The 51,138-nt window shown below is 66.1% G+C and carries 41 protein-coding genes and 2 pseudogenes; 28 read left to right on the forward strand and 15 right to left on the reverse strand.

Going from position 1 to position 51,138, the window contains the following annotated elements:
• Positions 1 to 294: pseudogene (locus BRX37_RS21950) on the reverse strand ((2,3-dihydroxybenzoyl)adenylate synthase); the annotation flags it as partial.
• Positions 295 to 448: 154 nt separating this feature from the next.
• Here BRX37_RS21950 and BRX37_RS21955 point away from each other — a divergent pair.
• The gene (locus BRX37_RS21955) at positions 449 to 1,948 is read left to right on the forward strand and encodes a CoA-acylating methylmalonate-semialdehyde dehydrogenase (RefSeq protein ID WP_125989431.1); all 1,500 of its coding nucleotides are present in this window, start codon (positions 449 to 451) and stop codon (positions 1,946 to 1,948) included.
• A gap of 129 nt (positions 1,949 to 2,077) precedes the next feature.
• Positions 2,078 to 3,412 carry an acetyl-CoA hydrolase/transferase family protein gene (locus BRX37_RS21960; protein WP_125989433.1) on the forward strand — a complete coding sequence of 445 codons (1,335 nt, stop codon included), beginning with the start codon at positions 2,078 to 2,080 and terminating at the stop codon, positions 3,410 to 3,412.
• On the opposite strand, the gene BRX37_RS21965 is transcribed toward BRX37_RS21960, so the two are convergent.
• Entirely contained in the window at positions 3,413 to 4,183 is a 771-nt protein-coding gene (locus BRX37_RS21965; protein ID WP_125989435.1) for a thioesterase family protein, read from the reverse strand.
• Between the two features lie 198 nt (positions 4,184 to 4,381).
• Between BRX37_RS21965 and BRX37_RS21970 the strand changes: the two genes are divergently transcribed.
• Positions 4,382 to 5,467, forward strand: a complete 1,086-nt coding sequence (locus BRX37_RS21970) for an endonuclease/exonuclease/phosphatase family protein (RefSeq protein WP_125989437.1) — start codon at positions 4,382 to 4,384, stop codon at positions 5,465 to 5,467.
• Positions 5,464 to 6,633 carry a TonB-dependent receptor domain-containing protein gene (locus BRX37_RS21975; protein ID WP_125989439.1) on the forward strand — a complete coding sequence of 390 codons (1,170 nt, stop codon included), beginning with the start codon at positions 5,464 to 5,466 and terminating at the stop codon, positions 6,631 to 6,633. Before BRX37_RS21970 ends, BRX37_RS21975 begins: the two co-directional genes overlap by 4 nt.
• 36 nt (positions 6,634 to 6,669) lie before the next feature.
• On the opposite strand, the gene BRX37_RS21980 is transcribed toward BRX37_RS21975, so the two are convergent.
• Entirely contained in the window at positions 6,670 to 9,063 is a 2,394-nt protein-coding gene (locus tag BRX37_RS21980) for a membrane-bound PQQ-dependent dehydrogenase, glucose/quinate/shikimate family (RefSeq protein ID WP_125989441.1), read from the reverse strand.
• Positions 9,064 to 9,260: 197 nt separating this feature from the next.
• Between BRX37_RS21980 and BRX37_RS21985 the strand changes: the two genes are divergently transcribed.
• Genes BRX37_RS21985 through BRX37_RS22000 form a run of 4 tightly spaced genes read left to right on the forward strand, consistent with a single transcriptional unit; the run spans position 9,261 to position 13,511 of the window.
• Complete coding sequence (locus BRX37_RS21985) at positions 9,261 to 11,384, forward strand: TonB-dependent siderophore receptor (protein ID WP_125989443.1); 2,124 nt, start codon at positions 9,261 to 9,263, stop codon at positions 11,382 to 11,384.
• Entirely contained in the window at positions 11,381 to 11,689 is a 309-nt protein-coding gene (locus tag BRX37_RS21990) for a ketohydroxyglutarate aldolase (RefSeq protein ID WP_125989445.1), read from the forward strand. Before BRX37_RS21985 ends, BRX37_RS21990 begins: the two co-directional genes overlap by 4 nt.
• Positions 11,686 to 13,200, forward strand: coding sequence for a PepSY-associated TM helix domain-containing protein (locus tag BRX37_RS21995; protein ID WP_125989447.1), 1,515 nt, complete (start codon positions 11,686 to 11,688; stop codon positions 13,198 to 13,200). Before BRX37_RS21990 ends, BRX37_RS21995 begins: the two co-directional genes overlap by 4 nt.
• The gene (locus BRX37_RS22000) at positions 13,197 to 13,511 is read left to right on the forward strand and encodes a DUF3325 domain-containing protein (protein WP_125989449.1); all 315 of its coding nucleotides are present in this window, start codon (positions 13,197 to 13,199) and stop codon (positions 13,509 to 13,511) included. Before BRX37_RS21995 ends, BRX37_RS22000 begins: the two co-directional genes overlap by 4 nt.
• Here BRX37_RS22000 and BRX37_RS22005 read toward each other — a convergent pair.
• Complete coding sequence (locus BRX37_RS22005) at positions 13,508 to 14,878, reverse strand: ATP-binding protein (RefSeq protein ID WP_017500811.1); 1,371 nt, start codon at positions 14,876 to 14,878, stop codon at positions 13,508 to 13,510. The two genes, BRX37_RS22000 and BRX37_RS22005, sit on opposite strands and share 4 nt — an antisense overlap.
• Positions 14,875 to 15,603: a response regulator gene (locus tag BRX37_RS22010; RefSeq protein ID WP_004209098.1), complete on the reverse strand. Its 729-nt coding sequence runs from the start codon at positions 15,601 to 15,603 to the stop codon at positions 14,875 to 14,877. Before BRX37_RS22010 ends, BRX37_RS22005 begins: the two co-directional genes overlap by 4 nt.
• Before the next feature lie 197 nt (positions 15,604 to 15,800).
• Here BRX37_RS22010 and BRX37_RS22015 point away from each other — a divergent pair, with 197 nt between their 5' ends.
• The 4 genes from BRX37_RS22015 (at position 15,801) to BRX37_RS22030 (ending at position 23,392) form a co-directional block, all read left to right on the forward strand.
• Positions 15,801 to 16,934 (forward strand): efflux RND transporter periplasmic adaptor subunit, encoded by a 1,134-nt coding sequence (locus tag BRX37_RS22015; RefSeq protein ID WP_026109107.1) that lies wholly within the window; start codon positions 15,801 to 15,803, stop codon positions 16,932 to 16,934.
• A gap of 10 nt (positions 16,935 to 16,944) precedes the next feature.
• Positions 16,945 to 20,106 carry an efflux RND transporter permease subunit gene (locus BRX37_RS22020; protein ID WP_010336212.1) on the forward strand — a complete coding sequence of 1,054 codons (3,162 nt, stop codon included), beginning with the start codon at positions 16,945 to 16,947 and terminating at the stop codon, positions 20,104 to 20,106.
• A complete protein-coding gene (locus BRX37_RS22025; RefSeq protein WP_125989451.1) occupies positions 20,103 to 21,473 on the forward strand; it encodes an efflux transporter outer membrane subunit in 1,371 nt (456 codons plus the stop codon). The genes BRX37_RS22020 and BRX37_RS22025 overlap by 4 nt, the downstream gene beginning before the upstream one ends.
• Before the next feature lie 302 nt (positions 21,474 to 21,775).
• Positions 21,776 to 23,392, forward strand: a complete 1,617-nt coding sequence (locus tag BRX37_RS22030) for an alpha-amylase family glycosyl hydrolase (RefSeq protein WP_125989453.1) — start codon at positions 21,776 to 21,778, stop codon at positions 23,390 to 23,392.
• Between the two features lies 1 nt (position 23,393).
• On the opposite strand, the gene BRX37_RS22035 is transcribed toward BRX37_RS22030, so the two are convergent.
• The 6 genes from BRX37_RS22035 to BRX37_RS22060 are packed head-to-tail and all read right to left on the reverse strand — an operon-like array spanning position 23,394 to position 29,455.
• Positions 23,394 to 24,392 (reverse strand): NAD(P)H-dependent flavin oxidoreductase, encoded by a 999-nt coding sequence (locus tag BRX37_RS22035; RefSeq protein ID WP_125989455.1) that lies wholly within the window; start codon positions 24,390 to 24,392, stop codon positions 23,394 to 23,396.
• Positions 24,392 to 25,555: an acetyl-CoA C-acetyltransferase gene (locus tag BRX37_RS22040; protein ID WP_125989457.1), complete on the reverse strand. Its 1,164-nt coding sequence runs from the start codon at positions 25,553 to 25,555 to the stop codon at positions 24,392 to 24,394. Before BRX37_RS22040 ends, BRX37_RS22035 begins: the two co-directional genes overlap by 1 nt.
• Positions 25,556 to 25,558: 3 nt before the next feature.
• A complete protein-coding gene (locus BRX37_RS22045; RefSeq protein WP_125989459.1) occupies positions 25,559 to 26,350 on the reverse strand; it encodes an enoyl-CoA hydratase/isomerase family protein in 792 nt (263 codons plus the stop codon).
• Positions 26,350 to 27,111 carry a 3-hydroxyacyl-CoA dehydrogenase gene (locus BRX37_RS22050; RefSeq protein WP_125989461.1) on the reverse strand — a complete coding sequence of 254 codons (762 nt, stop codon included), beginning with the start codon at positions 27,109 to 27,111 and terminating at the stop codon, positions 26,350 to 26,352. The genes BRX37_RS22045 and BRX37_RS22050 overlap by 1 nt, the downstream gene beginning before the upstream one ends.
• A gap of 22 nt (positions 27,112 to 27,133) precedes the next feature.
• On the reverse strand, positions 27,134 to 28,318 hold the full coding sequence (locus BRX37_RS22055) for an acetyl-CoA C-acyltransferase (RefSeq protein ID WP_010336219.1): 1,185 nt from the start codon (positions 28,316 to 28,318) through the stop codon (positions 27,134 to 27,136).
• 12 nt (positions 28,319 to 28,330) lie between these two features.
• Entirely contained in the window at positions 28,331 to 29,455 is a 1,125-nt protein-coding gene (locus BRX37_RS22060) for an acyl-CoA dehydrogenase family protein (protein ID WP_125989464.1), read from the reverse strand.
• A gap of 83 nt (positions 29,456 to 29,538) precedes the next feature.
• Here BRX37_RS22060 and BRX37_RS22065 point away from each other — a divergent pair, with 83 nt between their 5' ends.
• The 12 genes from BRX37_RS22065 (at position 29,539) to BRX37_RS22115 (ending at position 43,384) form a co-directional block, all read left to right on the forward strand.
• Positions 29,539 to 30,174, forward strand: coding sequence for a TetR/AcrR family transcriptional regulator (locus BRX37_RS22065; RefSeq protein WP_037508717.1), 636 nt, complete (start codon positions 29,539 to 29,541; stop codon positions 30,172 to 30,174).
• A gap of 112 nt (positions 30,175 to 30,286) precedes the next feature.
• On the forward strand, positions 30,287 to 30,826 hold the full coding sequence (locus BRX37_RS22070; protein ID WP_125989466.1) for a nuclear transport factor 2 family protein: 540 nt from the start codon (positions 30,287 to 30,289) through the stop codon (positions 30,824 to 30,826).
• Positions 30,827 to 30,837: 11 nt separating this feature from the next.
• A complete protein-coding gene (locus BRX37_RS22075) occupies positions 30,838 to 31,716 on the forward strand; it encodes an SDR family NAD(P)-dependent oxidoreductase (RefSeq protein ID WP_125989468.1) in 879 nt (292 codons plus the stop codon).
• Position 31,717: 1 nt separating this feature from the next.
• Entirely contained in the window at positions 31,718 to 32,266 is a 549-nt protein-coding gene (locus tag BRX37_RS22080; protein WP_125989470.1) for a nuclear transport factor 2 family protein, read from the forward strand.
• Between the two features lie 163 nt (positions 32,267 to 32,429).
• Entirely contained in the window at positions 32,430 to 33,878 is a 1,449-nt protein-coding gene (locus BRX37_RS22085) for an NAD-dependent succinate-semialdehyde dehydrogenase (RefSeq protein ID WP_125989472.1), read from the forward strand.
• A gap of 19 nt (positions 33,879 to 33,897) precedes the next feature.
• Positions 33,898 to 34,575 (forward strand): SDR family oxidoreductase, encoded by a 678-nt coding sequence (locus tag BRX37_RS22090; RefSeq protein WP_125989474.1) that lies wholly within the window; start codon positions 33,898 to 33,900, stop codon positions 34,573 to 34,575.
• A 137-nt stretch (positions 34,576 to 34,712) separates the two neighbouring features.
• A complete protein-coding gene (locus BRX37_RS26885; RefSeq protein WP_155276487.1) occupies positions 34,713 to 34,883 on the forward strand; it encodes a hypothetical protein in 171 nt (56 codons plus the stop codon).
• Positions 34,884 to 35,069: 186 nt separating this feature from the next.
• On the forward strand, positions 35,070 to 36,899 hold the full coding sequence (locus BRX37_RS22095) for a flavin-containing monooxygenase (RefSeq protein WP_125989476.1): 1,830 nt from the start codon (positions 35,070 to 35,072) through the stop codon (positions 36,897 to 36,899).
• Positions 36,900 to 37,066: 167 nt separating this feature from the next.
• Positions 37,067 to 38,443: an aromatic ring-hydroxylating oxygenase subunit alpha gene (locus tag BRX37_RS22100; protein ID WP_125989478.1), complete on the forward strand. Its 1,377-nt coding sequence runs from the start codon at positions 37,067 to 37,069 to the stop codon at positions 38,441 to 38,443.
• Positions 38,440 to 40,224 (forward strand): thiamine pyrophosphate-binding protein, encoded by a 1,785-nt coding sequence (locus BRX37_RS22105; RefSeq protein ID WP_125989480.1) that lies wholly within the window; start codon positions 38,440 to 38,442, stop codon positions 40,222 to 40,224. The genes BRX37_RS22100 and BRX37_RS22105 overlap by 4 nt, the downstream gene beginning before the upstream one ends.
• Positions 40,225 to 40,368: 144 nt before the next feature.
• Positions 40,369 to 41,784: an aldehyde dehydrogenase family protein gene (locus BRX37_RS22110; protein ID WP_125989482.1), complete on the forward strand. Its 1,416-nt coding sequence runs from the start codon at positions 40,369 to 40,371 to the stop codon at positions 41,782 to 41,784.
• A 1-nt stretch (position 41,785) separates the two neighbouring features.
• The gene (locus BRX37_RS22115; RefSeq protein ID WP_125989484.1) at positions 41,786 to 43,384 is read left to right on the forward strand and encodes an SMP-30/gluconolactonase/LRE family protein; all 1,599 of its coding nucleotides are present in this window, start codon (positions 41,786 to 41,788) and stop codon (positions 43,382 to 43,384) included.
• Here the strand turns inward: BRX37_RS22115 and BRX37_RS22120 are convergent.
• The gene (locus BRX37_RS22120) at positions 43,370 to 44,203 is read right to left on the reverse strand and encodes an IclR family transcriptional regulator (RefSeq protein WP_037521968.1); all 834 of its coding nucleotides are present in this window, start codon (positions 44,201 to 44,203) and stop codon (positions 43,370 to 43,372) included. The two genes, BRX37_RS22115 and BRX37_RS22120, sit on opposite strands and share 15 nt — an antisense overlap.
• Before the next feature lie 155 nt (positions 44,204 to 44,358).
• Here BRX37_RS22120 and BRX37_RS22125 point away from each other — a divergent pair, with 155 nt between their 5' ends.
• From BRX37_RS22125 to BRX37_RS22140, 4 genes are all read left to right on the forward strand, one after another.
• On the forward strand, positions 44,359 to 45,927 hold the full coding sequence (locus BRX37_RS22125; protein WP_486056940.1) for an acetate--CoA ligase: 1,569 nt from the start codon (positions 44,359 to 44,361) through the stop codon (positions 45,925 to 45,927).
• A gap of 16 nt (positions 45,928 to 45,943) precedes the next feature.
• Positions 45,944 to 47,092 carry an FAS1-like dehydratase domain-containing protein gene (locus BRX37_RS22130; RefSeq protein WP_125989486.1) on the forward strand — a complete coding sequence of 383 codons (1,149 nt, stop codon included), beginning with the start codon at positions 45,944 to 45,946 and terminating at the stop codon, positions 47,090 to 47,092.
• Between the two features lie 68 nt (positions 47,093 to 47,160).
• Positions 47,161 to 48,378, forward strand: coding sequence for a CoA transferase (locus tag BRX37_RS22135; protein ID WP_318276862.1), 1,218 nt, complete (start codon positions 47,161 to 47,163; stop codon positions 48,376 to 48,378).
• Positions 48,379 to 48,461: 83 nt separating this feature from the next.
• Positions 48,462 to 49,379, forward strand: coding sequence for an SDR family NAD(P)-dependent oxidoreductase (locus BRX37_RS22140; protein WP_125989490.1), 918 nt, complete (start codon positions 48,462 to 48,464; stop codon positions 49,377 to 49,379).
• 4 nt (positions 49,380 to 49,383) lie between these two features.
• Here BRX37_RS22140 and BRX37_RS22145 read toward each other — a convergent pair whose 3' ends face one another.
• The 3 genes and pseudogenes from BRX37_RS22145 to BRX37_RS27450 all read right to left on the reverse strand — a co-directional run.
• Positions 49,384 to 49,791: a nuclear transport factor 2 family protein gene (locus BRX37_RS22145; RefSeq protein ID WP_125989492.1), complete on the reverse strand. Its 408-nt coding sequence runs from the start codon at positions 49,789 to 49,791 to the stop codon at positions 49,384 to 49,386.
• A gap of 4 nt (positions 49,792 to 49,795) precedes the next feature.
• On the reverse strand, positions 49,796 to 50,959 hold the full coding sequence (locus tag BRX37_RS22150; RefSeq protein ID WP_125989494.1) for a sulfotransferase family protein: 1,164 nt from the start codon (positions 50,957 to 50,959) through the stop codon (positions 49,796 to 49,798).
• 21 nt (positions 50,960 to 50,980) lie between these two features.
• A pseudogene (locus BRX37_RS27450) lies at positions 50,981 to 51,138 on the reverse strand (3'(2'),5'-bisphosphate nucleotidase CysQ); the annotation flags it as partial.

A 51,138-nucleotide genomic window follows, 5' to 3' on the forward strand; every position in this document is an offset into this window, starting at 1 on the left:
GGCCTCCTGCCATTTGTGCAGCGTGAGTGATTGTAGGCTGCCGACCGGGAAGCGCACCAGCAACGCCTGCGCCAGACGCTGCGCCTGATCGTGCAGGCCGGCGGCGGTCAGGCAATGATCGCCGTCGATCAGCAGGATGCGGTCGGGCGTATCGCGCGCTGCATGCGCCAGCGCATCGGCAGCGGTGTCCGATCGCCACCAGCCATCGGCATAGGCCTGCGCCGCCTGATCGGCGTCCCAGCGTATGTCCCACCCTGCGGCGGTGATCCGCCGTCCTGCTCCTGTCCCGGCCATGCTCGCTCCGCTGTCGATGGATGAGCCATGCGAAAGAAGCGCCGACCGGGCAAGCGTAGCGCCGATCCAACGTCCCCGCGATCAAATCGGCGAGCCGGTTCCGACCCTTCCGATCCTCCTTTATGGCCGACCCGATCCGTTTCGAGAGGGCAGCATGCGCATAGTCGACAATTTCATCGGGGGGCAGCATCGCGCATCGGCGTCGACGCGCCTGGGCGACATCTTCAACCCCGCCACCGGCCAGGTGCAGGCGCAAGTCCGCCTGTCGGCGCCCAGCGAACTGGATGAAGCGGTCGCCAATGCGCAGGCCGCGCAGCCCGCCTGGGCGGCGATGAACCCGCAGCGCCGCGCCCGCGTGATGTTCAACCTCAAGGCGCTGATCGAACAGCATATGGACGAGCTGGCCGAATTGCTGTCGGTCGAGCATGGCAAGGTCCATTCCGATGCCAAGGGCGATATCCAGCGCGGCCTCGACGTGGTCGAATTTGCCTGTGGCATCCCGCATCTGCTGAAGGGCGAATATACTGAGGGGGCGGGTCCGGGCATCGACGTCTATTCGCTGCGTCAGCCGATCGGCATCGCGGCGGGCATCACCCCGTTCAACTTCCCGGCGATGATCCCGATGTGGATGTTCGCCCCGGCGATCGCCTGCGGCAATGCCTTCATTCTGAAGCCCAGCGAGCGCAATCCTTCTGTGCCGGTGCGCCTTGCCGAACTGGCGATGGAGGCGGGCCTGCCGGCCGGTATCCTGAACGTCGTCCATGGCGACAAGCAGGTGGTGGACGCGATCCTCGATCATCCTGCGATCAAGGCGGTCAGCTTCGTCGGCTCGTCCGACATCGCCCAATATGTCTATGGCCGGGGCGCTTCGAACGGCAAGCGCATGCAGTGCATGGGCGGCGCCAAGAATCACGGCATCGTCATGCCCGACGCCGATCTGGATCAGGCGGTCGCCGACATTCTCGGCGCGGCCTATGGTTCGGCGGGCGAACGCTGCATGGCGCTGCCGGTGGTGGTGCCGGTGGGCGAGCAGACGGCGGTGGCGCTGCGCGCCAAGCTGGAAGCAGGTATCGCCGGGCTGCGCGTCGGCGTGCCGAGCGATCCCGATGCCCATTATGGCCCGGTGGTGAGCGCCGCGCACAAGGCGCGGATCGAAAATTACATCCAGATGGCGGTCGACGAAGGCTCCGAGCTGGTGATCGACGGCCGTGGCTTCGCCCTTCAGGGCTATGAGGATGGCTTCTTCCTCGCCCCGACCCTGCTCGACCGCGTGACGCCGCAGATGAAGAGCTATCAGGAGGAGATTTTCGGTCCCGTCCTGCAGATGGTCCGCGCCGAAACGTTCGAGGAAGCGATCAGCTATCCGACCAAGCATCAATATGGCAACGGCGTCGCGCTCTTCACCCGCAATGGCGATTTCGCGCGCCGCTTCTGCGCCAATGTCGAGGTCGGCATGGTCGGGATCAACGTGCCGATCCCGGTGCCGGTCAGCTATCACAGCTTCGGCGGCTGGAAGCGCTCGGGCTTCGGCGACATGAACCAATATGGCATGGACGGCGTGCGTTTCTACACGCGGGTCAAGACCGTGACCCAGCGCTGGCCGAGCGGCGGCGCGGTGCTGGATCAGAGCTTCGTCATCCCGACTATGGGCTGACGCGTCTCCTGGGAAGGAGAAGACGAGGGCGGGCCGGGCAACCGGACCCGCCCTTGGTCCTTTTGCCGCGTGGTGAAACGCGCGCCGGCCGCTATAGGTTAGGGATCGACCACAGGAGAGAGGCGATCCATGACCCCAAAGGGCGACCAGGCATTATATCAGCAGACACGGCGTTCGGCGCAGGAGGCGGCGGCGCTGATCCCGTCGGGCGCCAAGATCTGCATGGCATTGGGGACGGGCCAGCCGCCCGCCTTGCTCGCCGCCCTTGCCGAACGCGCCCGGTCCGCTTCTGTCGCCGATCTGCGCATCTATTACATGCTCTGCACCGGGATCGCCGGGGCCAGTGTGTTCGACTTCGCGCTGCGCGACCGGATCACGCCGATGAGCCTGTTCCATGGCGGCGTCGAACGGACGCTGGATCGCCAGCATGGCGACGCGCATCTGCCGATGGTGGATTTCCTGCCCTGCCATTTCAGCCAGGTGCCGCGCGCCATGGTCGAGCATGTCGGCGTCGACACGCTGATCGCGACGGTCGCGCCGATGGATGCGGACGGCAATTTCAGCCTGGGAACCGATGTCGACTATGCGCTGGCGGTGGCGCGCAAGCCGGGCACCCGGATCATCCTGGAGGTCAATGCGCATATGCCCTATGTCCAAGGCGACTGCATGATCCCCTTGTCGGCCGTGACCGCGCTGGTCGAGCATGATGTCGCGCTGCCGACGCTGCCGGCCATCACCCGCACGGCGGTCGACGACGCGATCGGCGCCACCGTCGCCGGGCTGATCCGCGATGGCGACTGCCTGCAGATGGGGATTGGCGCGCTGCCGGAGGCGGTGTGCGCGGGTCTCGCCAACCATCGGCATCTGGGCATCCATACCGAGATGATGACCACGGGCCTTGCCGGGCTGATGCAGTCGGGCGTGGTCGACAATAGCCGCAAGCAGATCCATGCCGGCAAGGCGATCTATACCTTCGCGCTCGGCGACCAGGCGCTTTATGATTTCCTGCACGACAATCCGGCGGTCGAGGCGCATCCGGTCGATTATGTGAACAACCCGTTCCTGATCGCGCGCAATGACAATATGGTGTCGGTGAACGCGACGTTGCAGGTCGATTTCCACGGCGCCTGCAATTCCGAATTCGTCAACGGGCGACAGTTTAGCGGCACCGGCGGACAGGTGGATTTCGTGCGCGGCGCCTATGCTTCGCGTGGTGGACGATCGATCATCGCCTGCCACTCGACCGCGGCGAAGGGCACGATTTCCCGCATCACCCCGCGTCTGGACGGGCCGGTGACGACGCCGCGCATGGACACGCATCTGATCGTCACCGAATATGGCCTGGCCGACCTCAAGGGCAAGTCGGTGGGCGAGCGGGCCAAGGCCCTGATCGCCATCGCCCATCCCGATTTTCGCGAACAGCTGGACCGCGCCGCGTTCGACGCCGGGCTGTTTGCCGGCTGATCAGCGCGGGCGGATCGTCAGCCATTGCGAGACGGTGCCGATCGCGCCGTCCCGGTCATGCAGGATGCTGTGGGTAAGGCCGATGCCGTCGGCGCCGAAGGAAACGGTGACATCGCAACCCAGCCATTCGCCGACCGGCGCGCGGAAGATATGGGCGGTGAGGTCCAGATTGGGGAAGGCGGCGTCGGCGGTCGATACCAGGGGTGCCAGGCCATTGGCGGTATCGACCAGCCCCATGGCGCGGGCGAGCGGTGATACTGCCTCATCCGCGATCAGCGCATGGGGTGTGCGGATCCAGCCAATGGCGCGGCCCGGCGCGACATATTGGCGGCGGGCATCGATGCTGGCGATGAAGCCGCCGGGCCATTCGCCGGTGCCGTCCCAGGGTGCCATGGTTTCCGGGCCGGGAATGGGATCGAAGCCGCCGCCGGCGATCGCGCTTGTGTCATAAGCCTGGGCCAGCCAGGCGCGCAGCAGGATTGCCGGCCGGCCGCCATGGCTGAGCCGCGCTTCGACCAGTTCGATGGTGCGGCCGGGTCGGATGACGCTGACGTCGATTTCGACCGTATCGAGCGGGATGGTGCCCAGGATATCATAGGACAGGCGCCCCAGTTGCAGCGGATCGGGCCGGCGGGATTTGGCGTCCACCTCGATCGCATGGGCCAGCAGGCCGATCGCGGGGGCAACATGCTGCTCCGTCACGTTCCAGGCGCCGCCGACCAGTTCCGTCGGGGTGAAATGGCGGGCATCAAGCCGCCGGAAATAGGCCATGGGATCCTCTTCATTGCCGTCTGGGCGGGTCGGAGTTCCCCTATCAGCTGGAACCGTCCGCCCGCAAGCTGACGGCGATGATGACAGTCCGGCGTCGGTCGGATGACGATTGCCGCCTTCAAAATTTAACCCCACTGCCGCGCGAACGACACGAGCGTGACTCATGCGCCTGCTAGGGAGGAGGCAGGGGAATGAGGGATGGCGAAGCCTTTGCGTGCCATATTGGTCGCGAGCCTGGCGGTGTTGGCCGCTACGGGATCGCAGGGCGAAAGCCGGCGGAGCGATACTGCCGGGCTGGCGGTGACCGCGCCACAGCCGGATAGGCCGCTGTCGGTGATGACCTATAATGTGATGGGCCTGCCCTGGCCGATCGCCCTTGGCCGGGACGAGGCACTGGGCCGCATCGCCGATCGGCTGGCGGCGCTGCGCCGGGCCGGGCGCCAGCCGCATATCGTCCTGCTGCAGGAAGCCTTTTCGCCGCAGGCCGCGCAACTGGCGCGCCGTGCGGGCTATGCCCATGTCGCGATCGGGCCGGACAGCGGGTTGCGCACGGCGATTGCGGCGGGATCGGATGACCGCAACTTTCTGCAGGCGGCGCGCTGGGACCGGGGCGAGACGGTGCCCAAGCAGTTGAACAGCGGTCTGCTAATCCTGTCCGATTATCCGATCACCGGCATCGATCGCATGGCCTTTCCCGATTTCGCCTGCGCCGGCTTCGATTGCCTGGCGAACAAGGGCGTGCTGATCGCTCATCTGGCGGTGCCGGGCTTCGACCGGCCAGTCAGCATCGTTAACACCCATCTCAACGCGCGCAAGGCGGCAGGCGTGGCGATCGCCCGGTCGCAGCGGGCGTTTGATCGGCAGGCCGGGCTGCTGGCCGACTTCGTGCGCGCCCATGTTCCCGCCGGACAGCCGATGATCCTGGGCGGCGACCTTAATATCGGCGGCGATCGCAACCGCATCCATGCCTTCTTCACCCGCTGGGCGCGGGCGGGCATGGGCTTTGTCGCGGCGCATCTGGGCGGCGCACGTCGGGCTCTGGCGGACAGCCTGCCATCCGATGCCGGCACGCACCGGGATCTCGAACAGGCGAGCGCGCGCGGCAAGGACTGGCTGTTCGCGCGCGACGATCGTGGTCGGCCGATGCGGGCCATCCACGCGGCCGTGCCCTTTGGTACGGAAGTGGAGGGCGCGCCACTGTCCGACCATTTCGGTTACATGATCGCCTATGAACCCGAACGTCGCGCCGGGGCCGCTATCCAATTGGCGCAGGTGGCGTCATGACGATGATCCGCTGGATGTTGGTGCCGCTGGCAGCCCTGGCGTTCGCGGTCCCCGCATCGGCGCAGACGATTACCCCCGATCATGGCGGCTTTGTGCTGAAACGGCCCTTGCGTTTTTCCCTGCTGCCCGCACCGCTGGACGGTGCAGCGAAGCCAGCGCGCATCTATGCGGTCGAGCTGGCGCCATCGCCGGCCGAGCCGGCGGCGATCGGCATCGCCGTCCAGCGCAAGCGCAACCGGATGGTGGCGCTGCCGGCTCGTCGGATCGGTACGGTCCCCCTGCCTACCGACCTGTCTGGCGATGCCCAGCCGCGCAGCAGTCTGATGCTGGTCGACGCCCATGGCAGCCTGCCACTGGCGGATGGCTTGCAGGCTGAGCTGGGCTGGCAGGGGGCCAAGCTCAACAATCGCGGGGCCAATGTGACCGCGCTCTATGGCAGCGACGCAATCAAGAGCCGCGACCTGTTCTTGCCGACGGGGCGGCTGGCCTATGACGCCGCGCCCGGCGTCACCCTGCGCGCGGATTATCGCGAGACGATAGAGGCCTATGCCGGGGTCGGCCTGTCGGGTGCGCTGGGGCTGACGCGGGAGGCGTTCCGCACATTTCAGGCCGGTTTGCGGCCGGAACGCGACAGCCGCATGCGGCTGGGCAGCGACTGGATGGTGGCGCCGGACCTGACGTTGGCGGTCGATGCCTTTGACGGCGAGATCGAGGACCGGCTGGCCTTTGTCGAGGACGGCTATCTGCCGGTCAATCGCGGGTCGGCGCATGTGCGGGGGCTGGCGATGCGGGCGGAGCATCGGCTGACGCCCGCGCTCAGCCTGTCGGTGCACTACCATGTGGCGCGACTGCGCCAGGAACAGGGCGGCCGCGTGCAGGAGCAGCAGCTGATGCTGGAAGGACTGTGGGCGCAGGGGCCATGGCGATGCCGGGTTGCTGCGGCGCAGAGCAGCGCGCCGGCGCTGATGCAGGATGATGCTGGCCTGCGGCTGGAGGCCGGAGTCGATTATGCGTTGACCGGGCGTCGACCGATGCGGGTCGGCCTGCACCTCACCGACCCCGGCCAACTGGCGAGCAGCAGGCTGATGCGCGTTGATGCCTCCGGCGCGGCGCGGCCGGAGGATCAGGCACAGGCGCTGATGCTGACCGCCGCCCTCGCCTGGTAAGGCAAAGGGCGGCGGAAAGCACCTCAGTAAAGCGTCTCAGTTCAGGGCATAGGCGATCAGTTCATCACCCACTGGCGTCTGCATGAAATGATGACCACCGGCCATGATGACCAGATATTGCTTGCCATTCTGGCTGTAGGTCATCGGCGTCGCCTGACCACCGGCGGGCAGCACATCCTGCCACAGCGTCTTGCCGGTCTTGAGGTCGATCGCGCGGATCAGATTGTCGGTCGCGGCGGCGACGAAGATCAGCCCGCCGGCCGTTACCACCGATCCGCCATTATTGGGCGTGCCGATCGTCAGCGGCAGCATCGAGGGGATGCCGAACGGCCCGTTGGTGCGCGCGGTGCCGAAGGGACGATCCCAGATGGTCTTGCCGGTGGCGATGTCGATCGCGCGGATGCCGCCATAGGGGGGCTGCTTGCAGAGCAGGCCGGTGAAGGGCAGGCGCCAGCCGGCATTGACGTCGATCGCATAGGGGGTGTGCGCCTGCGGATCGCCCGCGCCTTCCGCCCCGCCAATTTCGCCGCGTGCCTGGTCGCGCGGTGCCCAGCCCTTCTTGTTGGCTTCCTTGCGAGGCACCAGCCGGACATAGTTGGGCATGTCGTTATAATTGGCGACGATCACCCCGCGCGCCGGATCGACGGCGATGCCACCCCAGTCGGTGCCGCCATTATAGCCGGGATATTCGATCGAGCGCTTGTCGGCTTCGGGCGGAGTGAAGAAGCCCTTGTAGCTCGCCCGGCGGAACTGGATGCGGCAGATCATCTGGTCGATCGGCGACATGCCCCACATGTCCTTTTCGGTAAGGTCGGGTTTGCGCAGCGTGTGGTAGAGCGAGATGCGCTGGGTGGCGGCGCGCTGCTCCGGCTCGACACCGATCTGCGGTGCCTTGATATCACCGATCGGGGTCAGCGGCCGGCCGGTGCGGCGGTCGAGGACATAGATGTCGCCCTGCTTGCTGGGCAGCAGCATCGCCGGCACCGGACCCCGCGCCGTCGGGAAATCGATCAGGGTCGCCTGGGCGCCGAAATCATAGTCCCACACATCCTTGCGCACTGCCTGGAAATTCCAGCGCGGCTTGCCGGTCATCACGTCGATCGCGACCAGCGAGGTGGCGTAGCGATTTTCCTCCGGCCGGCGCAGGCTGCTGTAATAATCGGCGGCGCTGTTGCCCATCGGCAGATAGACGAGGCCAAGCTGCTCGTCGCCCGAGGCGATCGTCCACATGTTCGGGGTGCCGCGGGTGTAGGTCTGGCCGGCCGGCGGCGGACCGCTGCGTTCCGGGTGCATCATGTCCCAGGCCCAGCGCATCTTGCCCGTGACCGCGTCATAGGCCTGGATCACGCCGGACGGCGCCCAGCGATCCTGCCCGTCCAGCACCTGATGGCCGGTGACGATGACGCCGCGCACGATGGTCGGCGGCGAGGTGATGGAGACATAGCCCGGAGGGACGCGGCCCATGCCGTCGGTGATGCGGACCTGGCCATTGCTGCCAAAGTCGCGGCACTGCTGGCCGGTGCGGGCGTCAAGCGCCATGATCCGTGCGTCGAGCGTGCCGAGGATGATGCGCTGGGCGCAGGGCGCGTCGTCCGCGGCGCCGGGCACGGCATAATAGCTGACGCCGCGACAGGCGGCGGTGTATGGAATGGCCTCGTCCGACACCTTGGGATCGAAGCGCCATTTCTGCTTGCCGGTGGCGGGATCGAGCGCGATCACCATGCTCTTGGGCGTGCAGACATAGAGGGTGTCGCCGATCTTGAGCGGCGTGTTTTCCGCGCCATAGGTGTTGCGGATCTGGGCCGAGGCCGGCAGGTCCCCGGTGTGGATCAGCCAGGCGCGCTTGAGGTTTCCGACATTGGCCGGCGTGATCTGGGCGAGCGGCGAGTAGCGCCGGGCGCTGTTGGTGCCGCCATAGGCCGGCCAGTCGGCGCCGGTAGTGCCGATCGAGGGATCGGCCATGGCGTAGCGGGCGTCGGGCAGACCCTGCAGCATCGGCGGGATGAAGTTGCCGGCGATGCTCCAGAAAAAGCCGATGGCGACAGCGAAAGTGACAGCCACACCGACCCATGCACGGCGCCAGCGACCGGCGCTGCGGTCGAGCGTCGGCCAGACCAGTTGCAGCGCGATCAGGAGGACCAGCGGGGCGACGACGCGCGGCACCAGTGCCCAGGGATTGAGGCCCACTTCCCAATAGGCCCAGAGCAAAGTGACAGCGAAGATGACAATGTAGAGCCAGCCGCCCACCTTGCGCCCGCGCGCCAGCAGCACGCCCGCGACGATCAGGGCGATGCCGGTGACCAGATAATAAGGCGAGCCGCCCGAGATCAGCAGCCAGGCGCCGCCGCCGGTCAGCACCAGCCCGATAAGGCCGAAGACGATGCCCAATATCAGGGCGGCGATCGATCGGCGGGGCGGTGCGTTTGTCATGGTCGGATACTCCCTGGGCAGGAGGCACGGGCAGGTGCCGGTTTACAAAGGAGAAACCGACCAGCTTCGTTCCAGACATGAACAAAATTTCATCTTCGTGGCGCGATTGTAGCGCGTATGCAATGCTAATGCGTTTGACTCGCATTCTGGACATGCCTAACGCGCGGCGCAGATAGAGAGCCATCGGGGAAATCAAAATGCGTCTGTCCTTGCGCCGCCTCCTGTTGAGCAGCGGCTTTGCCCTTGTCGTGATGCCGCATGCCGCCCACGCGGCAGAAGCGGACAATGCCGCAGAGGACGCGTCGCGGATCGTCGTGACCGCCGCCAACCAGCCGTCCAGTTCCGCCACTGCCCTGTCGCTGTCGGTGCGCGAGACGCCGCAGTCGGTGACGATCATCAATCGCGAGCGGATCGAGGATTTCGCGATCACCAATGTCAACGACCTGCTCGACCAGACGATCGGCATCAATGTCGAGCGCGTCGAGACGGACCGCACCTATTTCAACTCGCGCGGTTTCGACGTGTCCAACTTCCAGGTCGATGGTGTCGGCCTGCCGCTCGCCTGGGGCATCCAGTTCGGCGACCTCGACACCGCCCTGTTCGAGAATGTCGAGGCGGTGCGCGGCGCCAATGCGATCATGACCGGCATCGGCAATCCGTCGGCGACGATCAACTATGTCCGCAAGCGGCCGCTCGACGAGTTCCAGGCCAAGGGCACGGCCCAGGTCGGCTCGCGCGACCTGTGGCGCGTGGAGGGCGACGTCAATGTCCCGGTGACCGATACGGTATCGGCGCGCTTCATCTATGCGCATGAGGATCGCGATACCCATCTGGACTATAACCACATCAATCGCGACGTCTTTGGCGCGATCGTCGCCTGGCAGGTGACCCCCGATCTCAAGGCGACGGTCGGATATACGCGCCAGGAAAATGACGCCGACGGCGTGCTGTGGGGGGCGATGCCGCTGGTGTTCACCGACGGCACCCGGATCGACTATGCGCGCTCGGCGACAACCTCGGCCGACTGGACCTATTGGAACACGAAGGACCAGAATAGCTTTGGCGAGCTGGTCTATACCATGGGCCAATGGACGCTGAGCGGGATGTTCACCTACAAGCGCTTCCAGGAGAATGCGAAGCTGCTCTATGCCTATGGCTATCCCGACAAGGAGACCGGCGAGGGCGTCTATGGCATGGCGGGCATCTACCCGTCCGACTATAAGCAATATCTGGGCGATTTCAGCGCCACCGGTCCGTTCAGCCTGTTCGGCCGCGAGCACAAGCTGGTGCTGGGCCTCTCCTATGCCAAGTCGAACGCCAAGGAGTGGGAGAATTTCGCCGAGGACAGCGCGCTGGTCTATCCGTCGGTCTATGACTGGGGCAGCGCGCAGGTGACCGAACCGGATTATCCGGGCGAATATCTGGCCGCCAAATATAGCGACGAGCTGACTCGCCTCTATGGCGCGGCCCATCTCAACTTCACTGACCAGCTGAAGGGCGTGGTCGGCGCCAGCGCGATGTGGATCAAGTCGTCCGGCTATTCCTATGGCACCGACCAGGCGCGCGACGACCACAAGATCAGCCCCTATCTCGGCCTGCTCTATGACGTGACGCCCAACGTCACCCTCTATGCCAGCTATACCGACATCTATAATCCGCAGGCGGAGGTCGACGCCAATAATCGCAAGCTGGACCCGGCCAAGGGCACCAGCATCGAGGGCGGCATCAAGAGCAGCTGGTTCGGCGATCGCCTCTATGCCACCGCCACCGTGTTCCGCGCCAAGCAGAAGGGACTGGCCGACTATGCCGGCACCTTTGGCGAGGATGGACCGGGCAAGGCCGGCGGCAGCTATTATGCCGGCGTCGATACCACCTCGACCGGTTTCGAGCTGGAAGTGGCGGGCAAGATCACCGACCAGTGGACGCTGAGCGGTGGCTATACCCAATATGATATCGAGGATGACGAGGGCAACGACACCCGCACCTGGTTGCCGACCAAGTCGCTGAAGCTGGCCACCACCTATCAGGTGCCGCAGCTCAACGACCTGAAGCTGGGCGTGCAGCTGCGCTGGCAGAATGCGATCAAGACGACGCTGACCGATGTCTATGACGGCGATGTTTACATGGGCGATGTGGTCGTTAAGCAGAAGAGCTATGCCGTGCTCGACCTGATGGCGGGTATCCGGGTGGTCGATCATCTGCGGGCGAGCGTGAACGTGAAGAATGTCACCAACACCAAATATCTGGGCAGCCTGATGTGGGGCCAGGCCTTCTATGCCGCGCCGCGCACGGCGGTGTTCACCTTGAGCGTCGACTATTGACGAAGGCGGCGGCTCTGCGCGCCCGTAGCGGCTGGCGTTATCGCGGCAATGTCGCGCTGCGCACGCTGGCGGGCACAGTGGGCGCCTATGCGGTTGCGGCGCTGGCGGCGATGTTGCTGGCCCGCACCCTGCCGATGGGCCGGCTGGAGGCTGTCACGGTCGCGACCATGTTCTCCTATCTGTTCGCCCCGGCGGTCAGCGTCTGGGCCTTTCTCGCGCGTGGGCCCTGGGTCGCTCTGGGCGGCGTGATAGTTCTTTCCGCACTGTTGGCGGGGCTGGTCTGGACGAGCGGAGGCTTTGCATGAGCGGGGCATCGGCCATGGTGCGCGACGGCGTGCGGCAGGCGATGGCCTGGCTGCACGGCTGGACCGGGCTGCTGCTGGGCTATGTGCTGTTCGTCATATGCCTGGCCGGGACGCTCAGCGTCTTCAAGCCGGAAATCGGCCGCTGGATGCGGCCCGAAGTGACGGCGCAGGCGGATAGCAAGAGCGCGATCGTCGCGGCGACCGGCTGGCTGTCGAAACATGCGCCGGGTTCCACCGGCTGGTATCTGACCGCGCCTGACGGCCGGGCCAACACGGTCGAGGCCTCCTATGACCAGGGCAGCGATTATCTGTATCGCGCGCTCGATCCGGTGACCGGCGCGCCGGTCGCGCGCGAGACGCTGGGCGGCGAATTCTTCTACCGCCTCCATTTCGAGCTGGAAATTCCCTATCCCTGGGGCCGGCTGCTCGCCTCGCTGGCGGCGATGGTCATGCTGGTCGCGCTGGTCACCGGCATCATCGCGCACAAGCGCATCTTCAAGGACTTCTTCACCTTCCGCCCGGCCAAGGGGCAGCGGTCCTGGCTCGACGGGCATAATGCGACCGGCGTGCTCGCCATGCCCTTCCACCTGATGATCACCTTCACCGGGCTGCTGACGCTGGCGTCGCTCAACATGCCCTGGCCGATCAGTGCCGGCTATGGTGACAAGGTGATGGAGATGTACGAGGCGCTGGCGCCGGGTTCGGTGACCCGTCCGGCGGCCGGAAAGCCCGCGTCGCTGGCGCCGATCGCACCGATGCTGACGGCGGCCGAGCGCGCATTTGGCGGCGGCCATGTCGGCCGCGTCTATGTGTTCAATCCCGGCGACGCGGCATCGGTCGTCACCGTCTACCAGTCCGATGCCGACACGATCGGCTATATGCGGGGGCAGGCGAGTTTCGACGGCACCACCGGCCGGCTGCTCAAGAGCTGGGTCGAACGGCGGCCGGCGATGCGCACCTATCAGGTCGCCTATGGGCTGCACATGGCCCGCTTCGCGCCGATGGCGACGCGCTGGCTCTATGTGCTGGGCGGGACGATGCTGACGCTGGCGATCTCGACCGGCATGGTGCTGTGGATCGCCAAGCGGCGCGAGCGCCAGCCGCTCTCGATCGGCAATCGCATCCTTGAACGGCTGAATGTCGGCGTGATCACCGGCGTGCCGTTGGGTGCCGTGGCCTATTTCATCGCCAATCGCCTGTTGCCGATCGGCATGGCGGGGCGCCCCGACGCGGAAGTGTCCGTGGCCTTGTGGACGGCGGCGGCGGCCGTGCTGGCCGGGCTGGCGCTGCGACCGGCCATCGGCTGGCCGCTGATGATGGGGCTGCTCGCCTTTGCCAGTGTACTGGCGGCGGTGCTGGGGCCGGTCTGGTCGACCGAACCGGTCCTGCTGGCCGGCAATCTTCTGTTCCTGGCCATGGCGGCCGCGCTTGCGCTGATCGTGCGTCGGCAGATGCGGCGGCGCAATGCGCCAACGCCAGCGCGACGGCGGATGCGGGAGCAGCCGGCATGATCGTCGCGGGACTGCTCTATATCGGCTTCTTCGCATTGGCGGCGGCGATGACGCGGCATGGACCGGCGCTGCTTGGTCCATGGCAACGCCATGGGCTGGCCCGGCATCTGCCGCTGCTCGGCTGGAGCGCGATTGCCCTGTCGCTGATCGGTGCGATCCTGGCCGGCACCGACGGGATCGGCATCGTCACCTGGTGCGGGCTGCTGCCGCTGATGGCGGGGGCGGTGCTGCTGGCGCTGACCTATGGCCCCCGGCTGGCGCGCGGCGGGCTGCTGGTGGCATTGGCGCTGATGGTGGTCGGCGCGGTTTAGGCCGCCTTCATCTCGATACTGGCGATCAGCCCGCCATCGGGCGCATTGCGCAGCGCGACGATCGCACCGAAGCTGAGGCCCAGCGACCGCGCGATGGTGAGGCCGATGCCGGTGCCGTGCCGGCCGCCCGGCTGGCTGCTGGCGCCGCGGGTGAAGGGTTCGAACATCTGGTCCAGATCCTGCGGCGGGATGCCGGGGCCATGGTCGCGTATCTCGATCGTGACATGGCCGGGCGTGCGCAGGCAGCTGATCTCCGCGCATCCGCCATATTTTACGGCATTGTCGACCAGATTGCTCATGCAGCGGGTCAGCGCATTGGGCTTGACCCGGACCGACGCGCCGCAACCGGCGGCGAACTGGACGGGCGCGCCCAGCTCTTGCGCATCCTCGGCCATGCTGGCGAGCAGGGAATCAAGGTCGATCACCGACCATTCCTCATGCGTCTCGGTGCTGGCGGCAAGGTCCAGCCCTTCACGCACCAGCCGCTGCATCGCCTCATGATCCTGCAGCAGGCGGGCGCGCAGTTCCTCATTCTCGACCAGTTCCAGCCGCAGCCGCAGCCGGGTGAGCGGGGTCTGGAGATCATGGCTGATCGCCGCCAGCAACTGGGTCCGTTCGGTGAAGCCGGCGCGGACGCGGCGCTGCATCAGATTGAAGGTGGAGAGGGCGGCGCGCACCTCCTCCGGCCCGCGCTCGGGAATTTCCTCCGGGTCGCGGGACACGGAAAAGGCTTCGGCGGCCTGGGACAGGCGACGCAGCGGCTTGGCGGCGATCCGGCCGATCAGGATCGAGAGGCCGGCGGCCGAAAGCAGGATGACGACCAGATAGGCCGGGCTGAACAGCGAACTGGGCGGCCGGGCGAGGCGCGGGAAGGTGAGCGCCATGCCGCGGCGCTGGCCGGTCGCGTCGGTCATGCGCACGATCCAGCAATCGGGCCGGGGCGCATCGATCAGGCCGGCAGCCCGGCTGCGCCCGGCATCCTTGTCCGGGAAACAGAGGCCGAAGGGCACCTGTCCCGCCTCCGGCTGGGCGCGGGGGCCGAAACGCCGGGCGAGCGCGGCTTCGAGATCGGGATCGGGCTCGTTGATCGAGATGCCGTCAGGGGCGATGGAAGCGCCGACAATGCCATGATTTTCCAGCATCTGCTGGACGCGCACCGGATCGCGGCGCAGCCGGTCGGCGACGTCGAAGGCGCTGGCCAGCACGCGCTGGCGGCGGACCCGTTCGAAATCATGACGCCGCCCCTGTTCCGACACGGCGAGCGCGAGGATGGCCGAGAGCGAGATGCCGACGGTCAGCAGCACGAAAATATGCCCCGCCATCGAGCGGAAGAAATCCCGCACGCGCTGCACCGGCTGGCCGATCATTCGTAGCGCACCGGGCTGGCGAGGACATAGCCTTCGCCCCGAACGGTCAGGATCAGGTCGGCGCCGCCGGTGGCGCCGGCGAGCTTCTGGCGCAGGCGGCTGACCTGCAGGTCGATGGTGCGGTCGAAGGCGGCGGTGGCGCGCCGCTCGGGCAGCAACGTCTCGCGCGCCAGCACGACATTGGGCTCCTCTATGAAGCGGGAGAGCAGGCGGAATTCGGCGGAGGACAGCATCACCAGCCGGTCGTCCGGGGCGATCAGCCGGCGTTGCAGCAGATCGAGCCGCCAGGGACCGAAGACGGCATAGCGGGACTGGTCGGCGGGTGCCGGCGCCTCGACGCGGGGGCGGCGCAGCAGGTTGCGGATGCGCACCAGCAGCTCGCGCGGCTCGAACGGCTTGGTCAGATAATCGTCGGCGCCCAGTTCCAGCCCCAGCACCCGGTCGATCGCGCTGCCGCGCGCCGTCACCATGATGATCTGGATGCCCGACCCTTCGGCGCGCAGCTCGCGGCACAGCGACAGGCCGTCGCCATCGGGCAGGTTGAGATCGAGGACGATCAGGTCGACCGGCTGGTCGCGCAGGGCCTGGCGCAGTTCGGCCAGGTTCGATGCAGAAAGCAGGTCGTAATTTTCCTGCCGCAACTGATCGACGATCAGACCGCGAATATCGGCATCGTCGTCGACGACGATGACGCTGTTGCGGCGGGGATCGGACAGGTCAGCCATGTTGCGCTTCTAGCGGCGGATATTGCAAAAGTCTGTGCCTCTACCGGGGATGATACAGGGCGATACAAAGCGATACGCGTTCGGATGTCACGCGACATGATGATGCGTCAGGATATCAACTTGGTCTAGCAGGATACGCCTCAAATCGCGATCAGGCGATCGTCGGCGCTGCCTGCCGGCGGTAACGATGTGAAGCCATGCCCATTTTCACAGAGCTCCGGAGCCTCCGGGTCGCACCGATCGCATTATGCATCCTGATCACCGCTTGCGGACAGGAAAAGGCGCCAAAGAAAGGGCCTGTGGAAGTGGGCGTGGTGACGCTGGCGGCACAGAATGTGACCGTCTCGTCCGAATTGCCGGCGCGCACCGTGTCGACCATGCAGTCGGAAGTCCGGCCGCAGATCACCGGCGTGATCCAGAAAAGGCTGTTCACCGAAGGATCGATGGTGACGGCCGGCCAGCCGCTCTACCAGATTGACGAACGGCTCTATCGCGCGTCGCGCGACGAGGCGCAGGCGGCGCTGGTGAGCGCGCAGGCGACGGCGGTAGCGGCACAGGCCAAGGCACAGCGCTATCGCGGCCTTGGCGATACCGAGGCGGTGAGCGCGCAGGACCGCGACGATGTGATCGCGACGGCGCGTCAGGCAGCGGCCGCCGTGGGCCAGGCGCGCGCCTCGCTCGACACCGCCAATGTGAACCTGACCTTCACCCAGGTCCGTGCGCCCATCAGCGGCCGGATCGGCCGCACCCTCTTCACCCCCGGCGCGCTGGTGACCGCCAGCCAGACCGATCCGCTGACGACGATCCAGCAGCTTGACCCCATCTATGTCGACGTCACCCAGTCGAGCAGCCAGTTGTTGCAATTGCGGCGATCGCTGGCGGCGGGCAAGACGCTGCCGGCCAGCGCGACGATCCGGCTGAAGCTGGACGACGGCAGCGAATATCCGCTGGAAGGGCGGATCGAATTTGCCGAGCCGATCGTCGATGTCGACAGCGGTACGGTGACGCTGCGCGCGCGCTTCCCCAATCCCGACGGCATGCTGCTGCCCGGCATGTTCGTGCGCGTCGTCGCGCCCCAGTCGGTCGTGCCCGGCGCGATCCTGGCGCCGCAGCAGGGCATCGCCCGCGACGCCAAGGGCAACGCGACCGCGCTGGTCGTGACCAAGGACAACAAGGTCGAGCGCCGCACCGTCACCGCCGCGCAGGCGATCGGCGACAAATGGCTGATCACCGCAGGCCTGAAGGCCGGCGACCGGCTGATCGTCGAGGGCACCGACAAGGTCCAGCCCGACGACAAGGTAAAGCCCGTCGCCGTCGCGGCGAAGAAGTAGGAGAGGCCCGGTGCTGAGCCGCTTTTTCATCGACCGGCCGATCTTTGCCTGGGTCATCGCCATCGGCATCATGTTGGCGGGCCTCGGCGGCATGCTGTCGCTGCCGGTCGCCCAATATCCCGACATCGCGCCGCCGGGCGTCGGCATCAGCGCCACCTATCCGGGCGCGTCGGCCGAAACGGTCGAGACCAGCGTCACCCAGGTCATCGAACAGCAGCTGACCGGCATCGATGGTCTCATGTATTTCTCCTCCTCGTCGACATCGACGGGGCAGTCGCGCATCACCGTCACCTTCCAGAAGGGCACCGATCCCGACACCGCGCAGGTGCAGGTGCAGAACCGGGTGCAGCAGGCGCTGAGCCGCCTGCCCAGCGCCGTGCAGCAGCAGGGCCTGTCGGTCACGAAGCAGCAGACCGACTTCCTGATGCTGGTGGGTCTCTATGACGAGACCGACAATGCCACCCAGGCGGACATTGCCGACTATCTGGTCAATAATTTCCAGGATTCGATCGCCCGTATCGACGGCATCGGCGCGACCCAGATCTTCGGGTCGCAATATGCGATGCGCATCTGGCTGGACCCCTATAAGCTGGCCGCGGTCAAGCTGATGCCGTCGGACGTCGAAACCGCGATCAAGGCGCAGAATATCGAAGTGTCGGCCGGCCAGATCGGCGCCGATCCGGCACCGGCGAACCAGCAGATCAACGCCACCGTCACGGCGCGTGCGCGCCTGGAAACGCCGGACCAGTTCCGCAACATCGTGGTGAAGACGCAGAGCGACGGGTCGGTCGTCCACCTGTCCGACGTGGCCCGCGTCGAGCTGGGCAATGAAAGCTATACCACCAGCGCGCGCCTCAACGGCCATCCGGCATCGGGCATGGCGTTGCAGCTGGCGCCCGGCGCCGACGCGCTCAAGACCGCCGAGCTGGTGAAGGCGCGCGTCGCCGAGCTGGGCGGCAACCTGCCGCACGGCTACAAGATCGTCTATCCGCGCGACACCACGCCCTTCATCAAGCTGTCGGTCGAGGAAGTCGTGCAGACGCTGATCGAGGCGGTCGTGCTGGTCGTCATCGTGATGTTCGTCTTCCTGCAGAGCTGGCGCGCGACGCTGGTGCCCGCGATCGCGGTGCCGGTCGTGCTGCTCGGCACCTTCGGCATCCTTGCCCTGTTCGGCTATTCGATCAACACGCTGACCCTGTTCGGCATGGTGTTGTCGATCGGCCTGCTGGTCGACGACGCGATCGTCGTGGTGGAGAATGTCGAGCGCATCATGGAGGAAGAGGGGCTGTCGCCCCGCGACGCCACGATCAAGTCGATGATGGAGATTGGCAGTGCGCTGGTCGGCATCGCGCTGGTGCTGTCGGCGGTGCTGCTGCCCATGGCCTTCTTCGGCGGATCGACCGGCGTCATCTATCGCCAATTCTCGATCACCATCGTGTCGTCGATGCTGTTGTCGGTCGTGGTCGCATTGATCCTGTCGCCGGCCCTGTGCGCCACCATGCTGAAGCCGATCGACAAGGCGCATCGCGAGAAGGGCTGGTTCGGCAAGTTCAACCGCTGGTTCGAGCGGCTGACCAATGGCTATGTCCGCCGCACCCAGGGCGTGATCGGCAAGCGGGGTATCTTCTGGGGCCTCTATGTGGTGGTGCTGGGTATATTGGTCGTGCTGTTCATGCGCCTGCCCACCAGCTTCCTGCCGGTCGAGGATCAGGGCCAGGTGATGGTGCAGGTCACGCTGCCGTCCGGCGCCAAGTCGAGCCGCACCAATGCGGCGATCGACCAGGTGCAGAGCTATTTCCTGAATGACGAGAAGGACAATGTCGCCTTCGCCTTCATCATGACCGGTTTCAGTTTCCAGGGGCAGGGCGAGAATGTCGGCCAGGGCTTCATCAACCTGGCGCCATGGGACGACCGCAAGGGCAAGACGAACGAGGCCGGCACGATCGCCAACCGGGCGACCAAGCAGCTGGGCGCGATCCGCGATGCCAAGGTGCTGGCGATGACGCCGCCGGCAATCCGCGGCCTGGGCCAGTCCAACGGCTTTACCTTCGAACTGCTGAACAGCGGCGGCCTCAGCCGCGAGCGCTTCCTGGAGCTGCGCAACCAGCTGATCGCGTCCGCCCAGCAGGATCCGGTGCTGGCTGGGGTGCGGGCGGCCTCGCTGGAGGATACGCCGCAGCTCAAGATCGACATCGATACCGAGAAGCTGACCGTGCTGGGCCTGACCCAGGCCAATGTCGACGATGTGCTCAGCTCCGCCTGGGGCAGCACCTATGTCAACGACTTCGTCGATCGCGGTCGTGTGAAGCGCGTTTATATGCAGGCCGACGCCCCCTATCGCGCCTTGCCGAGCGATCTCGACAACTGGATGGTGCGGTCGAGCACGACCGGCGAGATGGTGCCCTTTTCCGCCTTCGCCACCAGCCATTGGGTGATGGGGCCGAGCAGCGTGCAGCGCTTCAACGGGCTGTCCTCCTTCGAGATCCAGGGCCAGTCGGCGCCGGGCGCCAGCTCGGGTGACGCGATGGACCGGATGGTGGCGCTGCAGAAGCAGCTGCCGGCCGGCACCAGCTATGCCTGGAGCGGCCTCAGCTATCAGGAGCAATTGTCCGGCGGACAGGCGCCCCTGCTCTATGGCCTGTCGGTGCTGGTGGTCTTCCTCTGCCTCGCTGCCCTTTATGAAAGCTGGTCGATCCCGCTGTCGGTGCTGCTGGTCATTCCGCTCGGCCTGATCGGTGCGGTGCTGGCGGTGACGCTGCGCGGGCTGGAGAATAATATCTTCTTCCAGGTCGGCCTGCTCACCACCATGGGCCTGGCGGCGAAGAATGCGATCCTGATCGTCGAGTTTGCCGAACTGGCGCATCGCAATGGCCGCAATGCATTGGAAGCGGCGCTGGAGGCGGCGCGGCTGCGCTTCCGTCCGATCCTGATGACCAGCCTGGCCTTCATCGCGGGCGTCATTCCGCTCGCCATCGCCACCGGCGCGGGCGCGCAGAGCCGCGTCGCGATCGGCACGGCGGTGGTCGGCGGCATGGTGACGGCGACGGTGCTGGCGATCTTCTACGTCCCGCTCTTCTTCGTCTCGATCGCCCGCCTGTTCGGCATGGACAAGAAGAAGCCGGGTGGCGAGCCGCCGGCCCAGGAACCGCCCGTGGACGGAGTGCCCGCATGACCCGCGCCGCATGGATGATGATGCCGCTGTCGGCGCTGGTGCTGGCCGGGTGCGACATGGCGCCCAAATATGTCCGGCCGCAAACGCCGGTGGCGCCGGCCTTCCCGACGGGTGAGGCCTATGCCCCGGCCAGTGCCGAGCCTGCGGGCCTGCCCTGGACCGCGCTGATCGGTGATACCCGGCTCAAGACCGTGATCGAGCGGGCGCTGGCCAATAATCGCGACCTGCGCGTGGCGCTGGCCAATGTCCAGTCGGCGCGGGCGCAATATAAGGTCGAGCGGGCGGCGCAGCTGCCGACGATCACGGGTGACGCGGCGGCGAGCTTCAGCCGCCAGAATGACAATCGGCAGAACAGCTATAGCGCCGATGTCGGCTTCAGCGCGTTCGAGATCGATCTGTTCGGCCGGGTCAAGAATCTGACCCGGTCGGCGCTCGAATCCTATCTGGCGACGCAGGAAGGGATGCGGTCGACCCGCATCACCCTGATTGCCGAGACAGCGAACGCCTATGCGACGATGGCGGCGGACCAGGAATTGCTCGCCCTGTCGCGCCAGACGCTGGCGAGCGCCGAGCGCAGCCTGAAACTGACGCAGACGCTCAACACATCGGGCCTCGCCGGTAAGCTGGACGTGCATCAGGCCGAAACCACGGTGGAGCAGGCGCGCTCCGACATCGAGGCGAATCTCACCCAGGTGGCGCAGGATCGCAACGCGCTGGAACTGCTGGTTGGTGCGCCGGTCGAGGATGCGTTGCTGCCGCAATCGCTCGACAGCCTGTTGCAATCGACCGCGAAGGTGCCCGCTGGTCTCTCCTCTGACGTGCTGTTGCAGCGACCCGATGTGTTGCAGGCGGAACATCAGCTCAAGGCCGCCAATGCCGATATCGGCGCAGCGCGGGCGGCGATGTTCCCCAAGATCAGCCTGACCACGGCGATCGGCGTGGCCAGCTCGGCTCTGTCTTCGCTGTTCAGCGATGGCGGATTTGCCTGGTCGGCGGCGCCTTCGGCCAGCATGCCGATCTTCGGCGGGGCGGCGCGCGGCAATCTGGACTATAGCAAGGCGCAGCGCGACCTTTATGTCGCGCAATATGAGAAGGCGATCCAGACCGCCTTCCAGGAAGTGTCGGACGGGTTGGCGCGGGCCGGCACGATCGACCGGCAGCAGGCGGCGCAGCAGGCATTGGTGACGGCGAACCAGCGCTATTATGCGCTGGCGGACCAGCGCTATCGGGCCGGCATCGACACCTTCCTCAATTCGCTGACCAGCCAGCGTTCGCTCTACAGTGCGCAGCAGTCGGCGATCGCGACACAGCTGGCGGCGGTGCAGAATCGCATCCTGCTCTACCGGGTGATCGGCGCCGACCAATAGGCGCCGATCCGCTCTCTTCTCCGGCTTTTCCATGCCCGCGAATCCTGTTATTCTGCGCGCATAAAGAAGAAGGAGAGGGCCATGGCATTTCTGGCTCGGTGTCTGGACTGGCTGTGCGGCATCTGTGCATCCGCCGCGCAGGATGAGTGCGTCATCAACCAGCTGATCTCCAGCGTGACGCGATCCCGACATACGCCCTGATCCCTTCGCAGCCGCAACATAGTTCTTCACCTGCGCGCGCCGCCGTGTAGACTGGCGCTGCGGCATGATGCGCCGCAGGCTTGGGACATGGGGTGGCGCATATGGCTCCCGACAGTCGTGATGCAGGCGATCGGCCCTGGTGGAAGGGCGCGGTCCTCTATCAAATCTATCCGCGCAGCTTTCAGGATTCGAACGGCGATGGCATTGGCGACCTGCCGGGCATCACCGCGCGGCTGGAGCATGTCGCCCGGCTGGGCGTGGACGCGATCTGGATTTCGCCCTTCTTCCCCTCGCCGATGCGCGATTTCGGCTATGATATCGCCGATTATTGCGGGGTGGACCCGATCTTCGGCACGCTCGCCGATTTCGACGCGCTGGTGGCGCGCGCGCATGAACTCGGGATCAAGGTCACGATCGACCAGGTCTATGCCCATAGTTCCGATCTCCATCCCTGGTTCGCGCAGAGCCGGCAGGACCGGGACAATGACAGGGCAGACTGGTTCGTCTGGGCCGACCCCAGGGCGGACGGCACCCCGCCCAACAACTGGCAGTCGGTGTTCGGCGGCCCGGCCTGGACGTGGGACGCGCGGCGGCGGCAATATTATATGCACCAGTTCCTGACCAGCCAGCCGCAGCTCAACGTTCACAATGTTGCGGTGCAGGATGCGCTGCTGGGCGCGATGCAATTCTGGCTGGACCGGGGCGTCGACGGCTTTCGCCTCGATGCGCTCAACCATGCGATGCACGACCCGGAATTGCGCGACAATCCGCCCGCGCCCGAGAGGGAAGGGCCGCGCACCCGACCCTTCGACTATCAGATTCGCCGCTACAGCCAGTCGCATCCCGGCGTGGTCGATTTCGTCGCGCGCATCCGCGACCTCACCGATCGCTATGGCGCGATCTTCACCGTGGCGGAGGTGGGCGGCGACCTCGCCGAGCAGGAGATGAAGGCCTATACGGCGGGCGAGGATCACCTCAACAGCACCTATGGCTTCAACTTCCTCTATGCCCCGGCGCTGACCCCCAGCCTGATCGCGGACACGCTGGCGCGCTGGCCGGATGAGCCGGGCATGGGCTGGCCGAGCTGGGCGTTCGAAAATCATGATGCGCCGCGCGCCTTGTCGCGCTGGTGCGCGCAGGAGGATCAGCCCGCCTTCGCTCGGCTCAAGATGCTGCTGCTGATGGCGCTGCGCGGCAATGTCATCCTCTATCAGGGCGAGGAACTGGGCATCACCCAGGTCGATATCCCGTTCGAGAAGTTGCAGGATCCCGAAGCGATCGCCAACTGGCCGCTGACCCTGTCGCGCGACGGCGCGCGCACGCCGCTGCCCTGGTCGGTCGATGCGGCGGAGGCGGGCTTCACCGATGGCGAGCCCTGGCTGCCATTGGGCGCAGAGAATGTTGCGCGAGCCGTGGCGGCGCAGGAGGGCGACCCCGCCTCGCTGCTGCACTTCACCCGCGCGATGATCGCGCTGCGCAAGGCGAATCCGGCGTTGCGCCATGGGCGCCTGGATATCATGCGTGCCGACGACCAGTGCCTGGCCTTCCGCCGTGTGACAGGGGATCAGGCGCTGACCTGCATCTTCAACCTGTCGCCGACACCCGCACCCTGGCCGGAGGAAGTGGAGGCCGATGGCACGATCGTCGCGGCGATCGGCGACGCCGCGCCGGGGATGGCATTGCCGCCCTATGCGGCGCTGCTGCTGGCGCAGGATTAGGTCAGCCTACTGCCGCCAGTTCCGGCGTGATGAAGCCGGCGAGGCGGCGTTGGATGATGGCGGTGGCGTCCTCGACGATGCGGGTGATGAGGTCCTGACAGGTCGGGATGTCGTGGATCAGGCCCTGAATCTGGCCGGCCCAGATCAGGCCGGCGTCGAGATCGCCCGTTTCCAGCGCGACCCGGCCCTTGGCGCCCGACACCAGCGGCTGGATGTCGGGGAAGACCGATCCTTCGCGCAGCGAGATTTCGACCACCTCGTCCGACACGCTGTTCTTGGCGACGCGAGCGCTATTCTTGAACTTGCGGAAGATGAGGTTGGTGCCGCGCTCGTCATTGTCGACCAGGAACTGCTTCACATTCTGGTGGATCGGCGCCTCGACCGTGGCGCAGAAGCGGGTGCCCATATTGATGCCTTCCGCGCCCAGCGCCAGCGCGGCGGCGAGGCCGCGGCCGTCGCCGAAACCGCCGCTGGCGATCATCGGGATGCTGAGCTTGTCGGCCGCCGCCGGGATCAGGATGAGGCCGGGAATGTCGTCCTCGCCCGGATGGCCGGCGCATTCAAAGCCGTCGATCGAGATGGCATCGACGCCCATCCGCTCGGCCGAGAGGGCATGGCGGACGGCGGTGCATTTATGGACGACGATGATGCCATGCGCCTTGAAATCATCGACATGTTCCTGCGGCTTGTGGCCGGCGGTCTCGACGATCTTGACCCCGCTGTCGATGATCGCCTGGCGATATTCCGCATAGGGCGGCGGATTGACCGATGGCAGGATGGTGAGGTTCACGCCGAAGGGCTTGTCCGTCATCGTGCGGCAGCGATCAATCTCGCGGCGCAGATCATCGGGCGTCGGCTGGGTGAGCGCGGTCAGGATGCCCAGCCCCCCGGCATTGGAGACGGCGGCGGCCAGTTCGGCGCGGCCGACCCACATCATGCCGCCCTGCACGATCGGATGCTCGATGCCGCACAATTCGGTGAAACGCGTCTTCAAAGCCATCACAGTGCCTCCACGATCGTCACATTGGCGATGCCGCCACCTTCGCACATGGTCTGCAGGCCATAGCGCTTGCCCCGTGCTTTCAGCGCATGGACGAGCGTGCTCATCAGCTTGGTGCCCGATGCGCCGAGCGGATGGCCGAGCGCGATCGCGCCGCCATGGACGTTGAGTTTGGCCGGATCGGCACCGATCGCCTTGAGCCAGGCCATGGGGATGGAGGCGAAAGCCTCGTTCACCTCGAACAGGTCGATATCGTCGAGTTTGAGGCCCGAGCGTTCGAACGCCTTGCGGGTGGCGGGGATCGGTTCCTCCAGCATGATGACCGGATCGCCGGCGGTGACGGTCAGGTTGACGATGCGGGCGAGCGGGGTGAGGCCGAAGCGCTTGATCGCCGCTTCGCTCGCCACCAGCACGCCCGATGCGCCGTCCGTCATCTGACTGGCATTGGCGGCGGTGATGGTGCCGCCTTCCTCCAGCGTCTTGACGCTGGCCATCGCCTCCATCGTGCCGCCACGGCGCACGCCGTCGTCGGTGTCGAAAATACCCTCGGGCGTCAGCACCGGCACGATCTCCGCCTTGAAGGCGCCGCTGTCGATCGCGGCCGCCGCCTTGGCGTGGCTGGCCAGCGCATAGGCATCCATATCCTCGCGGGTGAAGCCATATTTGTTGGCGATCGCCTGCGCGCCATGGAACTGGCTGAATTCGGCGACGCCATAGCGTTTCTGGATGCTTTTGGGCCAGGGACCATCGCCCAGGCCGGCGGCGGCGTGGAGCTGGAAATTGGACCCCATCGGCACGCGGGTCATGCTTTCGGCGCCCGCCGCAATCACCAGATCCTGGGTGCCGGACAGGATCGCCTGCGCCGCGAAATGCAGCGCCTGTTGCGAGGCGCCGCATTGCCGGTCGATCGTCACGGCCGGCACGCTGTCGGGCAGCTTGGAGGCGAGGACGAGGTTGCGGCCAAAGCCGAAGCTTTGTTCGCCCGCCTGGCTGACGCAGCCGACGATCACATCCTCGATCGCGGCGGGATCGATGCCGGTGCGGTCGACCAGGGCGTTGAGGATAGTGGCGCCCAGATCGGCGGGATGGACGTCGATCAGCCCGCCCTTGCGGGCGCGGCCGCCGGCGGTGCGGACGGCATCGACAATATAGGCCTCGGCCATGGATCAGGCTCCTCTGAAATTGGGGGGACGCTTGGCGAGCAGGGCGGCAAGCCCTTCCTGCGCCTCGCCGGCGCCGGCGACCGCCATCGATCGGAGTTCGCGGTCGAGCTGGGTCTCGAAGCCGGTGTCGAAACTGTCGTGCAGCAGGGTGCGGGCGGCGCCATAGGCCGCCGTCGGCGCGTCGGCGAGGCGGGTGGCGAGCGCCAGCCCTTCGGCCTCCAGCGCGTCATCATCGACCAGCCGGGTGATGAGGCCGATGGCTTCGGCTTCCTCGCTTTTGATGCGGCGGTTGGTGAGGATGATTTCCTGCGCGCGGCGCAGGCCAACGAGGCGCGGCAACAGCCAACTCAGCCCGCCATCGGCGGTCAGGCCGATCGCGCCATAGGCGGCGGTATAATGGGCCGAGCGGGCGGACAGCACGACATCGCCCAATATGGCGAGGCTGAAGCCTGCGCCAGCGGCCGGGCCGTTGACCAAAGTCACCAGCGGCTTGGCCATGCGGGCGAGGCGGGTGACGGCGGCGTGGAAGGTGGCGATGAGTTCGGCGAGGACGGTGGGGAGCTGTGCCCCCGCGCCGCCCATCAGCGCGACATCGCCGCCCGCGCAGAACAGCTTGCCATTGCCGGTGAGGACAACGCAGCGGACCGCCGCATCGCCCTCGCAGCGGATCGCGGCGTCGAGCAGCGCGCGGGCGAGCGGCAGGTCGATCGCATTGCCGACCGCCGGACGATCCAGCGTGATCCGGGCGATGCCGTCGGCGATCGCCAGCGCCACGCCGCTGCCCGACCCGCTCATCAGCGCGGCGCCATGCGGATGGCGCCGTCGAGGCGGATCACCTCGCCATTCAGCATCGGGTTGCGGACGATCGATTCGACGAGTTGGGCATATTCGGCCGGCTTGCCGAGGCGGCTGGGGTGGGGCACCTGCGCGCCCAGCGCATCCTGCACATGCTGGGGGAAGGCCTCCAGCATCGGCGTCAGGAAGATGCCCGGCGCGATCGTCATCACGCGGATCTTGTGCTGGGCGAGATCGCGGGCGATCGGCAGGGTCATGCCGACCACGCCGCCCTTCGACGCGGAATAGGCGGCCTGGCCGATCTGGCCGTCATAGGCCGCGACCGAGGCGGTGTTGACGATGACGCCCCGCTCGCCGTCCATCTCCTCGGCCGCTGCCGCGCGGGCGGCGAATTTGGATATCATGTTGAAGGTGCCGATCAGGTTGACGGTCACCGTTTTGGCGAAGCTGTCGAGCGGGTGAGGCAGATTTTCCTTGCCCACCGTCTTCACGGCCGGGGCGATGCCGGCGCAATTGACCAGGATGCGGGCCGTGCCATGGTCGGCTTCGGCCGCGTCGAGCCCGGCGGTGACGCTGGCATCGTCGGCGACATTGACGCCGACATAGAGCCCGCCGATTTCGGCCGCGACTGCCTTGCCGGCGTCCTCATTGAGGTCGAAGATTGCGACCTTGGCGCCCTGCGCCGCGAGCATGGTGGCGGTGGCACGGCCGAGGCCGGAGGCGCCACCGGTGACGATGGCGGCCAGTCCCTTGATATCCATTATCTGTCCTCTCCCGGCAGAATTATACGAGTTCGACGGCCATGGCGGTGGCTTCGCCGCCGCCGATGCAGAGGCTGGCGACGCCGCGCTTGAGGCCGCGGGTTTCCAGCGCGCCCAAAAGGGTGGCGACGATGCGCGCGCCCGATGCGCCGATCGGATGGCCGAGCGCGGTGGCGCCGCCATTGACGTTGAGCTTGTCGGCCGGGATGCCCAGTTCCTTGGCGGCGATCATCGCGACCACGGCAAAGGCTTCGTTGACCTCGAACAGGTCGACATCCTCAACCGACCAGCCGGCCTTGGCCAGCAGCTTGCGCATCGCGGGCACCGGAGCGGTGGTGAACTTGGCGGGCTCATGGGCATGGGCGGCGGTGGCGACGACCTTCGCCACCACTTTAAGGCCCTGCTTTTCCGCGACGCTCTGGCGGGTCATCACCAGCGCGGCGGCGCCATCCGAAATGGACGAGGCATTGGCGGCGGTGATGGTGCCATCCTTGACGAAGGCGGGCTTGAGGCCGGGAATCTTTTCCGGCCGGGCCTTGCCGGGCTGTTCGTCGGTGTCGATGACGGTGTCGCCGCCCCGGCCCGAAACGGTGACCGGCGTGATCTCGCGGACGAAGGCGCCGCTGCCGATCGCCGCATTGGCGCGGTCGAGCGAGCGGATGGCATAATCATCCTGGTCGGTGCGGGTGAACTGATAGTCGCGCACCGCCTCTTCGGCGAAGACGCCCATCGCCTTGCCGGGTTCATAGGCATCCTCCAGCCCGTCCATCATCATCGTGTCGATGATGCGGTCATGGCCGATGCGGGCGCCGCTGCGATGCTTGGGCAGGGCATAGGGAGCGTTGGTCATGCTCTCCATGCCGCCGGCGATGACGATATCGGCCGCGCCGGACGCCAGTGCCTCATGCGCCATGATCGCCGCCTGCATGCCCGACCCGCACATCTTGTTGACGGTCGTCGCTTCGGTATTGAGGCCGAGGCCTGCGCCCAGCGCCGCCTGGCGCGCGGGTGCCTGGCCAAGGCCGGCGGGCAGGACGCAGCCCATATAGATACGATCGATGGCGTCAGTGGCGACGCCGGCCCGCTCGACCGCGGCCTTCACCGCCGTCGCGCCAAGATCGGTGGCCTTGACCGCCGAGAGTGCGCCCTGGAACCCGCCCATGGGGGTGCGGGCATAGCTCGCAATGACTACCGGATCGTCCTGCATCCTAATTCTCCTTCAAAGACTGCGCGCAATGACCATGCGCTGGATGTCCGACGTGCCTTCGTAAATCTGGCACACGCGGACATCGCGGTAGATTTTCGCGATTCCGAATTCTTCAAGATAGCCATAGCCACCCAGTGTCTGCATCGCGCCGGATACCACCGCCTCGGCGGCTTCCGACGCGAACAGCTTGGCCATCGACGCCTGGGTCAGGGCCGGCTGGCCACTGTCCTTCATCGCGGCAGCGGACAGAACGAGCTGGCGCGCGGCCTCCAGTCGGGTGGCGAGGTCGGCAAGGCGGAAGCCGACCGCCTGATGCTCGATGATCGCCTTGCCGAAGCTCTTGCGGTCCCTGGCATAGGCGACCGCAATCTCCAGTGCCGCCTGGGCCATGCCGACGCACTGGGCGGCAATGCCTATGCGGCCGGTCTCCAGATTGGCGAGCGCTTGTGCGTAGCCCTGGCCCGGCTGGCCGATCAGCAGATCATCCTCGACGAACATGTCCTCGAACCGCAGCGCGCAGGTGTCCGACGCGCCCTGGCCCATCTTGTGCTCGACCTTGTCGACCGCATAGCCGGGCCGGTCGGTCGGCACGATGAAGGCGGACAGGCCCTTCTTGCCGGCATCGGGATCCGTGACAGCGATGATCATCACCAGTCCGCCAATCTTGCCCGAGGTGATGAACTGCTTGGCGCCGCTGATGCGCCAGCCGCCATCGACCTTGACCGCGCGGGTGCGCACGGCCGAGGCGTCGGAGCCGGCGTCGCTTTCGGTGAGGGCGAAGGCGCCGATGGTGCGGCCGCCGATCAGGTCGGGCAGGAAACGGGCCTTCTGCGCCTCGCTGCCATCCTTGAGCAGGCCCGAGACGAGGATCGAATTCTGGATCGAGACGATGGTGGAGAGGGCGCCGTCGGCAGCGGCCAGTTCCATCAGGGCGAGGGCGTAGGAAACCGAATCCGCCTCCGCGCCGCCATAGGCTTCGGGCGCGGTCATGCCCCAGAGGCCAAGGCCCGCCATCTCCTCGAACAGCGAACGGGGATAGCCGCCCTCCGCCTCGAACCGGGCCGAATGCGGGCGGATCGTCGCCTGGGCGAAATCCCGGACGGTATCGCGAATCGCGCTCTGGATTTCGGTCAGCATAAACCCTTGCGTCTCTCCTATACTCATGAGTAGGTTGCGCCTGTTGCGATTTCTTGTCAACAGGCGGCATGGAGGAACAGCGAGTGTCGGCGAAAAGCGCAGTGGCGATCCCGTCTCCCTTCCGCACGCGGGAGGAGAAGGCGCGCGAGCGGGAGGAAAAGCGCGAGGCGGTGCTGCGCGCGGCGGTGCGCATGTTCAACGCGCGCGGCTTCCATGCGACCTCGCTGGACGATGTCGCCGCGAGCCTGGGGATCAGCAAGCCGACCATCTATCATTATCTGGGCAACAAGGAGCAGGTGCTGATCGAATGCGTCACCCGCGGTCTGGAAATGCTGCGCGCGGCGGCCGATGAGGCGCGCGCGGGGGAAGGCAATGGACTTGCCCGGCTCGGCTATTTCCTGCGCCGCTATGGCGCGGTGATCATGGATGATTTTGGCGCCTGCGTGGTGCGGACGGGTGACGAATGCCTGTCGGCCGAGGGCGCGATCCTGTTCCGGTCGCGCAAGCGCGACATCGACCTGGCCATGCGCGGGCTGATCGCCGACGCGGTGGCGGACGGGTCGATCGCCCCGGTCGACGTGAAGCTGGCCGCCTTCACCCTGGCCGGTGCGCTCAACTGGGCGGCGCGCTGGCGCGATCCGGCGGGCGCGATGAGCGCCGAGGCGATCGCGGCGGCGCAGGTCGACCTGCTGATTGCCGGCCTCGCCCCGCGCGGCTGAGGCTGCCCGCTTCTCTCCTGTCCGAATTGGTCAAGCGACGCGCCATGGCGCGCGCCTATGACCGGCCCATGGACAGACAGCCCGCCATGACGGGCGGGAAGGAGAGGGCCGGATGGAGATTGCCGCCACGCATTTGCAGGCGATGCTGGACCGGGAGGCGATCCGCGATTGCCTCGCCCAGCTGGCGCGGGGTGAGGACCGGCGCGACGCCGATCTGATCCGCGCCTGCTGCTGGCCGGATGGCAGCACCGACTATGGCGTGTTCGCTGGCGATTTCGACGCTTATCTCGCCTGGGTGGTGCCCGGCGCCGACGCGATCCTCTGCACCCAGCATCTGCTGGGGCAGAGCGTCATCGACCTGGCGGGCGACACGGCGCGGGTCGAGACGCAGGTGCAATCCTATCATCGCATCGACATGGGCGACGCGCAGCGCGACGTCATGATCGGCGGCCGCTATCTCGACATTTTCGAACGGCGCGAGGGCCAGTGGCGGATCGCGCGGCGCACCATGCTCTATGACTGGGTGCAGGATATCGGCGTCTCAGCCGACTGGAGCCAGGGCGTGATGGGCATGGCGTTCAGCGCGCCGCATTTCACCGGTCGCGCGAACGGCGATCATAGCGTGCGCTTCTTCGCGCGCGAGACGGACTGAGGGAGAGGATCATGAAACCGCTGGACGGCAAGGTTGCGATCGTCACCGGCGCGAGCCGGGGCATCGGCAAGGGCATGGCGCTGGCGCTCGCCGAGCAGGGGGCGACCGTCTATGTCACCGGGCGCACGGTCAATGCGGGCGATCATGAATTGCCGGGCACGGTCGGCGAGACGGCGGCGCAGTGCGATGCGCGCGGCGGTCGGGGCATCGCGGTACAGGTCGACCATGGCGACGATGCGCAGGTGGCGGCGCTGTTCGATCAGGTGCGGCGCGAACAGGGGCGGCTCGACCTGCTGGTCAATAATGCCTTTGCGATCCCCGAGGATCTGACCGTGCCGGGCAGCTTCTGGGAAAAGCCGCTGTCCAACTGGGACATGGTCGATGTCGGCGTGCGCTCCAATTTCGTCGCCGCGCGCCATGCCGCGCAGATGATGGTGCCGCAAGGATCGGGGCTCATTGTGGCGATATCGGGCTATGTCGGGGTCACCTATACCTATGGCGTCGTGTTCGGCACCGCCAAGTCGGCGGTCGACCGCATGGCGCGGGACATGGCGATCGAGTTGCAGCCTTATGGTGTCGCCTCGCTCTCGCTATGGCAGGGGCTGACCATGACCGAGCGGGCACAGCGCAACATTGCCGCCAATCCGGCGATGAAGGCGCTGACCGTGACCAATCCGCTGGTCGGCTGCTCGCCCGAATTTCCCGGCCGGGTGATCGCCGCGCTGCTCGCCGATCCGGCGATCATGGCGCGATCGGGCGGCACCTTCATCACCGCGGAGCTGGCGCAGGATTATGGCATCACCGATGTCGATGGGAAGACCATCCCGTCGCTGCGGGCCGAGCGCGGCGCACCGATCTGGCAGCCGATCGCCCCGCGGACGGAGGCATAGGATGGACGTGGATCGCCAGGCGCGGATGGATGCGCTGCTCGACCGGCAGGATATTGTCGACTGCCTGACCCGGTTCAGCCGGGGCATGGACCGGTTCGACCGGGCGTTGTTCCTGTCGGCCTTTCATGACGATGCCACCGTCGCGGCGGGCAGCTTCGTCGGCGCGCCCGATGCGCTTTATGCCTGGGCCAGTGCCCTGCATGAGGGCGGGCAGGTGGCGACCCATCATAATCTGCTCAACATGACGATCGATATCGATGGCGACGGTGCCCATGCCGAAACCTATTATCTGTTCGTCGGCCGCAACCGGGACGAGAGCAACTGGATCGCCGGGGGCCGCTATCTCGACCGGCTGGAACGGCGCGATGGCCAGTGGAAGATTGTGCTGCGCACCAACATGATCGAATGGTCCGGGCTGGTGCCGACGCTGCCGCTCCCCTTTGGCGATATAGCAGACCTGCATGCCAATGGCGCGCCGGCACGGGACGCGAGCGATCCCTCCTATCTGCGGCCATTGGCCAACCGGCGGGCGCCGCATATTCCCCAATAGCGCGCATCGCGGGGTCGATCCTTGGGCGGGGACATTCTGTCCACGTTGACGCCGCCTGCCGCGCATCCCACCTTCGCATCGAAATGGGGCCATGCTGCGTTGGACGCAGCGACGGGCGCGCCCTGCGCCCCTTGCCCCGCATCCTGCCGAAGAAGGTGATCCGATGACCATAGCCCTTGCCGACCCCAGCCTGCTGCGCGAACAATGCTATGTCGACGGCCAGTGGATCGGCGCCGCCAGCATCGACGTGACCGATCCGGCGACGGACGAGCGGCTGGCGGGCATTCCCGCGATCGACGAGGCGGGGACGCGCGCGGCGATCGAGGCGGCGGAGGCGGCACTGCCAGAGTGGAAGGCGAAGACGGCGGCTGAACGCTCGCGCATATTGCGCCGCTGGTTCGAACTGCTGATCGAACATCAGGATGACCTGGCGATGATCCTGACTCGCGAGCAGGGCAAGGCGCTGACCGAGGCCAAGGGCGAGATCGCCTATGCCGCGAGCTTCATCGAATGGTTCGGCGAAGAGGCCAAGCGCATCTATGGCGAGATCATCCCCAGCCATCGCGCCGACAGTCGCATCGTCGTCATCAAGCAGCCGGTCGGCGTGGTCGCCGCGATCACGCCGTGGAATTTCCCCGCCGCGATGATCACGCGCAAGGCGGCACCGGCGCTGGCGGCGGGCTGCACCATGGTGCTGAAGCCCGCCACCCAGACGCCGCTGACCGCGCTGGCGCTGGCTGTGCTGGCCGAACGGGCGGGCGTGCCCAAGGGGGTGTTCAACGTCGTCACCGGATCGTCGCGGGTGATCGGCGCGGAACTGACCGGCAACCCGCTGGTGCGCAAGCTGAGCTTCACCGGATCGACCGAGGTCGGCAAGACGCTGATGGCGCAATGCGCGCCGACGATGAAGAAGCTGTCGATGGAACTGGGCGGCAACGCGCCCTTCATCGTCTTTGCCGACGCCGATCTGGATGCGGCGGTCGACGGCGCGATCGCGTCCAAATATCGCAACAGCGGCCAGACCTGCGTCTGCGTCAACCGCATCCTGGTGCAGCGTGACGTCGCGCCGGCCTTTGCCGAGAAGCTGAATGCTGCCGTCGCGAAGCTCAAGGTCGGGCCGGGCACGCAAGCCGGCGTGACCCAGGGGCCGCTGATCGACGAGAAGGCGGTGGAGAAGGTCGAGGAACATGTCGCCGACGCGCTGGCCAAGGGCGGCACGCTGGTGAGCGGCGGGCATCGCCACAAGCTGGGCTACAGCTTCTTCGAGCCGACCATCATCAGTGGCTGCACGCCGGAGATGAAGCTGGCCGACGAGGAGACGTTCGGGCCGCTTGCCGCGCTCTTCCTGTTCGACACGGAAGAGGAAGCGGTCGCGCTGGCCAACGCCACCGAAGTCGGCCTGTCGGGCTATTTCTACACCCGCGACCTGTCGCGCGCCTGGCGCGTGGGCGAGGCGCTGGAGGTCGGCATGGTCGGCATCAATACCGGCCTCATCTCGACCGAGGTCGCGCCGTTCGGCGGCATCAAGGAATCGGGCATGGGCCGCGAAGGATCGCGCCATGGCATCGAGGATTATGTCGAGATCAAATATCTGTGCATGTCCGGGATCTGACGCAGACTATCGAAAGGGGATGATGATGGCGGGAGTGGTGGCGGTAACCGGCGCGGCCGGTGCGCTGGGCCGGGCGGCGGTGCAGGTGCTGCGCGCGGCCGGCTGGACGGTGGCGGGTATCGATCTGGGCGATGTGCCGGCCGATGGCGTCGACCTGGCGCTGGGCGGCATCGACCTGTCCGACGAGCAGGCGGTGGCCGGCGCGGCGGCGAAGATCGGCGAAGCGCTGGGCGGGCTCGACGGGCTGGTCAATATCGCCGGTGGCTTCAGCTGGGAGACGGTGGAGGATGGCTCGGTTGCCACCTGGGACCGGCTCTATGGCATGAATGTCCGCACCGCGCTGATCGCGACTCGCGCGCTGTTGCCGCTGCTGCGCGATGGCGGCGGGGCGATCGTCAATATCGGGGCGGCGGCCTCGGTGAAGGCGGCCGCCGGCATGGGCGCCTATGCCGCGTCCAAGGCGGGCGTCGCGCGCCTGACCGAAGCGCTGGCCGAAGAACTGAAGGATGCGGGCGTGCGCGTGAATGCGGTGCTGCCCAGCATCATCGACACGCCGGCCAATCGCGCCGACATGCCCGACGCGGATGCCAGCCGCTGGGTCTCGCCCGAGGCGCTGGGCGGGGTGATCGCCTTCCTGCTGTCGCCCGCTGCCGCGCCGATCACCGGCGCGCTGATCCCGGTCACCGGCCGGGTCTGATCGCGATCGACCGGTTGCCGTTGCAAGGCGCGCAACCGGTCGATGGCGTTTCGTGCAACTGGCCTTGGCGCCTTTGCATTTGCGAAAAAAGCCGGGGAGGACCAGATGAACCTCGATGCTGCGACGCAGCAATATTCTTGTCTGAGGTTCTTATGTTTTCGCTCATCTCGCTCTATTTCGCCTATCGCCGGGACGTCGTCACCGCCGAGCGTTATATCGCCGCGCTGACCCCCGCTGCCGAGCCGGTTTCGGCCGACGTCGTGACCTTCCCGGTCGCCAAGGAAGAAAAGCTGGCCCGCGCCGCCTGATCGGCGCGCTAGCTGACGACTGACTACCTCTCCCGCTGACTGCCCATTTTCAGGGCAGCGCCGCGGCCAGAAGGCCGCCAAGGGATCGCCACAGCGCTAACAGTGCCGGCCCGCCGCTCCGCCATTGCAAGTCAACATATGTGTTGATTAACAAAATGGCGAGAACAGCGATCCCCAGGAGAGGTCATGACCTGCAAGCCGACGCAGACGCCTGCGGCTGACACATTCGATATCCCGACCCTGCGCGAGAAATATCGCGCCGAGCGCGACAAGCGGATGCGCGCCGACCGGGAAGGCCAATATCAGCCGACCACCGACGACACGACGCACAGCTATGACGTCGACCCGCATATGCCGGTCGTTGCCCGCGATCCGATCGTCGAGGAACTGGATGTCGTGGTGCTGGGCGCGGGCTTTGCCGGCCTGCTCGCCGGCTATCATCTGACCAAGCAGGGCGTCACCAATTTCCGCAATATCGACCATGGCGGCGATTTCGGCGGCGTCTGGTACTGGAATCGCTATCCCGGCATCCAGTGCGACAATGACGCCTATTGCTATCTGCCGCTGCTGGAAGAAACCGGCTTCATGCCGTCGAAGAAATTCGCCGACGGCGCGGAGATCCAGGCCTATTGCCGCCAGATCGCCGAAAGCTTCGGTTTCGCCGACAAGGCATTGTTCCACACCCTCATTACCTCGCTGAAATGGGACGAGTCGATCCAGCGCTGGCGCGTCGGCACCAGCCGGGGCGACGAACTGCTGGCCCGTTTCGTGGTGATGGGCTGCGGCGTGCTCAACATGCCCAAGCTGCCCGGCATCGCCGGCATCAACAGCTTCAAGGGCAAGATCTTCCACACTGCCCGCTGGGACTATGACTATAGCGGCGGCAGCTATGCCAATCCGGTGCTCGACAGGCTGGCCGACAAGCGGGTCGCCATCATCGGCACCGGCGCGACCGCGATCCAGGCGGTGCCCTATCTCGGCCGCTACGCCAAGCAGCTCTATGTCATCCAGCGCACGCCATCGACCGTGGACGAGCGGCCCAATCCGGCGACCGACGCCGACTGGGCGGCATCGCTCCAGCCCGGCTGGCAGGCGGATCGCCAGGCCAATTTCCACCGCGCCGCGATGGAATCCTTCGCACCGGGCGAGCCTGACCTGATCTGCGACATCTGGACCGAGATTGCCCGCAACCTGTCGGCCGAACTGGAAGCCGAAGGCTGGCCGGAAATGTCGATCGAGCAATTCATGGCGAAGCGCGAGGTGGTCGATTATCGCGTGATGGAGCGGCTGCGCGCCCGCGTCGACGAGATGGTCGAGGACAAGGCGACGGCCGAGGCCCTGAAGCCCTGGTATCGCTTCCTCTGCAAGCGGCCGCTGTCGAGCAATGAGTTCTACCCGACCTTCAACCGGCCCAATGTCACGCTGATCGACGTCGCCGACAGCAAGGGGCTGGATAAGATCACCGAGAAGGGCTTCGTGTCGGGCGGCGTCGAATATGAGGTCGACTGCATCATCTTCGCCAGCGGTTTCGAGGTGACGAGCGAGCTGAAGCGCCGCTGGGGCATCGACGCGGTCGAGGGGCGCGATGGCCTGTCCATCTACGATCATTGGGCCAATGGTCCGCGCACCCTGCACGGCACCATGACCCATGGTTTCCCCAATCAATTCTTCATCGGCTATATTCAGGGCGGCCTCAACGCCAGCGTGACCGAACAGTTCGGTCGCCAAGCGGAGCATATCGCCCATATCATCCATGCGGTGATGGATAAGGGCGCCAAGGTGGTCGAGACCACCCTGCAGGGGCAGGAGGATTATGTCCGCCATTTCGAGGAAATGGAAATCGACATGACCGCCTTCCAGCAGGAATGCACCCCCAGCTATTTCACCAATGAGGGCCAGGTGAAGGCGCCCTGGGCACTGTTCCGCAGCTATGGGCCGGGCTGGGGCGCCTTCCAGAAACTGGTGCAGGATTGGCGCGCCAAGGGCGATCTCGACGGCATGGAATTGCGGTCCTGAGCCATGGGCCGGATCGCCCCGGGGATGGTTCGTAGCGGTCGCTGCTCTTCCCTTGGGGCGCTCCCGCCAGTTGCGATAGGCAGGTTGAAAATATTGTCCTTGCGGACCCGGCGAGCGGACTCGCGGGCCGTACCCATCGGGCAACGCGGACGTTGCAGGAGGATGCCATGAGCAAGATCGACAATATCGATGTGGAGGCGCTGGCCAAGCCCCTGACCTACCCGACCGAGGCATTCCTGTCGAAGGACTATGCCCTGGCGGAGAAGGAGAAGCTGTGGCCCCATGTCTGGCAGATGGCCGCGCGGGTCGAGGAACTGCCCGATGTCGGCGACTGGATGACCTACGACATTTGCGATGAGTCGATCATCATCGTGCGGACCGCGCCCGACACGTTGCGCGCCTTCTTCAATGTCTGTCCGCATCGCGGCCGCCAGCTGGTCGACGTGCCCAAGAACGTGCATTCGGTGCGTGGCAAGAACCGGCGCAGCTTCGTCTGCGGCTTCCATGGCTGGACCTTCGATACCGAGGGCAACAACACCTATATTCTCGACCCGCAGGACTGGCAGGGCGCGCTCAATGCCGAATGCACCCGCCTGTCGGATGTGAAGATCGATACATGGGGCGGCTGGATCTGGATCCATATGGACCTCAATGCCGAGCCGCTGATCGATTTCCTGGGCGATGCCGGCCGCATCCTGTCCTACTTCGAAATGGACAAGATGCGCTACAAATGGCGCAAATGGGTGGTCTATCCGGCCAATTGGAAAACCGCGCTGGAGGCTTTCATGGAGCCCTATCATGTCGCGGGCACCCATACCCAGCTGCTCGATTATGGCGATTATTACGCATATAGCGCGGCCTATGGCCTGCATGGGGTAAGCGGTTTCGACCAGCGCGACCCGGCCTTCCAGATGAGCCAGAGCAGCAGCGTCACCCGCGCCGGCAAGGGCGACGATCCGCGCCGCTCCACCTATGAGCTGATCCGCGAAAATTACGAGACATTGAACTATGCGGCCTCGACCGAGACTTTGGTCAATGCGGCAAGCCGGCTGGTCGACGAACTGCCCGAAGGCACGGCGGTCGGCGATGTCATCGCCCATTGGCTGAAATCGGCCAAGGCGGACGATGCCGCGCGCGGCGTCATCTGGCCGGAAATCCCGCCCGAGGTGATGGCCGAGGCGGGCCTCGCCTGGCACGTCTTTCCCAACATGTCGGTGCTGCAGGGGATCACCTTCGCCCTTTGCTACCGCACCCGTCCCTATGGCGACGATCCCGACATGTGCATCTTTGAATCCTACGCGATCGAGCGCTTCCCCGAAGGGGAAGTGCCGGTCACCGAATGGGAAGAGACGGAGGCCACCGCCGAGGGCTGGGGCGCCGTCCTCGCCCAGGATTTCTCGAACATGGAATGGGTGCAGAAGGGCATGAAGTCGCGCGGTTTCCGCGGGCCGCTGCCCAACCCCCATCAGGAACGCAAGATCACCAATTTCCACCGCAACCTAGCCACGTACATGGGTACGGGCGCACCGAGGTTACTCAAATGAGCTATGACGATCCCAAGCCCGCCGTCAACGTGAACGCCACCGACAAGAAGGGCACGCCGGTCTACAAGCGGATGCTGGACCTGTTCGAGGCCGAAGGCATCAACACGCTGTTCGGCATTCCCGACCCCAATTTCGTCCACATGTTCCTGGAGGCCGAGCGTCGCGGCTGGACCGTGGTTGCGCCCCATCATGAAGCCGCTGCCGGCTTCATGGCCGAGGCCGCGTCGCGCATCACCGGCAAGCCCGCCGTCGCGATCGGCACGCTGGGGCCGGGCATCGCCAATATGGCGCCCGCCATCCAGTGCGCGCTGGTCGAAAATTCGCCGGTCATCTTCCTGTCGGGCCAGCGCGCCCGCGTCACCGAACAGCGCGTCCGTCGCGGCCGCATCCAGTTCGTGAAGCAGATGCCCCTGTTCGAGAATAGCGTCAAATATGCCGCCTCGATCGAATATGCCGACCAGACCGACGAAGTCGTGCGCGAGGGCATCCGCAAGGCGATGGGCGGCACCCCCGGCCCGGTCTATATCGAATATCCCAGCCACATCATCCTGGAGGAGCTGGACCTGCCCGCGCCGCTGGCGCCGGATCGCTATCGCCTGGTCAATCAGGGCGCCGACATCGACCGGGTCAAGGAAGCGGCCGACCTGATCCGCGCGGCCAAGAACCCGATCCTGCTGGTCGGCCATGCCGTCCACACCTCGCGCTCGGGCGCGGCGGTGAAGGAACTGGCGGACCTCATGAACTGCCCGGTGATCCAGACTTCGGGCGGCACCAGCTATATCAAGGGGCTGGAAGATCGCACCTTCCAATATGTCTTCTCCAAGGCGTCGATCGAGGCGGTCACGGAATCGGATCTGGTGCTGGCGCTGGGCACCGAACTGGGCGAGCCGGTCCATTTCGGCAAATGGCGCTACTGGATGAAGAATGAAGCGATCCGCAAGTGGATCTATGTCGAGCAGGATCCCGCCGCGATCGGCGTCAACCGGCCGATCGACGTGCCGCTGGTCGGCGACCTGCGCGGCGTCGTGCCGCAGCTGGTCGAGGCGCTGAAGGACACGCCGCGCTCGCCCGCGCCGATGCTGGAAGCCTTCATGCGCGACGGCCAGGCCGAGCTGGACGAACTGGCGGCGGAATCGCGCACCAAGAGCGATGGCACCGGCGACCTGCCGATCCATCCCGCCCGTCTGGCGGTGGAAGCGACCGAGGCCTTCCCCAAGGACGGCATCCTGATCCGCGACGGCGGCGCCGGCGTGATCTTCCAGTGGACCTATTCGCAGTGCAAGCCGAACGACGTCATCTGGAACCAGAATTTCGGCCATATCGGCACAGGCATTCCCTATGCCACCGGCGCGATGCTGGCGGACAAGGCGGCCACTGGCGTCAGCCGTCCGGGCCTGCTGCTGACCTCCGACAGCAGCTTCATGTTCCATATCGCCGAACTGGAAGTGGCAGTGCGCACCAAGCTGCCGCTGGTCTGCGTGGTCGGCGTGGATAATCAGTGGGGTCTGGAAGTGGGCGTCTACAAGCGCACCTTCGGCCAGGGCACGGAAGAAACCGGCACCCATTGGAGCAAGGAAGTCCGCTTCGACAAGATCGGCGAGGGCTTTGGCTGCCACGGCGAATATGTGACCAGGGCAGAGGACATCAAGCCGGCGATCGCGCGCGCCTATGCCAGCGGCAAGCCGGGCGTCGTCCATGTCGTGATCGACCCCAAGGCCAATTCGGAAGAAATGCCGAAATATGCCGAATTCCGCACCTGGTATGCCGAAGGCACCCAGTAAAACGCCCTTCTTCCCCGGATAAGGGGAGGAGGACCGCCGCAGGCGGTGGAGGGGTGTCTCCCCGGCGGACACACCCCTCGCTCTGGCCTTTGGCCAGCCACCTCCCCTTCAAGGGGAGGATTTTGGAGAGGATGGGACATCGACATGCGCGACTATCGGAACTTCTATATCGACGGCCAGTGGGTCGCCCCGGTCGAACCGAAGACCGCGGATGTCATCAACCCCGCGACCGAGGCGGTGGCCGGCACCATTTCGCTCGGCGGTGTCGCCGACGTGAACAAGGCGGTCGCCGCCGCTCGCAAGGCCTTTGCCGGCTGGTCGCAGACCACGCGCGAACAGCGGCTCGACCTGCTGCTCGCCATCCAGGCCGAATATGCCCGGCGCCAGACCGAACTGGGCGATGCGATCATCGAGGAGATGGGCGCGCCGTCCTCGCTCGCCCATGGCTTCCATGTCGGCTTGGGGGCCGGCCATCTGCAGACCGCGATCGAGGTGCTGCGCGAATTCAAGTTCGACGAGCCGCATGGCGCGACGATGATCGCGCGCGAGCCGATCGGCGTCTGCGCGCTCATCACGCCGTGGAACTGGCCGATGAACCAGACCTGCGTGAAGATTTTCCCGGCGCTGGCGACCGGCTGCACCATGATCCTGAAGCCGCCACAACTCGCCCCCTTCTCGGCCCAGATCCTGGCCGAAATTCTCGATACGGCGGGCGTGCCGGCGGGCGTGTTCAACATGGTGCAGGGCAGCGGCAGCGTGATCGGCACCGCGCTTTCCACCCATGAGGATGTCGACATGGTGTCCTTCACCGGGTCGGAGCCGGTCGGCGTCCAGATCCAGAAGGATGCCGCGACCACGATCAAGCGGGTCGGGCTGGAACTGGGCGGCAAGAGCGCCTTCATCGTCTTGGATGATGACGCGCTGGCCGCCAATGTCGCCGGCGCGACCGGCGGCATGATGGGCAATTCGGGCCAGACCTGCAGCGCCGGATCGCGCCTGCTGGTGCCCGCGTCGCGCATGGATGAGGTGATTGCGGCGGCCAAGGGCGCAGCGGACGCAGTGACGGTCGGTGATCCGACCGGCAATGTCGCCATGGGTCCGGTCGTGTCGAAGAGCCAGTACAACATCATCCAGGACTATATTCGCAAGGGCCTGGATGAGGGCGCGACCCTGATCGCTGGCGGCGCCGGTCGCCCGGACGGGATCGACAAGGGCTGGTTCGTGAAGCCGACGGTGTTCGTCGGCACCAACAACATGGTGATCGCGCGCGAGGAAATCTTTGGCCCGGTGCTGGTGATCATCGGCTATGACGATATCGACCACGCAGTCGACATCGCCAATGACAGCAATTTCGGTCTCGCCGGCTATGTCAGCGGCACGGATATTGACCAGTGCCGTGCCGTCGCCCGGCGGATGCGCACCGGCTGGATCAGCATCAATGGCGGATTCGATTTCCACGCCCCCTTTGGCGGTTACAAGCGCAGCGGCAATGGCCGCGAATGGGGCGAGCATGGCTTCCTCGAATATCTCGAAGTGAAGTCGCTGCTGGGCTACGCCTGAGATGGCGGTCCAGTCCGGGCGCTATGGCGCCGCCAGTGCTGCGGCCGCTGCCGAGGGCTGGACCCTCGCGCGGCTGACCCCGCCCAGCCGCCTGCACGGCGCCAATGGGCTGGCGACCGGGCCGGACGGGCGCCTCTATGTCGCACAGGTCGGTGGCAGCCAGGTCAGCGCGATCGATGTCGACAGCGGCGCGATCGAGACGATCAGCGCGATGGGCGGCGCCATCGTCGCGCCCGACGATCTGGTGTTCGACGATGCCGGCAACCTCTATCTGACCGAAATTACCGAGGGCCGGGTCGCGATGCGCACGCCATCGGGCGACGTGCGGGTGGTGCGCGGCGACATTCCGGTCGCCAACCCGATCACCTGGCATCAGGGCCGGCTGATCGCGGGCGAATGCCGTATCGGCGCGCGGATCATGGAACTGGACCAGGATGGGGGCGAACCGCGCGTCATCCTCGACAATATACCGATGGCCAACGCCTTTCAGGTCGGGCCGGACGGCAAGCTCTATTTTCCCGTGATGGGCGCCAACGAGATCTGGCGGGTGGACCTGAATGGCGGCGCGCCCGAAGTGGTGGCCGGCGATCTGGGCGTGCCGGATTCAGTGAAGTTCGACAGCAAGGGGCGGATCGTCACGACCCAGGTGGCCAGCGGCCAGGTGCTGCGGCTCGACCTGGTGAGCGGCACGCGCGAGGTGCTGGCCGATCTTGGCCCCGGCCTCGACAATGTCAGCTTCATCGGCGACCGCATCTTCGTGTCGAGCATTCCGGGCGAAATCACCGAATTGCTGGGCGATGGCAAGGTCCGCTCCGTCGTGCCGCGCGCACTGCAATGGCCGCTGGGCCTCGCCATGGGTGCGGATGGGGCGCTGTTCGTTGCCGATGGCACCTTCGGCTATACGCTGCGGTCCGGCGAGGCGCTGACCCTGGCCGGCATGATCTTCTACCCCGGCTGCCCCGGCTATATGCGCGGTGTCGCCGCTGGCGCGCAGGCGGGGGAGTGGATCATCAGCACCGGCTTGGGAGCGGTGGCGCGCTATCGGCCGGGGCAGGGGGAAAGCGATTTCCTCGCCACCGGCCTCGACCAGTTGATGGGTGTGGCGGTCGCGCCGGGCGGGGCGGTGGTCGTCGCCGAATATGGCACTGGCCGGCTGCTCTCGATCGAGAATGGCACGGTCGGCGAACTCGCGACCGGACTCGACAAGCCGATGGGCGTGGCGCTGGCGCCGGATGGGACAGCCTATGTCGCCGAGGCCGGAGCGGGGCGCGTGGTGCGAGTCGCGACCGGTCGCAGCGAGACGATCATCGATGGTCTCGGCCGACCGGAAGGGCTGGCGATCCATGATGGGAAGCTGTTCGTCGTCGATACGCGGGCCAAGACATTGGTCGCCACCAACCTGTCGGGCGGCGCGCGCGCGACGATCGCCAGCGCCCTGCCGGTCGGCGCGCCCGCCGGCGTGACACCCAAATTCCTGGGCCCGATCGGTGACATGGCCGGGCCGATGATCAATTTCGCCGATGTGACGGCGGGACCGGACGGCACGCTCTATGTGTCGGGCGACGCTGAAGGCAGCGTGCTGGCGTTACGCCGCCGGTAAGGGACGGTCGCCGCTGAGCTGCTCGCTGAGCGCGTCCGCCGCCTCGACCAGCGCCTGTTGCAATGCGCCCAGCCCCTCGCGTTGCAGTGCGGCGCCGATGCCGATCGCCACCAGCGCATGGACCGGGCGGCCCGCGCCTTTCCATACGGGCGCGGAGACGACGGTGACGCCGGCAATATATTGGCCCTCGTCCACCGCGAAGCCCTGCGCGCGGGTCTGGCGCAATTGCTCCATCCAGTCGGCGAAGGGCGGGGGATCGTCCCAGCGCAGGGTGTCGAACCGCGCCTTCAGTTCCTTCTCGCCATAATCGCCAAAGGCGGCGATGCAGCGGCCGGTGGCACTGATCAGCGCGGGAAAGCGGCTGCCAACCTGGGCGCTCAGCTGAAAGCCGCTGCCCGACTGCGCCATGGCGACGACGATCATATGATCGAGGCCCACCGCCTGCACCCCCAGCATGGTAAGGCCGAAGCGCTGGGCCAGCCGATCAAGCACCGGTTGGGCAAGGTCGTTGAAGGCGTCGCGGCGTAGCCAGTTGCGCGCCAGCGTCAGCACGCCGGCCTGCAGCGCATAGCGTTTGGTGTCGGGATCGAAGGCGACCAGTTCCTCCTCCACCAGCGCGCGCAGCACATAGAGGCAGGTGCTGGGCACCAGCCCCAGTTCCTTGGCGATCGCCTGCACGCCGAGCGGCCGGTCGCTCTTGCCCAGCAGGCGCAGGATCGCGGCGGCACGGGCGATGGCGGGTGCCTTGCTCTCCTGCACGGCCTTGGCGACCTTGCGGACGGTGGAGGGCGGGCGGGGCGTCGTGCGGCTGTCGGTCATGGCGTCATCCTATCGCGACGCCGATGGCCTGTCATTCGAAATATAGAACATCATTCACTATTTACAACAAATGAGTCGCTGTGACATCGCTTGTGGCAAGCAGCGACGGGGTTTCGGCCCGTTCGCCCGGTTGAATGCCGGACCGATGGGATGGGATGATGGCGAAGCTAACCGACTATCGCAGCTATGCCGATGCACAGGCACATGCGACCTCAGCGGCGCTGTGGGATCTGTTCGACGGCGACCGCGAAGACCTGAACATTGCCTATGAATGTATCACCCGCCATGCCGATGGATCGGGTCGTGCTGCCGTGCGCATCGCTCATGCAGATGGCCGCGACGAGATACTGAGCTTCGACGCGATCGCGGCGGGGGCCGCGCGCTTCGCCCATTGGCTCGATGCCGAGGGTATTCAGCCGGGCGAACGCATCGCCTTCATGCTGGAGCCTTCGCTGCCCTTCTATGTCTGCCTGTTCGGGGCGATGCAGACCGGCGCGATCTCGGTGCCGCTCTTCACCCTGTTCGGCCCGGATGCGCTGCGGCTGCGGGTGGATGATTGCAAGCCGACCATCCTCATCACCAATGCGGAAAAGGCGGAACTGGCGCGCAGCATGGATGGCCCGCGCGTGATCGTCGCCGACGACGCATTGCTGGCCGATCTCGCCCGCTTCCCGGCGAGCTACAGCCCGAAGACCAAGGCCAATGACCTGGCCGTCTTCCAATATACGTCGGGCACCACGCGCGAACTGCCCGAGGCGGTGAAGCACAGTCACCGTGCGCTGGTGACCTTGATGTTCGCCGCGCTCTACGGCACCGGCATTCGGCCGGGCGACGAGTTTTTCTGCCCCTCCTCGCCGGCCTGGGGGCATGGCCTGTGGCATGGCACGCTGGCGCCGCTGGGGCTGGGCGTGACGACGGGCACCTTTGCCGGCCGGTTCGATCCGGTGCGGCTGATGCAGGCGCTGGACGCTTATGGCATCACCAACATGTCGGCCGCCGCGACCCATTATCGCATGATGAAGAATAGCGGCCGGGCCGCCGATTTCGCCTTCCATTTCGACAAGCTGTCCTACACCGGCGAGCCGATCGACCCGGCGACGCTGGAGTTCATCGACGCCCATTTCAAGGTGCCGGCCTGTTCCATGTACGGCACGACCGAGATTGGCGTGGTGCTGGTCAACTATCCCGGCGCGCAGGATTTCAGGGTGAAGCCGGGTTCGCTGGGCAAGGCGGTGCCGGGCCAGAAGCTGGAAGTGCAGCGCCCCGATGGCAGCGCCTGCGATCCCGGCGAGATTGGCGAGCTGATGCTGTGGCGGCGCGACCGGTGGGAAACCACCAAGGACCGGGCGAAGATCGACGCCGACGGCTATTTCTACCATTGCGGCCGCGCCGACGACGTCATCATCTCGGCCGGCTGGACGATGAGCGCGGTCGAGATCGAGAATACGCTGCTCAAGCATGAGGCGGTGCTGGAATGCGCGGTGATCGGCGTGCCCGATGACAAGCGCGGCCAGGTGGTGAAGGCCTTCATCATCCTCAATCGCGACGGCAGCGACGCGCTGGTCCGCGAATTGCAGGACTTCACCCGCGAAAAGCTCGCCCAGCATGAATTCCCCCGCATCGTCGAATTCGTGACCGACCTGCCCAAGACGCCGGCCGGCAAGGTCCACCGCAAGATATTGAGAGATCGTGAGGCCGCCAAGGCGGTCGAACTCGCCAACTGAAGTCAGGAGAAGAGAGATGGCAACATTGGCCGAAGCGCCCGTGAACAAATTCCCCAAGATCACCGAGGAGGGGCTGGACGACCTGCGCAAGCGCATCGGCGTCAAGATCGAGAATACTGTCGAGCCGTGGAATTACGAAGCCACGCGCGACGCGATCCGCCATTATGCCCATGGTATCGGCGACGATAATCCGCTGTGGTGCGATCCGGCCTATGCCGAAAAGACCAAGCATGGTTCGCTGGTCGCGCTGCCAAGCTTCCTGTTCACCACCAGCCGCATCATCTCGGGCTATTGCGGTGGCCTGTCGGGCGTCCATGCGATGTGGGCGGGCGCCGACTGGACCTGGCACAAGCCGGTGCTGCGCAACGACACGATCCGCACCGAGGCCTATTTGAAGGATCTGATCGAGCATCAGACCAAGTTCGCCGGCCGCAGCTTCCAGCAGATCTACCATGTCGATTTCTTCAACCAGTCGGGCGACAAGGTCGCCGAAGGCGACAGCTGGGTGTTCCGCACCGATCGCGACGAAGCGCGCGAGCGTGGTACCAAGTACACCGAAGCCCGTGGCCGGGTGGAGCCCTTCTCCGACGAACAGCTGGCCGAGATGTACAAGCTGTACGAGAAGGAAGAAATTCGCGGCGCCACGCCCCGTTACTGGGAAGATGTGCAGGTCGGCGATGAACTGCCGCGCATGATGAAGGGGCCGATGACCGTCACCGGCTTCATCTGCTACGCGCAGGGCTGGGGCGGCCTCTATATCCGCGCCAACAAGCTGGCGTGGAAGATGCAGCAGAAGCATCCCGGCACCGGCATCAAGAACCGCTTCAACGTGCCCGACTGCCCGGAACGCGTCCATTGGGACGAGGCGTTCGCGCTCGAAGTCGGCGCGCCGGGCGCCTATGACTATGGTCCGGAACGCTGCAGCTGGCTGACCCATCAGGTCACCAACTGGATCGGCGACGACGGCTTCCTTCACAAGAGCAAGTGCCAGATCCGCCGGCACAATCCCGATGGCGACGTGATCTTCATCGACGGCAGCGTGATCCGCAAGTTCGAGGAGAACGGCAAGAAATATGTCGAGATCCAGCAGCGCGCGGAAACCCATCGCGGCGAAGTCTCGGCCTTCGGCACCTCGATTGCCGAACTGCCCAGCCGCCCGGCCTGATCCGGGCGCGGCGGGCCGTTCCTTCCCCCTGGGGAGGATTTGGGATGGGACGGCCCACCGAAAGATGCATGATGGACAGCCACGACAAGAATATATGGGCAGGGCCGCTGGCCGGGGTGCGGGTGCTGGATTTCACCCGCGTCCTGGCCGGTCCCTCGGCTGCACTGGCGCTTGCCGATCTGGGCGCGGAAGTCATCAAGGTGGAGCCGCCCGGCAGCGGGGATGACACCCGCAGCTTCCCGCCGCTGCGCGAAGGCGAGAGCCATTATTTCCTCAGCGTCAATCGCGGCAAGAAGAGCATCGTGCTCGACCTCAAGGCCCCCGAGGGGCTGGCGATCGCGCGCGATCTGGCGGCCAAGTCCGACATCCTCATCGAAAATTACCGGCCCGGCGTGATGGACCGGCTGGGCCTTGGCTATGAGGCGCTGTCGGCGCTCAACCCCGGCCTCATCTATTGCGCCATTTCCGGTTTCGGCATGACCGGGCCGCTCAAGGATCGGCCGTCCTTCGACATCGTGTTGCAGGCCATGTCCGGCGCGCTCAGCGTCAATGGCGAACCGGGCGGGCTGCCGACCAAGCTCGGCATTCCGCTGGGCGATCTGGTCGGCGGCATCAACGGGCCGATCGCCATCCTCGCCGCCCTGCACGAACGCCATGCGACCGGGCGCGGCCGGCTGATCGACATCAGCCTGATGGACGGGATGATCGGCCTGCTCGGCTATCTGGCGCAACTCAGTTTCTTCACCGGGCAGGACCCGGTGCCGCAGGGATCGCAGCACCCCAATCTCGTCCCCTATGGCGTCTTCCCGGCCAGCGACGGGTCGATCGTGATCGCCTGTCTCACCAATCATTTCTGGGGCAAGATCTGCGCCGCGCTGGGGCTGGACGCGCTGGCCGACGATCCGCGCTATGACATGCTTGACAAGAGGCGCGAGCGACGGGCGGAGGTGAATGCCCTGCTGTCGGCGGCGACCCAGACCCGCACCGTGGCCGACCTCGCCGATTTGTTCGCCGCGCACCAGGTGCCGCACGCGCCGATCCTGACCATCAGCGAGGCGCTGGCCCAGCCGCAGACGCTGGCCCGCAACATGGTGGTGGAGACCGAGCACAGGACGCTGGGCACGATCCCGATCGTCAACCGTCCCTTCCGCTTCCCCGGTGCGGAGCAGCCGGTGCCGAGCGCGCCGCCGGTGCTGGGCGAGCATAGCGATATGGTGTTGGCAGACCTTCTGGGCATGGATGCGCAGACCATCGCCCGCCTGCGCGACGCCGGAATCGTCGCCTGAGCGATCATTTGGCGCCACGCTTGGGGCGACGGCACCGCCGCCGCTAAGCTCCCCGCCAATCATCATCCGGGAGAGAGACTATCATGCTGCGATTTGACGACCGCGTCGCCCTGATCACCGGCGCCGGGCGTGGCCTCGGCCGGGCTTATGCGCTGCTGCTGGCGGCGCGCGGCGCGAAGGTGGTGGTCAATGATCCCGGCGTCAGCATGCAGGGCGAAGGGACCGATGCCGGCCCGGCCCAGTCGGTGGTGGACGAAATCCGCGCCGCCGGGGGCCAGGCGATCGCCTCGACCGACAGCGTCGCCACGCCTGAAGGCGGGCAGGCGATGATCGACCTCGCCCGCGACCATTTCGGCAGCATCGACATCCTCATCCACAATGCCGGGATCGTCCGGCGCGGCGGCCTAGCGGAACTCAGCTATGCCGATTTCGAGACGGTGCTCGACGTCCATCTGCGCGGCGCCTTCCATGTCGTGCGCGCCGCCTTCCCGCATATGTGCGCCGCCAATTATGGCCGCATCGTCCTGACCGGATCGATCAACGGCCTCTACGGCAATGCCGGCGTGGTCAATTACAGCGTCGCCAAGGCCGGGATGATCGGCCTGTCCAACGTCGCCGCGATCGAGGGGACGGCCCATGGCGTGAAGAGCAACATCATCCTGCCCGGCGCCGTCACCCGCATGGCCGAGGGTCTCGATACCAGCGCCTATCCGCCGATGGATCCGGAGCTGGTCGCACCCGCCGTCGGCTATCTGGCGCATCAGGATTGCGCGGTCAGCGGCGAGATGCTGATCGCCATGGCCGGGCGCGTCGCGCGGGCCTACACGATGGAAACCGTCGGCCTGTTCCAGCCCGACTGGACGATCGAGCAGATCGCCGATCGGCTGGCGGAGATACGCGACACGCAGGACGCGTTGCTCTTCCCACCGGTGCCGACCGGCCATCTCGACCATCTGCGCTACAGCTTCGCGATGGCCAGCCAGGGCATGAAACAGGGCTGATCGCTCAGCCCTGTTTCGCCGCCATCATCGCCTGGATCAGCGGCTTGATCTGGGCTTCCACCGGCGCCGGGTTGAAATGCTCGGCGACCGATGCGATCCGACCATCGCGAATGCGTAGCAGGAAGACATAGCGATTGGCGAAGGGCTCGCCATTCACCAGCATGCCCGCCGACCGCACCTCGGCTGCGACCCGGTCCTCTTGCGCCGTCAATGAATCGACGGTGAAGCTCAGCCCGCCCTGGAACAGCGACCCCAGCATCGCCACGCCGCGCTGATAGGCGGCGCGCGGCGCATCGACGCCCGACGTCGTCGTCCAGGCGGTCATGTCCTCGGTCAGCAATTCGTCCGGCAGTGCCGCCGCCGACAGGGCGGCGAAGAAGCGGCGAGCGAGATCATGATGGGCCTGCGCCATCGGATCAGGCCTTCACGGGAATCGAGAAGCGGTCGGTATAGTCCTTGAAATGGGCGTGGATCTGCGCCCGATCGAGGCCATAATCGGCCAGGTCATAGCTATGCTTGCCATGCTTGCCCTGTGGATTGGCGGCCAGCATCGCGGTCATGCCGGCTTCCGCTTCCGCCGTGAAGGGCTCGTCGAAGCGAGCATAGAGCTTGCGCATCTCGCCGATCGGGTCGCGCAGCTGGTCGTCATACTGGATGTCGTGGATCGCATCTTGACCATGTTTCTCGCGATAGGTCAGCATCCGCTCGATCATCAGGTCGAAGGTGCGCAGCTGCGATCGGCCGACCTCGACTGGGTCGACATCGGCGCTGAACATCTTGCGCACCTGATAGACGAGGCTGCAGGCAGAGCCGACGACATCGGCCGGATCGCGATGGGTCATCACCAGCTGGGCGTCGGGATAGACGCTAGTCAGGTCTTCCAGGAACAGCGGATGCCAGGGGTTCTTCAGTGTCCAGCGGCCGCCATTTTCCGCCTGCAGCAATTGCAGCAGCCGCTTGTGATAGCGGAAGGCGGGCAGGTAGCTCGTGGCGAACAGCCATTTCTGATAGCTCGGCACATGCAGCACCGAGTCATAATATTGGGCGCAGAAGGACGGCGCCATGGCGAACTGGCACTCGGTCGGGCTGTCGGCATCCTCATGATGGATGGCCGAAATATGCGGCGCATATTTGAGCGACATGTCGAGCCGCGCCTGTTCCGCGACATAGCGCGGGTCGCTGCTGAGCGTGCCGGCCGCAGCGGGCGGCGCCGAATTGAACGCCTCCCAGCGCAGGAAGGACCGGCGAGCCGGATCTGCGTTCAGCAGGTTGATGGTCAGGGTCGTGCCGGTGCGCGGCAGGCCGAAGACGAATAGCGGCTTTTCGACCGGCGCGTCGAGCAGGTCTGGATGGCGGGCGAGCCAGTCCTCGACCTGCAGCCGGTTGGCGAGCGTCGCGGTCAACTGCTGCGCCCAGCGGCCTTGCGCTGCCTCGGTGAGGTTGGCCTCGCGATTGATCGCATCGACCAGCACGTCCAGCCCTTCCAATATGGCGTCGTCGCCCAGGTCGGAAAGGCCGGTCTGTTCGCGCGCGGCGGCGACCAGGGCGTCGGCGTCGAGGCCGATGGTGTCGGTGGTCATGATCCTCTTCCCTTCTGTTTTTCAGGCGGCCTGCGCCGCGATCTCGGCCAAGGCCCCCAGCACGCTGTCGGCATGTTCGTGCCGACAGATGAGGAGGTCTGGCATGTATGTGTCTTCTTGGTTGTAGATGAGCGGCGATCCATCGATGCGGGATGCGTGGAGGCCGTGGGCGAGTGCGA

It is taken from the genome of Sphingomonas sp. S-NIH.Pt3_0716 (assembly GCF_003950715.1).
Classification (GTDB): domain Bacteria; phylum Pseudomonadota; class Alphaproteobacteria; order Sphingomonadales; family Sphingomonadaceae; genus Sphingobium; species Sphingobium yanoikuyae_A.

What these genes read in the sequence shown, in the direction of transcription:
- BRX37_RS21955 (WP_125989431.1), top strand. Translation starts at nt 449, where the DNA reads ATGCGCATAGTCGACAATTTCATCGGGGGGCAGCATCGCGCATCGGCG.
- BRX37_RS21960 (WP_125989433.1), top strand. Translation starts at nt 2,078, where the DNA reads ATGACCCCAAAGGGCGACCAGGCATTATATCAGCAGACACGGCGTTCG.
- BRX37_RS21965 (WP_125989435.1), bottom strand. Translation starts at nt 4,183, where the DNA reads ATGGCCTATTTCCGGCGGCTTGATGCCCGCCATTTCACCCCGACGGAA.
- BRX37_RS21970 (WP_125989437.1), top strand. Translation starts at nt 4,382, where the DNA reads ATGGCGAAGCCTTTGCGTGCCATATTGGTCGCGAGCCTGGCGGTGTTG.
- BRX37_RS21975 (WP_125989439.1), top strand. Translation starts at nt 5,464, where the DNA reads ATGACGATGATCCGCTGGATGTTGGTGCCGCTGGCAGCCCTGGCGTTC.
- BRX37_RS21980 (WP_125989441.1), bottom strand. Translation starts at nt 9,063, where the DNA reads ATGACAAACGCACCGCCCCGCCGATCGATCGCCGCCCTGATATTGGGC.
- BRX37_RS21985 (WP_125989443.1), top strand. Translation starts at nt 9,261, where the DNA reads ATGCGTCTGTCCTTGCGCCGCCTCCTGTTGAGCAGCGGCTTTGCCCTT.
- BRX37_RS21995 (WP_125989447.1), top strand. Translation starts at nt 11,686, where the DNA reads ATGAGCGGGGCATCGGCCATGGTGCGCGACGGCGTGCGGCAGGCGATG.
- BRX37_RS22000 (WP_125989449.1), top strand. Translation starts at nt 13,197, where the DNA reads ATGATCGTCGCGGGACTGCTCTATATCGGCTTCTTCGCATTGGCGGCG.
- BRX37_RS22005 (WP_017500811.1), bottom strand. Translation starts at nt 14,878, where the DNA reads ATGATCGGCCAGCCGGTGCAGCGCGTGCGGGATTTCTTCCGCTCGATG.
- BRX37_RS22010 (WP_004209098.1), bottom strand. Translation starts at nt 15,603, where the DNA reads ATGGCTGACCTGTCCGATCCCCGCCGCAACAGCGTCATCGTCGTCGAC.
- BRX37_RS22015 (WP_026109107.1), top strand. Translation starts at nt 15,801, where the DNA reads ATGCCCATTTTCACAGAGCTCCGGAGCCTCCGGGTCGCACCGATCGCA.
- BRX37_RS22025 (WP_125989451.1), top strand. Translation starts at nt 20,103, where the DNA reads ATGACCCGCGCCGCATGGATGATGATGCCGCTGTCGGCGCTGGTGCTG.
- BRX37_RS22030 (WP_125989453.1), top strand. Translation starts at nt 21,776, where the DNA reads ATGGCTCCCGACAGTCGTGATGCAGGCGATCGGCCCTGGTGGAAGGGC.
- BRX37_RS22035 (WP_125989455.1), bottom strand. Translation starts at nt 24,392, where the DNA reads ATGGCTTTGAAGACGCGTTTCACCGAATTGTGCGGCATCGAGCATCCG.
- BRX37_RS22040 (WP_125989457.1), bottom strand. Translation starts at nt 25,555, where the DNA reads ATGGCCGAGGCCTATATTGTCGATGCCGTCCGCACCGCCGGCGGCCGC.
- BRX37_RS22045 (WP_125989459.1), bottom strand. Translation starts at nt 26,350, where the DNA reads ATGAGCGGGTCGGGCAGCGGCGTGGCGCTGGCGATCGCCGACGGCATC.
- BRX37_RS22050 (WP_125989461.1), bottom strand. Translation starts at nt 27,111, where the DNA reads ATGGATATCAAGGGACTGGCCGCCATCGTCACCGGTGGCGCCTCCGGC.
- BRX37_RS22055 (WP_010336219.1), bottom strand. Translation starts at nt 28,318, where the DNA reads ATGCAGGACGATCCGGTAGTCATTGCGAGCTATGCCCGCACCCCCATG.
- BRX37_RS22060 (WP_125989464.1), bottom strand. Translation starts at nt 29,455, where the DNA reads ATGCTGACCGAAATCCAGAGCGCGATTCGCGATACCGTCCGGGATTTC.
- BRX37_RS22070 (WP_125989466.1), top strand. Translation starts at nt 30,287, where the DNA reads ATGGAGATTGCCGCCACGCATTTGCAGGCGATGCTGGACCGGGAGGCG.
- BRX37_RS22075 (WP_125989468.1), top strand. Translation starts at nt 30,838, where the DNA reads ATGAAACCGCTGGACGGCAAGGTTGCGATCGTCACCGGCGCGAGCCGG.
- BRX37_RS22080 (WP_125989470.1), top strand. Translation starts at nt 31,718, where the DNA reads ATGGACGTGGATCGCCAGGCGCGGATGGATGCGCTGCTCGACCGGCAG.
- BRX37_RS22085 (WP_125989472.1), top strand. Translation starts at nt 32,430, where the DNA reads ATGACCATAGCCCTTGCCGACCCCAGCCTGCTGCGCGAACAATGCTAT.
- BRX37_RS22090 (WP_125989474.1), top strand. Translation starts at nt 33,898, where the DNA reads ATGATGATGGCGGGAGTGGTGGCGGTAACCGGCGCGGCCGGTGCGCTG.
- BRX37_RS22095 (WP_125989476.1), top strand. Translation starts at nt 35,070, where the DNA reads ATGACCTGCAAGCCGACGCAGACGCCTGCGGCTGACACATTCGATATC.
- BRX37_RS22100 (WP_125989478.1), top strand. Translation starts at nt 37,067, where the DNA reads ATGAGCAAGATCGACAATATCGATGTGGAGGCGCTGGCCAAGCCCCTG.
- BRX37_RS22105 (WP_125989480.1), top strand. Translation starts at nt 38,440, where the DNA reads ATGAGCTATGACGATCCCAAGCCCGCCGTCAACGTGAACGCCACCGAC.
- BRX37_RS22110 (WP_125989482.1), top strand. Translation starts at nt 40,369, where the DNA reads ATGCGCGACTATCGGAACTTCTATATCGACGGCCAGTGGGTCGCCCCG.
- BRX37_RS22115 (WP_125989484.1), top strand. Translation starts at nt 41,786, where the DNA reads ATGGCGGTCCAGTCCGGGCGCTATGGCGCCGCCAGTGCTGCGGCCGCT.
- BRX37_RS22120 (WP_037521968.1), bottom strand. Translation starts at nt 44,203, where the DNA reads ATGACCGACAGCCGCACGACGCCCCGCCCGCCCTCCACCGTCCGCAAG.
- BRX37_RS22125 (WP_486056940.1), top strand. Translation starts at nt 44,359, where the DNA reads ATGATGGCGAAGCTAACCGACTATCGCAGCTATGCCGATGCACAGGCA.
- BRX37_RS22130 (WP_125989486.1), top strand. Translation starts at nt 45,944, where the DNA reads ATGGCAACATTGGCCGAAGCGCCCGTGAACAAATTCCCCAAGATCACC.
- BRX37_RS22135 (WP_318276862.1), top strand. Translation starts at nt 47,161, where the DNA reads ATGATGGACAGCCACGACAAGAATATATGGGCAGGGCCGCTGGCCGGG.
- BRX37_RS22140 (WP_125989490.1), top strand. Translation starts at nt 48,462, where the DNA reads ATGCTGCGATTTGACGACCGCGTCGCCCTGATCACCGGCGCCGGGCGT.
- BRX37_RS22145 (WP_125989492.1), bottom strand. Translation starts at nt 49,791, where the DNA reads ATGGCGCAGGCCCATCATGATCTCGCTCGCCGCTTCTTCGCCGCCCTG.
- BRX37_RS22150 (WP_125989494.1), bottom strand. Translation starts at nt 50,959, where the DNA reads ATGACCACCGACACCATCGGCCTCGACGCCGACGCCCTGGTCGCCGCC.